At 41.4% G+C, this 49,728-nt stretch carries 36 protein-coding genes and 2 pseudogenes; 13 read left to right on the top strand and 25 right to left on the bottom strand.

The features are described from left to right. The first annotated feature begins 493 nt into the window (after positions 1–493). On the top strand, positions 494–700 hold the full coding sequence (locus RMY63_RS17740) for a VCBS repeat-containing protein (RefSeq protein ID WP_322729953.1): 207 nt from the start codon (positions 494–496) through the stop codon (positions 698–700). 307 nt (positions 701–1,007) lie between these two features. Here the strand turns inward: RMY63_RS17740 and RMY63_RS17735 are convergent, their stop codons facing one another. Next, the gene (locus RMY63_RS17735; RefSeq protein WP_322729952.1) at positions 1,008–1,469 is read right to left on the bottom strand and encodes an MgtC/SapB family protein; all 462 of its coding nucleotides are present in this window, start codon (positions 1,467–1,469) and stop codon (positions 1,008–1,010) included. A gap of 1,407 nt (positions 1,470–2,876) precedes the next feature. Here RMY63_RS17735 and RMY63_RS17730 point away from each other — a divergent pair. Further along, positions 2,877–5,222 carry a putative PEP-binding protein gene (locus RMY63_RS17730; protein WP_322729951.1) on the top strand — a complete coding sequence of 782 codons (2,346 nt, stop codon included), beginning with the start codon at positions 2,877–2,879 and terminating at the stop codon, positions 5,220–5,222. Here the strand turns inward: RMY63_RS17730 and RMY63_RS17725 are convergent, their stop codons facing one another. From RMY63_RS17725 to RMY63_RS17680, 10 genes and pseudogenes are all read right to left on the bottom strand, one after another. Beyond that, on the bottom strand, positions 5,223–5,399 hold the full coding sequence (locus RMY63_RS17725; protein ID WP_322729950.1) for a DUF4276 family protein: 177 nt from the start codon (positions 5,397–5,399) through the stop codon (positions 5,223–5,225). It abuts the gene before it with no gap. Further along, the gene (locus RMY63_RS17720; protein ID WP_322729949.1) at positions 5,350–5,910 is read right to left on the bottom strand and encodes a DUF4276 family protein; all 561 of its coding nucleotides are present in this window, start codon (positions 5,908–5,910) and stop codon (positions 5,350–5,352) included. The genes RMY63_RS17725 and RMY63_RS17720 overlap by 50 nt, the downstream gene beginning before the upstream one ends. After that, positions 5,910–7,010 (bottom strand): AAA family ATPase, encoded by a 1,101-nt coding sequence (locus RMY63_RS17715; protein WP_322729948.1) that lies wholly within the window; start codon positions 7,008–7,010, stop codon positions 5,910–5,912. The genes RMY63_RS17720 and RMY63_RS17715 overlap by 1 nt, the downstream gene beginning before the upstream one ends. Before the next feature lie 353 nt (positions 7,011–7,363). After that, the gene (locus tag RMY63_RS17710; RefSeq protein WP_322729947.1) at positions 7,364–8,536 is read right to left on the bottom strand and encodes a hypothetical protein; all 1,173 of its coding nucleotides are present in this window, start codon (positions 8,534–8,536) and stop codon (positions 7,364–7,366) included. A gap of 245 nt (positions 8,537–8,781) precedes the next feature. Then, complete coding sequence (locus RMY63_RS17705; RefSeq protein WP_322729946.1) at positions 8,782–9,438, bottom strand: DUF1361 domain-containing protein; 657 nt, start codon at positions 9,436–9,438, stop codon at positions 8,782–8,784. Positions 9,439–10,190: 752 nt separating this feature from the next. Then, entirely contained in the window at positions 10,191–11,393 is a 1,203-nt protein-coding gene (locus RMY63_RS17700) for a hypothetical protein (protein ID WP_322729945.1), read from the bottom strand. Positions 11,394–11,532: 139 nt separating this feature from the next. Continuing rightward, complete coding sequence (locus RMY63_RS17695) at positions 11,533–13,416, bottom strand: iron uptake porin (RefSeq protein WP_322729944.1); 1,884 nt, start codon at positions 13,414–13,416, stop codon at positions 11,533–11,535. Positions 13,417–13,653: 237 nt separating this feature from the next. Then, positions 13,654–14,136: a hypothetical protein gene (locus RMY63_RS17690; protein WP_322729955.1), complete on the bottom strand. Its 483-nt coding sequence runs from the start codon at positions 14,134–14,136 to the stop codon at positions 13,654–13,656. 105 nt (positions 14,137–14,241) lie between these two features. Next, a pseudogene (locus RMY63_RS17685) lies at positions 14,242–14,574 on the bottom strand (ATP-binding cassette domain-containing protein); the annotation flags it as partial. Further along, positions 14,571–14,663 (bottom strand): annotated as a pseudogene (locus RMY63_RS17680) (cobalt transporter); the annotation flags it as partial. The pseudogenes RMY63_RS17680 and RMY63_RS17685, both read right to left, overlap by 4 nt. 1,233 nt (positions 14,664–15,896) lie before the next feature. On the opposite strand from RMY63_RS17680, the gene RMY63_RS17675 reads away from it, so the two are divergent. From RMY63_RS17675 to RMY63_RS17665, 3 genes are all read left to right on the top strand, one after another. After that, the gene (locus tag RMY63_RS17675; protein ID WP_322729943.1) at positions 15,897–17,141 is read left to right on the top strand and encodes a glycosyltransferase; all 1,245 of its coding nucleotides are present in this window, start codon (positions 15,897–15,899) and stop codon (positions 17,139–17,141) included. Between the two features lie 102 nt (positions 17,142–17,243). Then, positions 17,244–19,112 (top strand): glycosyltransferase, encoded by a 1,869-nt coding sequence (locus RMY63_RS17670; RefSeq protein WP_322729942.1) that lies wholly within the window; start codon positions 17,244–17,246, stop codon positions 19,110–19,112. Between the two features lie 295 nt (positions 19,113–19,407). Then, positions 19,408–21,936, top strand: coding sequence for a mannose-1-phosphate guanyltransferase (locus RMY63_RS17665; RefSeq protein ID WP_322729941.1), 2,529 nt, complete (start codon positions 19,408–19,410; stop codon positions 21,934–21,936). An 86-nt stretch (positions 21,937–22,022) separates the two neighbouring features. Here RMY63_RS17665 and RMY63_RS17660 read toward each other — a convergent pair whose 3' ends face one another. From RMY63_RS17660 to RMY63_RS17645, 4 genes are all read right to left on the bottom strand, one after another. After that, entirely contained in the window at positions 22,023–22,325 is a 303-nt protein-coding gene (locus RMY63_RS17660) for a hypothetical protein (protein ID WP_322729940.1), read from the bottom strand. Between the two features lie 616 nt (positions 22,326–22,941). Further along, positions 22,942–24,855 carry a biosynthetic-type acetolactate synthase large subunit gene (ilvB, locus tag RMY63_RS17655; RefSeq protein WP_322729939.1) on the bottom strand — a complete coding sequence of 638 codons (1,914 nt, stop codon included), beginning with the start codon at positions 24,853–24,855 and terminating at the stop codon, positions 22,942–22,944. A gap of 133 nt (positions 24,856–24,988) precedes the next feature. Further along, complete coding sequence (locus RMY63_RS17650) at positions 24,989–26,251, bottom strand: MFS transporter (RefSeq protein WP_322729938.1); 1,263 nt, start codon at positions 26,249–26,251, stop codon at positions 24,989–24,991. A gap of 117 nt (positions 26,252–26,368) precedes the next feature. After that, complete coding sequence (locus RMY63_RS17645; protein WP_322729937.1) at positions 26,369–26,944, bottom strand: hypothetical protein; 576 nt, start codon at positions 26,942–26,944, stop codon at positions 26,369–26,371. A gap of 201 nt (positions 26,945–27,145) precedes the next feature. On the opposite strand from RMY63_RS17645, the gene RMY63_RS17640 reads away from it, so the two are divergent. After that, positions 27,146–28,264 carry a ferrochelatase gene (locus tag RMY63_RS17640; RefSeq protein WP_322729936.1) on the top strand — a complete coding sequence of 373 codons (1,119 nt, stop codon included), beginning with the start codon at positions 27,146–27,148 and terminating at the stop codon, positions 28,262–28,264. A 169-nt stretch (positions 28,265–28,433) separates the two neighbouring features. Here RMY63_RS17640 and RMY63_RS17635 read toward each other — a convergent pair whose 3' ends face one another. After that, positions 28,434–28,979, bottom strand: a complete 546-nt coding sequence (locus RMY63_RS17635) for an NADPH-dependent FMN reductase (protein ID WP_322729935.1) — start codon at positions 28,977–28,979, stop codon at positions 28,434–28,436. Positions 28,980–29,409: 430 nt separating this feature from the next. Between RMY63_RS17635 and ftsH the strand changes: the two genes are divergently transcribed. Together ftsH and RMY63_RS17625 are read left to right on the top strand one after the other, a co-directional pair. Further along, positions 29,410–31,320 carry an ATP-dependent zinc metalloprotease FtsH gene (gene ftsH / locus RMY63_RS17630; protein ID WP_322729934.1) on the top strand — a complete coding sequence of 637 codons (1,911 nt, stop codon included), beginning with the start codon at positions 29,410–29,412 and terminating at the stop codon, positions 31,318–31,320. 306 nt (positions 31,321–31,626) lie between these two features. Beyond that, the gene (locus RMY63_RS17625) at positions 31,627–32,547 is read left to right on the top strand and encodes a DUF928 domain-containing protein (RefSeq protein ID WP_322729933.1); all 921 of its coding nucleotides are present in this window, start codon (positions 31,627–31,629) and stop codon (positions 32,545–32,547) included. Between the two features lie 12 nt (positions 32,548–32,559). Here RMY63_RS17625 and RMY63_RS17620 read toward each other — a convergent pair whose 3' ends face one another. Continuing rightward, positions 32,560–33,435: a DUF4435 domain-containing protein gene (locus RMY63_RS17620; protein ID WP_322729932.1), complete on the bottom strand. Its 876-nt coding sequence runs from the start codon at positions 33,433–33,435 to the stop codon at positions 32,560–32,562. After that, a complete protein-coding gene (locus RMY63_RS17615) occupies positions 33,432–34,802 on the bottom strand; it encodes an AAA family ATPase (RefSeq protein ID WP_322729931.1) in 1,371 nt (456 codons plus the stop codon). The genes RMY63_RS17620 and RMY63_RS17615 overlap by 4 nt, the downstream gene beginning before the upstream one ends. 463 nt (positions 34,803–35,265) lie before the next feature. Here RMY63_RS17615 and topA point away from each other — a divergent pair, with 463 nt between their 5' ends. Next, a complete protein-coding gene (topA, locus tag RMY63_RS17610; protein ID WP_322729930.1) occupies positions 35,266–37,434 on the top strand; it encodes a type I DNA topoisomerase in 2,169 nt (722 codons plus the stop codon). A 27-nt stretch (positions 37,435–37,461) separates the two neighbouring features. Here the strand turns inward: topA and RMY63_RS17605 are convergent, their stop codons facing one another. Continuing rightward, entirely contained in the window at positions 37,462–37,983 is a 522-nt protein-coding gene (locus RMY63_RS17605) for a phosphoribosyltransferase (RefSeq protein ID WP_322729929.1), read from the bottom strand. A gap of 100 nt (positions 37,984–38,083) precedes the next feature. Between RMY63_RS17605 and RMY63_RS17600 the strand changes: the two genes are divergently transcribed. Further along, entirely contained in the window at positions 38,084–39,535 is a 1,452-nt protein-coding gene (locus RMY63_RS17600) for an MFS transporter (RefSeq protein WP_322729928.1), read from the top strand. 337 nt (positions 39,536–39,872) lie between these two features. Then, entirely contained in the window at positions 39,873–40,550 is a 678-nt protein-coding gene (locus RMY63_RS17595; RefSeq protein WP_322729927.1) for a hypothetical protein, read from the top strand. A gap of 122 nt (positions 40,551–40,672) precedes the next feature. Here the strand turns inward: RMY63_RS17595 and RMY63_RS17590 are convergent, their stop codons facing one another. The 5 genes from RMY63_RS17590 to RMY63_RS17570 all read right to left on the bottom strand — a co-directional run bounded on the left by RMY63_RS17590 (position 40,673) and on the right by RMY63_RS17570 (position 47,595). Next, positions 40,673–42,193, bottom strand: coding sequence for a BamA/TamA family outer membrane protein (locus RMY63_RS17590; protein ID WP_322729926.1), 1,521 nt, complete (start codon positions 42,191–42,193; stop codon positions 40,673–40,675). Positions 42,194–42,460: 267 nt separating this feature from the next. Then, positions 42,461–43,429, bottom strand: coding sequence for a HEAT repeat domain-containing protein (locus RMY63_RS17585; protein ID WP_322729925.1), 969 nt, complete (start codon positions 43,427–43,429; stop codon positions 42,461–42,463). A 34-nt stretch (positions 43,430–43,463) separates the two neighbouring features. Continuing rightward, positions 43,464–45,632: a pentapeptide repeat-containing protein gene (locus tag RMY63_RS17580; RefSeq protein WP_322729924.1), complete on the bottom strand. Its 2,169-nt coding sequence runs from the start codon at positions 45,630–45,632 to the stop codon at positions 43,464–43,466. After that, positions 45,622–46,440 (bottom strand): HEAT repeat domain-containing protein, encoded by an 819-nt coding sequence (locus RMY63_RS17575; RefSeq protein ID WP_322729923.1) that lies wholly within the window; start codon positions 46,438–46,440, stop codon positions 45,622–45,624. Before RMY63_RS17575 ends, RMY63_RS17580 begins: the two co-directional genes overlap by 11 nt. 345 nt (positions 46,441–46,785) lie before the next feature. Next, a complete protein-coding gene (locus RMY63_RS17570) occupies positions 46,786–47,595 on the bottom strand; it encodes a DUF3598 family protein (RefSeq protein WP_322729954.1) in 810 nt (269 codons plus the stop codon). Between the two features lie 359 nt (positions 47,596–47,954). On the opposite strand from RMY63_RS17570, the gene RMY63_RS17565 reads away from it, so the two are divergent. Further along, positions 47,955–48,095 (top strand): hypothetical protein, encoded by a 141-nt coding sequence (locus tag RMY63_RS17565; protein WP_322729922.1) that lies wholly within the window; start codon positions 47,955–47,957, stop codon positions 48,093–48,095. Here RMY63_RS17565 and RMY63_RS17560 read toward each other — a convergent pair whose 3' ends face one another. Next, a complete protein-coding gene (locus tag RMY63_RS17560) occupies positions 48,096–48,998 on the bottom strand; it encodes an ABC transporter permease (RefSeq protein ID WP_322729921.1) in 903 nt (300 codons plus the stop codon). It abuts the gene before it with no gap. A gap of 383 nt (positions 48,999–49,381) precedes the next feature. Between RMY63_RS17560 and RMY63_RS17555 the strand changes: the two genes are divergently transcribed. Further along, positions 49,382–49,669, top strand: coding sequence for a Mo-dependent nitrogenase C-terminal domain-containing protein (locus RMY63_RS17555; protein ID WP_322729920.1), 288 nt, complete (start codon positions 49,382–49,384; stop codon positions 49,667–49,669). Positions 49,670–49,728: the final 59 nt, after the last annotated feature.

Genomic DNA, 49,728 nt, shown 5'->3' with positions numbered 1-49,728 from the left:
ATTATTAACAAATTTTTATATCTGATTTGTTCAGCAGTTTCGCACCGGGAACTAGTCTAAACTCCAGAATTCATTGCTCTTTATAATTTTTCTGCCCAGATCATCAAATGGTCATATACAGTGGCGCAGATGACTCATAAATTCGCTACGAACTTGTGAAATCCTGTACTTAGTCAAGGAATTGACATTCAAATTTACAGGTGCAATATCTGAGCTTACAAGACAAATACTTTACTTTAGTTTACAAATTAGCTCTAAGTATAAAAAAAATTTGATACTTAATACCCAAGTCAATTTATCGCCTAATTACTGTTGACAAAACAAACTTCGCCTTAACTTGTCACGAATGGTTTAAGTCTTCTTTTGGGCAGAAGGGAAACAGTATAACTATGAGGGGAGCCGCCGTTGGCAAGCTCGACTGTCGACTGGCAGTTCTTTCGCCTACAATGGCGACTGGACTTCGACGACGACTCCAGGAGTAACTGTAGTAGGGGTGACGGATGTTAACGGCGACAATCGAGACGATTTAATCCTTCAGTATAACTATGGGGGGAGCCGCTATTGGCAAGCTCGACTGTCGACTGGCAGTTCTTTCGCCTACAATGGCGACTGGACTTCGACGACGACTCCAGGAGTAACTGTAGTAGGGGTGGCAGATGTTAACGGCGACAATCGAGACGATTTAATCCTTCAGTATTAATGCGCTCATGAGATGGGAAAAGAATATCTTTATATATAGGAACTAAAAAGCGATTTTATTTTTGAAATTACTGGAGTTAGAGCTAATTTGTAAACTAGAGTAAAATCTCTGATTCGTATGGGTTTCAGGAATTTGAGCCATAAGAGCGTTTATTCTCTGAAAGTCATGCCCAGCAATGAATTGGATATGCTTAAGATTTTCTTTATGAATCATATCTAAGACTGTTAACTAAATTGATATTTTATCTTCTCAATAAATCTATGTTTCTTAGCCATATTTTTTATTAAAAATAATAGATAACTAGTTACTAATCTCGCTTCTCTAACCTTTTAAAAACGTTGAGAACTAAAAAAGTCAGCATTGCACTGATTAATCCTAACTGCCATAAACCACAGCCAGCAGCAATTCCCAATGCAGACGAAACCCAAATAGCCGCTGCTGAGGTGAGTCCGTGAATTTCAAGTTGCTGTGATTCTTGAGAAGATTGGCGCACAATTTCCCCAGCACCAAGAAATCCTACACCAGCTGCAATCCCTTGAATCACACGGCTAAGTGCATCAGGACTAGCTTGCAGTCCTGCTGTTTGCAGCATAATTATCAAGGTAAATAAGGCTGAACCTAAACTTACCAGTATATGAGTTCTTAAACCAGCTGGTTTGCGCCTAATTTGGCGTTCTAAGCCGATGATTGCTCCAATAAGCAATGCAGTACATAGCCGGAAGCTGATATTCAGCCAATCATCAGTTGCAAGGTAGTAAGTGTTTGCCAATGTTTATTCTGATATGAAGAATTCTATATACTAGTACAGCATGGCGTGAATCAATTTTGGATTTTGGATGCAAGGATTTTAGATTGACCCCATGCACGCCACTTGACGGCAGTTGCTCCACTTGGGGAGATCCCAAGACCGCAGTGGCTTATGAATGCTCTTTCTTCAATTAAAATGCAAGGATTTTGGATGCAAGGATTTATTCTCGCGTTTGAATTCGGGAGCCACTGTGTTGGACGGGTTTCCCGGCTTGTCCCTTGCGCGTCTCCCCTTCTCCCAAAGCTATCCATTAGTCACATCTTTCTTTACAATCTTGAAACGCTTGCTTTGTAGGCATCTTAAACACGCTCGGCGTGAGGCATACTTGACAAGTTACCTCTTAATATTCTCGCTAAAAGTAGGTTTTTATTGAGAATTAACGACGAACGAATCAGGGTTATAAAAAACGTGAGTGAATACTCTCGCAAATGTTAAGAAAGATCCGGGTAATGGATAGCTCCCAAAGGGAGAGGCTAGCGCCTTCGCAGAGCGTCTCGTAGAGAAGGGAGAAGACCGGACTGGCTCACCATTTCAAATGGCGCAAGAGCTTGGAATATAATTATTTTGACTTTTGACTTTTGAGTGCCAGTTGCTTCTCCCAAGGGGAGACGGGCAAGGGACAAGTTGGGCATTGCCCGCCCAACGCACTAGCTCCTTTTGACTTCCGCCTTGGGGTACTAGGTTAAATCGTAATATTTTTATAAAAATAGTACAAAACTATTCTAATGTTTTATTAATGGAGTTTAATCCAATAGGTGTAGTGCAATAGCCTATCTCATATTTGGATTCTATCAATTCAGTAATGGTTTTGAAACTGAGAATTAATGTCTTACATTATTAAGATTATTTTTCGATAAGATATTATTCTGGCCAATGAATGGAGATTTGCATTGTTAAATTGTAGCAACGATTGTAATTTGGGCAAACTATATGAATTTTAAGTTTATTAAATAGTTTTTTGGCTATTTAAAATGACTTAGCCACAGAATTATACCTTAAATTGTTAAATTTAACCCATACACTCAACAATTAAATATGATACAGCCATGTACAAGTCAAGCAAATCAGCTATACAGCGTATTTAAGGCTGCTGAAGTACACAACTATTCGTCTCAAAGCCAGGTATAAAGCCTGTTTTATTTCTGACTCCTGTTAGCGCGGTGGGGCGCAGTCCATTCTGAATTCTGAATTCTGCTGTCAGGAGTTTCTACCTCCTGTATTCTGCTTCAAAACCCGTAACTTTGTAATTCATGCAAAAGAAAACTGCTGTAAATTCTGAGTATTTTTCTATTCAGAATTAAGTGGATTAACCTGATAACATACCAAAAAGAAATGGCTGTGGTTACAAATAGACAACTAACAAATTGAGTGAATAAACTCTATTGGCTAGATCAAATTAAACTACAAGACCGCGCCAAAGTAGGTGACAAAGCCTTTTACTTGAGCAAAATTATCCAGCATGGCTATCCGGTGATGCCTGGTTTTGTAGTTTCGGCAGAAATTTTGCGACAATTTCTCGAAAATCTCAGTAGTTCAGAATCATTAGTAGCTGACTTACCCCATTCTTCGCTACACCTGGATGTCACTAATTGGCGTCAACTTCAGCAGGTGGCCAGTCGCTTGCGTCAAGAAATTCTGACTGCGACTGTAACCCAGGAGTGGGTAAGTACAATTTTCCAAGCCGCTAGAGAATGGCAAACTAGTTGTTTGATTCTTCGACCTTCCTTGGCAGTATCAACTGCTACTCCAGGTATAAACAACAATATATCGGGTTTACTGGAGTCGGTATTTTGCCAGTGCGAACCGGAAGCGATCGCAAGAGCTCTAAAGCGTACTTGGAGCCAGATATTTCGGGCCAGAAGTCTATTATATTGGCAGCACTCAGGAATTAATCTGCAACAAATTAATCTCGCAGTGTTGGTGCAACCTGTTGAAAATGCGATCGCCAGTGGCTCGCTCACAGCCAACTCCTCTGGCTGGCAAATTGAAGCTACTTGGGGATTAGGAATTGCGATCGCTCTTGGCGAAGTCCAGCCAGATGTTTACTACATTCAACCAGAAACTGGAGTTGTGCTTGAGCAACAACTGGGCAATAAAATGCTGGCTTATGGTGTTGATGATGCAGCATCTGGAACTGTTTCGCAACCCGTACCCAACTCAGTGCTAATACCAGATCGCAATTGTCTAATTACTTATTTACTTCCAGAAGCCCAACAAAAACAGTATTCTTTACAAGAAGAATACTTACAACAAATAATTTCTTTGGGAACTCAACTGGTAAGTGAACTAGGTAAAACTTTTACCATTAAGTGGACTATCACTCAACAAACGACATCAGACAAGCTTTACATAACACAAGTTAGTCCTTCCCAATCAATTCCCCACTCACACTTCATTCGGGGACTAGGAGCAGCCGGGGGACGGGTTGTAGCCACTGCCCTGGTAATTAATCCGCAACAGAAACCCGAACAACTACCGAAGGGAGTGATTTTAGTAGTACCAACGATTACACCTGATTGGTTGCCATTATTGCAACAAGTTGGTGGTATTATCACAGAACAAGGGGGATTAACCAGTCATGCGGCAATTCTAGCTAGAGAATTAGGTATCACAGCAGTAGTAAACGCAACATCTGCCACAACTTTAATCCAAACTGGCGAACGATTGCTGCTTGATGGCGACAGAGGAGAAGTTTATCGCATCAAAGGAGACTCAAAGGAGGAGATGGACAAAGAGAGAGAAGAAAATCTTCTTTCCTCTCATCACCTCAACCCGAAAGCGCCCCATGCTTCTGTTACGTCTCATCTACCTATGATTGCTACCCAATTGCTGGTTAACTTGAGTCAGTCCACTTTAATAGAACAAGTGCAAAACCTACCTGTGGATGGAGTGGGATTGTTGCGCTCAGAATTGATGGTACTAAATATATTGAACGGGCAACATCCCAATAGTTGGATTTTAAGTGGGCGTCAGGCAGAATTGTTAGAGTTATGGTCTGAGCAGATTATGCAGTTTGCCCATGCCTTTGCCCCAAGACCAGTTTTTTATCGTTCTTTAGATTGGCGATCGCCGGATTTACCATCATTGAGTGATAGTTTACAATCTTCGCCCCAGTCGATGTTAGGCGAACGTGGTACCTTTAGCTATTTACAAAATCCCGCAGTCTTTGAGCTAGAACTGAAAGCTTTAGGGAGTGTACAGCAAGCTGGCTACACCAATGTCAATCTACTATTGCCCTTTGTGCGGACTGTAGAAGAATTTGTCTTTTGTCGTCGCAAAGTTGAGCAAGCTTTTTTAACCGAGGTGGTGGAGTTTGAATTGTGGATGATGGCAGAAGTCCCAAGTGTCTTGTTTTTATTACCAGAATATGTTATAGCAGGTGTGGCGGGAATTTCTATTGGTACAAATGACCTGACCCAATTATTGCTAGGAGTAGATCGAGAACAAGGACAGCTAGCAAAAGTATTTAATGAACGTCATCCAGCAGTTATGGGTGCGATCGCTCAACTGATCCAGATGGCTAAAAGTGCCGATATACCTTGTTCAATCTGCGGTCAAGCACCAGCCCTTTATCCAGAAATTATTGATAAGTTAGTGGAATGGGGTATTACTTCTATTTCTGTTGAACCGGAAGCAATCGAGCGAACATATCAAGCGATCGCTCGTGCTGAACAACGTCTAATTTTAGCAGCAGCACGCCGAAGACTGCATTAGTTAGGAGTGATTCAATGATTCTAGGCGTAACAGCCATGTGTTGAAGTGGGGACACCTGCTCCGAATTACTTCTAATCCAATCCGTTCAGCTAACTGTGGTCCAAAAACAGACTTTGTTTTTCCATAATCAGGATAACTGAGCAATGATGCGTTTACTGGGGGCTGTCTGCTGTGCATCGTTGATCAACTCAGGTGTTTCATATTGATTAGCGATCGTCTTAAGAGCTTCAATCTCCTTTGTACGACGAGCATCAAGATATTCAAAGCACGTTGGATCTGCAAAAAGGTATGTCTCGTATTCATGTAACTGAATGTACGGGATAAATCGGTAATCACTGATGTCCTCTGCAAACCGTTGCTCTAAAAATTCAACTCGCTCTATGGGATTTTGGCGCAAACTCTCAGACTCAGTTAATCCCGGAAAATCAGGATGGATAGCATACAAATCAATCATGGTAGTGAAGAATACATCAGAGTTACTATCTTCCTTGAGCGATCGCAGAAGATCATTTTTCATTGGCGCGTAATTGCGTCCACCGCCGCGATGCACCTTCCCCTTTTTTTTGGCGTGAGCGATTAGCCGAGGGTAGTGCATAAACACTTCATGTTGAGCTAAGTGCGGTTTTATCAAAGTGTCGGCGAATGTCTGCTCAGTTTGTCCTTCAGTGAATAAGTAGAGGCGCATCATTAATGCGGTCCTCCCCCAATGATATTTTTCTCCCAGACTTCTCCCAGACTGTACTCGTCGAGCCAAGCTTCTAATTCTGTGGGATTAAGCCGCTTGAATTGCGACTCCTTGCCCTCTCGGTTTACCGCAATCACATCTTCAGGATCAAAATTATCCAAAAAAGAACTAGATTGGGTGCTGATAAGGATTTGCGTATGGAGCGAAGCCTTACTAAACAAGGCAGCCACAACATTTAAAGCATAGGGGTGAAGACCTAGTTCTGGCTCATCAACAACGATAAGTTCTGGTAGTTTATCTTCTGGCTGTAAGAGCAGTGTTACAAGACATATAGCGCGTAAAGTGCCATCTGAAAATTGATGGGGTCCAAATACCCCATCTGACTCTTTTTCTTGCCAGTTCAGAATGACACGATTAGATGCATCTGGCTCAAGAACAAAGTCATGGAAAAATGGTGCAATTAAACGGATTGTTCCGACAATACGTTGATAAGCTGAAATATTTTCTTCGCGGAATTTCAGCAGTAATGCAGCTAAATTTCCGGCATCAGGCATGAGCCATCGGTTATCGCCAATATAACAGGATTGCCGCACTCCCGCCGTAGAAGATGTATCATGAAAGTGATATACACGGCAACGATCAAGCAAGTACTTGAGCGTCCTGGCTGTTTGTTTACCTTCGTCTGCCGCTTCAGTAATTTTTGTTTCCTGATGCCCTGCACCCAACTGGTCAATCCTTGGGGATATCCAACCCATTTGCAGAAAGCTCAATGTCTCTTCAGCGAAGATCAGCGTATCACCTGCGGCATGGAATAACCGCAGATGATAAATATCCAAACCGTTTTCGACTTCAAACTCCAGTTTTGCTTCTATCTGAGGAGTTATTTTGGGCCCAAAATGTAAGAGGGATTGGGCACGCCCCGACATACCGATATATTGTTGGAAGCGTTTAGCCATCATCTCATTAAGCATCTTAAAGAACGAGATGAGATTGCTTTTGCCTGCTCCGTTTGCTCCAATCAAGATATTTAAAGGATGCAACTCAAGATCCATCGCTTTAATAGACTTGAATCCGTTAAGGGTTAATCGTTGCAGCCTGTTCAAAAGTCAGTCTCCTGAATCCGTAAATGTGTATTTGCTTCCTCTTATATAACACCCACAGACTTCTAGTAAAGGATTATTTTGATTTTGCAAATAGAAAATCTGGAAAACCTTACGAGCAGATATTTTTTTAATCTTGCACCATAATATCTGATTCGTAAACAAAATCTTAAGGAAACCCAATTCATTGCTGGGCATGACTTTCAGAGAATAAACGCTTGATTGGCTCAAATTTGTGAAACCCTTATGAGACAAAAACTTTACCCTAGTTTACAAATTAGCTCTTAAGGAGCAAATAATAATCACCGTTGGTGTTGTATATAGCACATTCAACTTTATACAACACCATCAAAATGTCAATATCGGTAAATCGCCGCAACGGCTGTGCTATATGGAATCTGTTCAAAGGGAATAGCGTAAACCGTGCCGCCATTTAATAAAGTATGAGCAGCAACAAAATCCAACAAATCCTCATCACCAGCTTCTTTTTCTGGGTGCAAATAAACCGTTTCTGAGGTTGGATCGAATAAACCCCACTGTTGCTGACCAACTGCAACTAGTAATGAATCCACGCGTTGGTAATAAGCCGCTGAGACAACTTCTTGGAGGTTGTTAGATGCTTTACCACTATCACCACCAAACAATTGGTGAAATTGCTCTAAAACATTCTGCTGTGACTTTTGGAAATCAGCCTCGACAATCGGCCAAGCTTGGTTATGTAACTCTTGGGCACTGAGAATTTCTGGATTACCAGTGAGAGCTTCATCCATTAAATGCTGGTAAGTATTTGCCTGTCTATACAAAGGCAAGAGATACTCTACCCCAGCTAGTACCAAAGGCGCTTTTTGCGATCGCAGTTTCTCGTGTAATGCGCCATCAACAATTTGAAAGAATTGGAGGATTTCTTCTTGGTGTTTATCCCTGTCAGGGCTTCCCTGTCCGTGAAACGTGCCTGGTTGCGAAGAAGTATTGGCGGTTCCCCCTTTTGATGTGGCGATGCGGAACTGGCCTTCTTTAGCAGTCTCGTCTCTTTGCAAAGCTTCATCTAGACTTTTAGGGAGATTTTCTACTCCCACTTCATTGATGCTGTAGCGTGTTCCTTCAAAGAACCTGACATCTTGTTGGCTCAAAGCCAGTATATAGAAACGACCATTGCCATTTAAAATTGGTAGCAGTGGCTTGATGTGAAATCGGTCTGTAACCACGACCAACTCTTGAAAATCAATTGGTAGGGTATGATAGCGAAAAATATTTTCAGAAATAAAAATTGCCAACCCTTGCTCTCCCATTTGCTCCCAAAACTCTTGGGTATCAAGTTCATGGGATTTTTCTAACAATGCGATCGCATCTTTCTCCTCCAAACCCGCATCAATTAAACGAGTCTCCGCTTCCTTGACCAAATTTTTAAAGCGAATTGGGTCTTGTCGCACTTCTGGCCCGGCTGGGTGCGTTGGCATGTAAATGGAAACACAATTTCCTTTTGGCTGTTCTATTAATGTCTTGATTTCCTCTCTAGAGATTAATTGCATATTATATCTCTCCTATCAACGTGATTAGATATATCAGACCAGACCATCGATATTCAACGATCTGATAGGACGTTATTCTCAGGTGATGGCGGTTGAAGTTCAACCGTTTACTTCTGAGTTTATTTCACCTCTAGGAGAGTTTAGTTGAAGGAGAGTTTAATTACATCTTTCTTTTGATAGGCAATATTCCTCAAGGGAATTACTAATTTAAACCTCAAATTTAAAAGCCAAAATCGCCACGTCAATCAAATGTTTGGCGTGTTAGAGTTTGCGCGTCCTGAGTTTATCCCTATTCTGCTATTTGATTGGCTAAGACCTAAAGTTACTCGTTTCATAATCCAGTACAAACCCGCAAGTACCACAAAGGTGATAGCAATAATCACCAGGGGCTGTTTTCCCAGAATTTCTTCTACCCCCTTGGTAAGTACGGCATCGGGTTGAGTAATAAAATCCCAACTGTTGAAACGCAAAAATCGCCCCCAATAAACACCAACAGCACAGAGAAAATGTGTAATTGTCTCAACGCGCCAAATCCATTGGCTTTTGCCGATGCGATGTAAGTAGTGACCCCAATTAATTAAGGATATTACATAAGCTTCAAATCCACTTAAAATTACTAGCAAATACAGAGGAATAAGTACTAAAGTAATCATCCACACTGATTGAATCGTGCGGATATCATCTATCAAGTGAATTACATCGGTCAACAAATATGGTGCATTTGGTAAGAAAGCATAGAAAACTAAGAATCCTAGCCACCAAAGCCAAGTACCACCACGTCTCATGCGAAATAGCCACACACTCAAAGCCAAAGGTATAAAAGCCAGAAACAAATTCCAAATCATCCAACTCATATTAATTCGCAAGACTTGCACGACTCTGGCTATCAATTCTTCTTTCATAGGTGCTTACTCTTAGTGTTAACAAAGTGTAGGGGTTTAAGTCCCCGGCTTCTATCAAGCCGCAAGCGTTGTGGCGGGGTCTAAATCCTCGTTACAACACATAATTGCAAATTGCGTTAGCGCAGCGTTAGCGAGTCCGCGAGCGTCATTGCGAATTGCGAATTGGTTTAACCTTAGCGATCGAGTTTTTGTAGCCTCAAGAAAATTAATTTCCTCCAACATTTAGATAAGATTTTTATGTCAGTTAGAAGTAAATGCATACTGATATCTGTCCAAAATTTAGAGTTTTTGTGTATTTTATGCTGGAGGATGAAATTTATCAATCAATCGGCTTAAGTCACTAGTATAGCCAGAAAATCATCAGGGTAAAACATACCACCGAAAGGTAGTCTGAGCAACAAAAGCGCTGTGAATAAGTGATAGCGGACTTTTTTAATTACAATGTTGCCCCTGTGTAACTATTAGACCTCTTGCAAAAGTCCCCTAACACCCCACCCCCAACCCCTAAGAGCCTGCGGGGAACTCGGGACCTCCTCTGGGGATTAGGGGCAGGGAGAATTTGACGTAAGTCAAAGGCGGGGGTGGGGTTCTTTTTTTGATTTATGCAAGAAGTTTATTATATTGATTTCATTTTGCCTTGCTAGAGTTCCAGAAGGACTCAAAATTTTTGTCAAGTTAGCCTTTGCTTAGGGGCAAACGAGACGCCTACCCCACAAGAAGTAGTTGGATATTTTTTATTGAAAAGTCCTTAACTAAGGCAGTAGCACTCGACTACGAGGGCCGATCGCTTGTTTGGGTGAAGTAGGTATTGTACAGTTATTAGCAGAATTCTGTGAACAAGCAGATTGAGCAAGGGTTGCAGGGTTGACAACTACTTCTTGATTAACCTCTAAAAAATTATCACTACTGAATTCGATATTAGGTGTAGTAGAGAGCGATGGAGAATTAAATCCAGATGTAGGTGTCGAGGAAATAATCGCACTACCACCATCAACTATTGGTGCAACAGTCAGTGTGCTACCACTATCAACTATTGGTGCAACAGTTAGTGTGCTACCACTATCAACTATTGGTGCAACAGTTAGTGTGCTACCACTATCAACTATTGGTGTAGGAGCGATCGCACTACCACCACTAACTAGAGGAATGGGTGTACTACCACCGCTAATTACTGGCGGGGGAGTGGGTGTACTACTACCGCTAATTACTAGTGGGGGAGTAGGTGTACTTCCACTACCAATAGTTGTTGTAGGAGTTATGAGAGTTGCAGTTGCAGGTACTTTGATTTCTATTCTTGCCAAGGGGGAGTTAGTCATTTCCAATGATGTCACCTTTGGCGAACCTGGAAGATCGGATTTGAAATCAAAGACTGTGGGGGTTGCACCACCATTGCGATCGCTATATCGGACTCCATATCCACTCACTTCAAAAGTACCCTGATATTGGTTTCCAGTGTTTGGATCGATGACAGTACCAGTGTATAAGGCTTTTGTGAGATTAAATTCATCCTGAACTACTCCTTGAAATGTGGTTCCTGCTAATTGTCCCTGATATTTATAGGGTGTCAACTCACCGCCAGAGAGAATCGGTGAAGTCAGAACGCCATTAAAGGAGACAATCGGAATGCCTTTAAAGTCAACAAAATAATGCAAACTACCATCAGCACGTGTTTTTACCTGCACATAGTCTGACTTGTATATAGGAATGTAATTAGGATTGTTCTTAGTACCTAAGTTCCGCGAGTAAGTCCCCGTGTCGTCTGTATCAACGCGAGTAATGCTTTGATTGAAATTGGGATTATTTCTGGGGAGTTGGATAGTCCCTGATAATGTGCCAGTGCTTTGAATTGTGATTTGAGCAGAAGCACTTGTTCCACCTAAACCGATGATGACTGCGGCTAAACTGCTGCTGCTAACAAGAACACAACCCAACTGAACTGATGAATTGAATTTCATGAAAAATTTGCTCCTTTAATCACGTATCAAAAAAAAACACGCACGTTTTCACTAGCTTCCACTAGGCAATGAAAGCATCTAATACTGAATTAATTAGTGTAAAAATAGCGTATTTTATTACATCTACATCAGTACAGAACTAAAACCGGAAACTTGCTCTTAATGTTCCAACGATTAATGCATCGTTAGCAGCATTGTGATCGGGATTGAAAATAACGAATAAGCCTGGAGTCAAGGCGATATTGTCGCTCAGTTGGGCGCGGTAAAAAACTTCTAAGTGAATTGATGTGTCACTACGTCCACCTGCTGTCCCTCCATCAGAAAAGTTGGGAAAATTGAAGCCGTCGGGTAAAGTACTGGAAGTAATTTTGGGCGGTTGTCCAACAAGAACGCCCCCTAAATTCCCAGGACGCAGCAAATTAGGAAAAGCCGCGAACACCATCCAGTTAGTAGTTTCTACACTTCCAGAAAGGTTGGATGGCTTGGAGGAAGTAAAGCCACCCCAACCGCCCAAATGCAAGTTAGGGTTAATTCGCCAAGCAACGGTAGCACCTATGGCTTGGGTATCGAAAGCTGTAGGAGCTGCAAAAGGTGAAATCAGTTGAGAATCGCCAATACCACCTCCCAGTAAGCCATCTGGGGAGTGGGAATAGAGATAATGTATGCCGACATCAATGTTGTTTGTGGGTGCTAAACTTAACTGAGCGCCAGCAGTATATCTACCACCAAATAGTCCGCCCTGGTTGATGTTGCTAGAAAAATTGGGTATTTCGGCACTATAAACGCCTTGCAAACTAATGCGATCGCTAATCTGCCAGTCAAAGCCTATACCACCACTGCCGTTACCAATACTTAAAATCGGGTTCCGCTGACCAAATAGAGAAATTGCGCCATCGCTAGAACCTTCTAAAGGGCTAATACCGCGAAAGGTGTTGATTGGATTGACTCCCGCCGTACCTACGACAATTCCCAAGTTATGCGAGGCGAGAAATCGATAAGATAAGTCACTAATAACTAAATTGTTGTCTGTATTTGACTCGAAACCCAACCGCCCCATATTGGTAGATAACAACGATGCATTAGAACCAAAATTACCCGCAGACAGCCCAGTTAACAGCAAATCTCGCCCTGTAAACGACGTGAAGAAGGTTAGTTGGGCGCTACTTGTGAAAGTCAGATTGGTTTTTCCCTGACGTTCAGGTACTCCATCTCTAGGAAACAAATCGACATCAGGGCTATTGGTTCCCTGAACGCTAAAAATGGCTTGACCAAATAATCTGGTTGTTGTAGAAAACTGATTGGCTTGTAGTTCAGTAGTTCGGTTTTCCACAGCCTGAACACGCTGCTGTAATTGCTGCAACTCTGCTTTGAATTCGCCTTGCAATCTTTGCAGCAGGATTAAATCTTCATTATTAACAGTATTAATTTTATTGTTAGCGTAGGCGTAGCCCGCCGCAGGCATCGCATCGTTAATCTTCTCTAAACAAGCATTTAAACCAGCTGCAAATTCATAACGGCTAATGCTACGATTTCCCAGATAATTCCCATCAGCGTATCCAGCAATGCAGCCATAGCGTTCTACTAAAGACTGCAAAGCACCAAAAGCCCAGTCGGAGGGTTGCACGTCCTGGAGTTGCGATACTGAGGTGACTTGAGACATTTGGTTGTCTGAGTCTGAGGGATAAGAAGATTGGGAAAATTCTTCTGTACTTTCCTGATTCTGTACAACTTCTATTACAGGTTGAGTATCTTTTAATTCAGGTAAGTTAGGGGAACTGATGAATTGAATTTTTTCTCTACTCTTTCTAAGTATATTTCCGTACTTGTTTTTTATAATTGATGACGTGCTTATATCTGGCTGTACGAATTCAGGTGGTGTAATTTCAGCAGGTGAGACAACTTGAGATAAATTATCCTGTGTTGACTGCTGCACCGGATTGCCCGACAGAATTACGGATTGTTCTGGTAAATTTAGCACAGATATTGGCACTGTTGCCAGCACACTTACCATCAGTAGACTCATATCACTCCTGGTATTTCATTTGACTTGCACCAATAATTCTTTTGACAGATAAAGTTGGTGTATATCAGGAATTTTTTTGAAAAAAAAGTGATAAAAGTTACTATGGTTCAGAATGTCAAGCAAAAGCAGAGGGGCAAGAGAGTAGAGGAAATTGAAAAATTAAAAATCCCCAGTCCCCAGTCCCCATTACCCCTTATCCCCAGAGGGGGCCCCACCATCCCCAGTCCCCCTGATAGATTATTCTGGCTCGCTACAATACTTATTCATCTGATTGACTAATGTATCTGACTGTTTGCCAAGAGTTGTAGCTGTTGTCAACGCTGAGTCAATATCAGCTCTAGCCTTTTGGATTTTTTCTCTCCCAGATTCGGAGGCTTGTGCTGTCTTGGTTGCACCAAGCGCCCTACCTGCTTTGGCGATCGCTTGACTAAGATTTTGAAAAATCTTCACAAAACCGCTTTGAAATTCTTTCAGTTTCGGATCTGTTAGCTTCAGTTCTGCAATAGATTTAGTCACAAAGTCTAAATCTTTAGATAGCTGTATGCTAGTTATCACTTGCGCTCCTTTATTTTTATCAATTAGAGAAGTTCCAGCATTCACAACTCGAATCAGTCGCTGGCACTGGGAAACTTTATTGTCGGTGCAACCAGTAACGAACAAAGCAACGCTTAGGCTAACAGAAGCAAGAACAGTATATTTATGTTTATGTAAAACAGACATTAACACCCCAACAGCAATCAAACCCACAATATAGTATCCAATATTACTAATAAAGAAGGCATTCAGGATTGGGCATTGGTCAATAGTTTTTTTCTCTGCTTCCCCAGCCTCTGCTGGTGACATTCCATAGTTACGTGGCCCCAAGGTAACATCTTCCAAGATAGTCGGCATAAATAGTTGGTCGTTGGCATCTTGAAAACTAAAGCCAATTTGACGACGCACTTGGGGTAAAGTTTGCGGTTCTACGGGGATGCCATTAATGGTAATTTTCCCTGTTTGCAGTTGTTTTAAGCCGATTAGGTTCTCCAACAAGGTGCTTTTTCGAGAACCAGGTGCTCCCATTAATGCGACGCGGTCGGCTTTGTTCAATTCTGTGCTGAGTAATCCTCCCAATTGGCGAATTGGTACGCGCAAGAAGCAAGCCCATAAAAGTGCGATCGCCCGAAGGCAACAAACAGCGCTGCCGCACTCGCTAAACCAGTAGCCCCTGCCACCGGAATAGAAACAAATCCATCAGGAATATGCATGATCTACCCTGTATTCTTATACCAATTCTCTATAAACTTGCATTAAATGATTTAATCTCTCTTCTTGGCGTTCTTCTCTAACGAGACGCTACGCGAACGGAACGCACTCGCGTTCGCGTAGCGTCCCGTAGGGAAGAAAGGCGTTCTTCTCTAACGAGACGCTGCGCGTTGGCAGAAGCCTCTCGTAGAGAAGGCGGTTCGTTTTAAAAATAAAGTGCATCTTCATGGAGAATTGGTATTAGAGGTTCATTTATTCAAAACAAGCAATAAAACTACGCCATCATTTTAATAACAAGCAAAATTTTTCTCTTTTTTGCAATACCCTATTCGGGGATTTTATAGTGTTACTTTTGACATATTTACAAGACAGTGCCTACTAAACTTATTTATTAATCTATTAATTTTTATTAAGCTTATTTTTTATATTGCTAAACGTTGACAAATCTTGCAAAACGGGACTGTATATATCTAGTCTCATTTAATTCATGAAATTACTTCTAAAAACACTTAATAGCAAAACATTAACTGCCTCTTACCTTATGGAGTAGTTCGCTTTTTCAAAAATTGAACAGGAATTTATAGCTGCTCTTACAGTCAAGAAATAGCTATAAATATTTCTCAAAAAAATATTTTGATTTTTGTTTTTTTTGTAGTGTTTAATTAATTCAATACTTATTGCATCAACAAGTAAGTTTTTACGGGTGTAGCAAGCTTATGTAATCAGCATTTGCACTTTCTTCTTACCTTGGTGTAACAACAATAATGTATAAGTATAGCGGTTCTCAGTTGGGTCAGGTGCAAGAACCCCCTCCCCGCAGGTGAAGAGGGGGCTATGATGTACCTCATGTGATTAGGAAACGCTATATATTACCAAAATTCGGATACTCCATATTAAATTAATATTCCTCGTAGTATCATTAAAAAATCATCAAGATATGCTTAATAAACTGTATATTTACTGACTTAGTTTACTTGAAAGTACAGGATATTTCGCTAAAAAATACGTGATTTTTCGTGTATTATCATAAAAACAAGGGGTAAGATGAAAAATTTAGATGAAATTTAGGAAAATACTGGGAATTGAAGTGCGTGAATTACTAAACTTTCAGGGCAGCTAACTGTAACAAAAGTATTCCTCAAGTATTGAGTAACTAGGTTCAGTCAATAAAGTCAGCAGATGTTTGATTTTATTTTCCACGTACTTTAACACACCCTCGTTTTGCAATTTGGAATATGAAAACAAACTCATCCAACTCGCTGTTAACAGTATCAACTGGCCCACTAAAGATTTCAGAGTTGCCCTCCAACCCCGTGGGTACAGATGATGAATTTATTCATCTTTCTCTAGTAATTCCTACTTATAAAGAGCGTGACAACATCAAAAATGTAGTCAGCATATTGAGTCAATTACTGGATGAATCTATTGCAGGAAACTATGAACTAATAGTGGTAGATGATGATAGCCCAGACCGAACCTGGGAGATAGCGCAATCTTTGACGACAGAATACCCCCAGTTGCGGGTGATGCGACGCCAACAGGAACGGGGGCTGTCTTCAGCAGTGATTCGTGGGTGGCAAGCAGCTATGGGGAGTGTGTTGGGGGTGATTGATGGAGATTTACAGCATCCACCAGAGGTACTGATACAACTGTTGCGTAATATTGAGCAGGGAGCAGATTTGGCAGTAGCTAGCCGTCATGTAGAAGGAGGCGGTGTTAGTAGCTGGAGTGTTGTTAGGCGTTTCTTGTCTCGCGGTGCTCAGTTGTTAGGCTTGGTAATCTTACCGGGGGTACTGGGCAGAGTTTCTGACCCGATGAGTGGTTATTTTATGGTGCGCCGGAGTGCGATCGCAGGTGTAACACTTAATCCAGTCGGATATAAAATTCTTCTAGAAGTAATTGGCCGGGGAAAAGTAAACCAAGTTGCCGAGGTTGGGTATGTGTTTTGCGAACGCAAAGAGGGCGAGAGTAAGGTGACATGGAAGCAATATATAGATTACATCCATCACTTGGTACGGTTACGGCTTTCCACATCCACAAGGAAAGCAGGACGATTGAGTAGAAAAGTCAATTTCCCCATCGGTCGATTTGTCCGTTTTGGGTTTGTTGGCTTTAGTGGTGTATTTGTGGATTTAACGGTGTTTCACTTGCTGCGTACTGTAATTCATTTAGGTTTAACCCGCAGTACGATTCTTTCGGCTGGAGTGGCAATCGTAAATAATTTCCTATGGAATGATGTATGGACTTTTAGTGATATTTCTCAAAGGCAACGTGCTTTGCATCAACGTTTCAAGCGATTCTTGAAGTTCAGTGCAGTCTGTTTGGCAGGAGTTATATTACAAGCTTTAATAATTAACTTTCTCTATAATATCTTGGAAATAAATCAGTATTTAGCTAAGTTGATAGCGATCGCAGTTGCTACCATCTGGAATTTCTGGATTAATTTGAAACTTAGCTGGCGTGTCACAGACGTGAAATAATCACAACGAGGGATTTGAGATTTAGATTTTTGTTTTTAGATTTTAGAACGAACTTAAATCTCAAACGTCAAATCTACAAATCCATGAGTGTGAGGCCAGACGATGAGAGTTTTTTTTCAAGGTGCATTTTATTTTTACAAACAAATTATCTCGTTGCTACCTGCATCTGCTACACATTTCCTGCCTCTGGCAGATAAAAACTCTGGCTCACAACGCAAGCATTGGCATAATTGGCAGACTCGCCTTCCTCCTTCCTGGGTTCATCCCTTGCTGATCTTAATGTGGATGCTTGTCGGCATTAGTTTGCGCCTAGTCAACTTGACTGCAAAGCCTCCTTGGACTGATGAGTTTGCCACCTTGGTGTTTAGCTTGGGGAATACTTTTTTATCAGTTCCCCTAGATCAAGCGATCGCACCTGATATCCTATTACAACCACTGCAACCAAACCCAGCGGCTAGTATTGGTGATGTTATTCATAACTTAGCTACACAAGATAGTCATCCACCACTGTATTTTGTGCTGGCTTACCAGTGGATGAAATTATTTCCCAGCGATGGAGGATTAGTATCGCTGTTTGGTGCGCGATTGCTACCAGCGATAATCGGTGCTGTGTCAATTCCGTGTGTTTACGTATTAGGTAGAGTAGCGTTTCGTTCACGATTAGTGGGACACTTGACTGCTGTCATGATGGCAGTATCACCCTACGGTGTATTTTTAGCACAAGAAGCGCGTCATTACACTTTGGCAATCTTATGGGTAATTGGTTCCCTCACCTGCTTAGTAATTGCCACACGTCATATTCAAAACCGCACACCTTTACCTATATGGGTAGCACTTTTATGGGTAGGAATTAATGCTTTAGGTATTGCTACTCATTATTTTTTTACCCTCACCCTTTGCACAGAAGTCGTAGTTTTGATTTTTCTTGCTTGGCTTCAATTACAAAATAGCAGCAAATTTTCTCTCCTCTTCTCTCCTCCTTGGCGGCGTATTTATACCGTTGTTATAGGTACTTGTGTAGCGGGTTTAATTTGGATACCAACCTTGTTAGAGAATGAAAATCGTGGTGCTTTAACCGAGTGGATTCGAGGTTCGCGCGTTGGACTAGATTGGTTCAGCCCAATTTTTCAAGCTTTAGGAACATTGATTGCAATGATTTCCCTATTACCAGTTGAATCTTCACAAGCTTTGGTTGTGATTCCTTCTGGAGTGGTGATGTTGACTTTCTTTATTTGGGCAGTACCAATTTTACTGCGTGGGATTAAAATTCAACTACAGCACCCAGAAAACCGAATGATGATTCAGGTGCTTGCTGGAGTAGTTATCAATGCGATCGCTTTATTCTTTATCTTTACGTACTTTTTGGGTATTGACCTCACCAGGGGTGCTAGATATAACTTTGTTTACTTTCCCGCGATCGTTGTTTTACTAGGTGCAAGTCTCGCAGTTTGTTGGCATCCTCCCCAGGAATGGATGGAAACAGAGCCAGGGAAAAATGGGATAACAAGCATAGGTAAATGGGGAATAAACGGGAAAAAAGCCGTAATGTTAGTTTGGTTAATGGGATTTTTCAGTGCAGTTACAGTAATCTGCAATCTCGGCTATCAAAAATATTATCGCCCTGACCTGTTTGTGCAACTAATTCAACAAACATCCTCAACACCAGTACTGATTGCCACCACCCACAAAACTTATGTACACACTGGAGAAATGATGGGAGTTGCAAGGGAGATTAAACTTGCAAATTCACTCCAAAATTCTCTGTTTCTCCTTGCTCATCAAGATCGAGATCCGAATGCTTCTACCATTGCTCTGGAAAATACTTTAAAGAAATTACCACGACCTTTTGACTTGTGGCTGGTAAACTTTCACGCACCCGTAGCAGAAACCGTGAAAACATGTGTTATGTCTGGTACTCAATCTTTGCCAAGTATAGATGGCTACGAATATGAACTTTATCATTGCCAATAAGCTGGGGACTGGGGACTGGGGATGGTGGGGCCCCCTGTGGGGATAAGGGGTAATGGGGACTGGGGGGAGAATAAATAACTCCTAACTCCTAACTCCTAACTCCTAACTCCTAACTCCTAACTCCTAACTCCTAACTAACTCCTAACTCAACACTCTCTTTGCCCAATCCCCAATCTATATGCATCTTGTGGAAGTTCCTCAAATATCAATATCCATAGCAGACTAGAGAAAGAAAAACAAAATATATCTGACACGTTTTCAAGTAGCGAAAGCTATAACTAGCTAAGGAGGATTTATGCGTGCAGTATTGATGGCAGGGGGTTCGGGAACGCGGCTTCGCCCGTTAACTTGCGATCTGCCGAAACCGATGGTGCCGATTCTAAATCGACCAATTGCCGAACATATTATCAATCTCCTTAAACGACATCAAATTACAGAAGTTATTGCGACATTGCATTATTTACCTGATGTCTTGCGAGATTATTTTCAAGATGGCAGCGATTTTGGCGTCCAGATGACTTATGCTGTCGAAGAAGATCAGCCTTTAGGTACAGCTGGCTGTGTGAAAAACATTGCCGAACTTCTTGATGAAACTTTTTTAGTTATTAGTGGCGATAGCATAACAGATTTTGATCTGACGGCAGCGATCGCATATCACAAACAAAAACAGTCAAAAGCTACTTTGATTTTAACCAGGGTTCCCAACCCGATTGAATTTGGAGTGGTGATTACCGATGAGGAAACACGGATTCGGCGATTTTTAGAAAAACCCTCTAGTAGTGAAATTTTTTCTGATACCGTCAACACTGGTACTTATATTCTCGAACCAGAAGTTTTGGAATATCTGCCAGCAAACGTTGAATGTGACTTTTCTAAAGACTTATTCCCCTTACTACTAACAAAAGATGAGCCAATGTATGGTTACATTGCTCAAGGTTACTGGTGTGATGTCGGTCACTTAGATGCCTATCGTGAGGCTCAGTATGACGCGTTAGATCGGAAAGTGCAACTAGATTTTGCCTACACAGAAGTTTCTCATGAGTTATGGGTAGGCCAAAATACTTACATCGATCATACGGCTGTGATTGAAACTCCAGTAGTGATTGGTGATAATTGCCGCATTGGCGCAAGAGTACAAATTGAGGCAGGAACCGTAATTGGGGATAATGTCACTATTGGCGCTGATGCTAATCTTAAACGTCCCATAGTCTGGAATGGAGCATTCATTGGCGACGAAGCAGCTCTTTCTGCCTGTGTGATTTCCCGTGGCGCTCGTGTAGACCGCCGTGCTCAAGTTTTAGAAGCTGCGGTTGTCGGTTCGCTTTCCACGGTGGGAGAAGAAGCCCAAATTAGCCCTGGTGTACGTGTTTGGCCCAGTAAAAAGATTGAGTCAGGGGCAGTTTTAAACATTAACTTGATTTGGGGGAACACCGCTCAACGAAATTTATTTGGGCAGCGTGGTGTCCAAGGATTAGCTAATATCGACATCACCCCAGAATTCGCTGTGAAATTAGGATCTGCTTACGGTTCTACTTTGAAACCTGGTTCTAAAGTAACGGTTTCCCGCGACCAGCGTAATATCTCTCGGATGGTGACGCGATCGCTGATTGCTGGTTTAATGTCAGTAGGTGTTGACATTCAAAACCTCGATGCCACAGCTATCCCCATCACCCGCACAGTTATACCCACAATGTCGGTAGCTGGTGGTATCCACGTCCGGGTACATCCCGATCGCCCTGACTACATTCTGATTGAATTTATGGATGCCAAGGGCATTAATATCTCCAAAGCCTTGGAAAAGAAAATTGAAGGGGCTTACTTTAAGGAAGATATGCGGCGGGCGCTAATTCATGAAATTGGCGATGTATCTTATCCCAGCCAAGTCATGGATCGCTACTGTACTGCTTTTGAGAAACTTTTGCATGTTCATACACTCCGCAACAGTCGCGCAAAAGTGGTGATTGACTATGTTTATGCGGTATCAGGGGCCGTTTTACCCCAAATGTTAGATAAATTTGGTGCTGATGCAGTCGTACTGAATGCTAGTGTCAATAAAACGGCGATGTCAATCACCGATCGCGAAGGATTGCTGACTCAGTTAGGCCATGTAGTGGAGGCATTAAAAGCTAATTTTGGGGTGCAAGTATCCGCTAATGGAGAACAGCTAATTTTAGTTGATGAATCAGGCTACTCAATTCGTGGAGAAATGTTAACAGCACTGATGGTAGACATGATTCTGACGGCTAACCCAAGAGGAACGGTAGTTGTACCAGTTCATGCTTCCAGTGCCATTGAACAAGTCGCCCGTCGCCATGATGGTAGAGTGATTCGCACTAAAGCCAACCCGACAGCTTTAATGGAAGCTTGCCAGAAGAATCCAAATGTGGTATTGGGAGGTAGTGGAGAGACTGGTTTTATTTTCCCGCAACTGCATCCGGGATTTGATTCCATGTTCTGCATTGCGAAGATAATTGAGATGTTGACTATCCAAGAGCGATCGCTTGCTGCTGCGCGGTCAGAATTGCCTCGTGTAATTCACAAAACTTATACAGTCCGTTGCCCGTGGACAGCTAAGGGTGCTTTGATGCGTTACTTGGTGGAAACTCACCCAGCGCAAAATCTAGAACTCATTGATGGAGTGAAAATTTGTCAACCCTACGATGACAGTTGGCTATTAGTTTTACCAGATGCCAGCGAACCACTGGTGCATTTGTATGCAAATAGCAATGATCGTGAATGGGTAGATGAGACTATGAGAAACTACCGCACCCGTGTGCAGACGTTTGTGGAAAGACAACAAGAATATCAACCAGCCGAAGTGTAATTTGTAATTTGTAATTCGTAATTGAATTATTTAATTACGAATTACGAATTAGCAATTACGAATTATGTTGAGAAGGTTCTAAATTATCATTGAGAACATTCTGGTAAATTTTTCTCAGCGTAATTGCAATCAAAATAAATTAAAGCTTCCCTTGTAGAAGCGAATCCTGGAGTTGTCCTATATGGGCTACTTGTTGGACTTGCTTCATATAGCCAAATTTTCAAATAGTAATTATTATTATCATCTGTAGACCATAATTCATAACGGTAATTACCTCCTGACCCCTGACTATTTAAGTAGTCAGCTAGTACTTTATTTGATGTAGACACAAAGCTCAATACAGTCAAAACCGGAATTACGACTAGTTTTAGTATTTGGATTAATTTCATAAATGCACAAAAAACTTACTCCCTCTAGCTTCCTTTACGAAGTAATTTTTGAAACCAGTAATTATCAGGGATGTTTTGTGAGGATATCGTAAGGTACTTAAGGCTTGCGTCCAAGCGCGCTCTTATGGGCGGGGCTTCGGTTTCAGTGATATCCCTGTTCTGTCACTCTCCGAAAACATTTGCTATTGTTGAATTCTAGAGCTTTTGCATAGCAAGCGATCGCACGATTATTTTCTAATCACAAATACAAGACCCATTTTTTTCTAATAGGATAGCTTGTATTGATTGCCTCATAAGGCTTCTAGCAATTGCCCTCCCGGAAAGTGACAAAAGAGGGATATAGCAACCGCCAAGGCAGTTAGGACATTGGTGATTGCTCAAAACCTTGAAATTACTGGGTTTTTACTCAACACTCAGCACTTTGCTATAGCTTGAGCGTTATGAAAAAATGGATAAAGTCGAGTTAAGAGGGTGGAGGAAAAAGCGATCAACTTAATCAGGAAGATTAAGCGATGCCTACGCAAGAGGAAAAGGGGCAGGAGTTAGGGAGAATTCCAGCATCTTTCTCCCCTTGTCCTTGCTCCCCTACCTCTCTAGTCTGAATTATCAAAAAGCATTACAGCTTCGTCCCACACTCAGCACAAAAATTGTGGGTAGGAGCATTCTTAGCATTGCAATGGCTACAATACACTGGCTCGGCTGCCGCTTTCGGTGCTTGCTTCTGTAAGCCGACCATTTGAGCGTTGCTCTTACCAGGAGCTACCATTGGATAGCAGTTTTCGTCTCTGGTGACGTGGACATTTAAGATTACTGGCCCTTTGTGTGCCAGCATTTCGGCGATCGCATCTTTTAATTGACTGCGATCGCTGATTACCATGCCCTTAATGCCATAAGCTTTTGCCAATAACTCTACGTCTGGCATCCCTACTTCCATGTCGGAGCATGAGTAACGTTCACCATAGAAGGCTTGCTGCCACTGGCGCACCATCCCTTGCCAGCCGTTGTTGATAATTATTGTCTTGACATTTATTCCATACTGTGCAACTGTTCCTAGTTCCTGTAAACACATTTGGAAACTAGCATCACCGCTAATACAGATGACTTCTTCATCAGGAAATGCCACTTTCGCGCCCATTGCCGCAGGTAAGCCAAAACCCATCGTTCCCAAACCAGCGCTAGAAATCCAGCGCCTTGGGCCATTCTTCAGGAATTGTGCTGCCCACATTTGATGTTGTCCGACATCTGTGGTGTAGAAAGCATGGGGTGCTTGGCTATTAACTTCTACAATTACTTCTTGGGGTGAAATGCTGTCGGGATGCTGCGGCACTATGAGAGGATACTCTTCGCGCCAACGGTTAACTAGATTCAGCCACTCTTGGTTTTGATTAGGTGTAGCCTTAATCCCTGCTTCTTTACAGCGACGCAACAAGTCTACTAAGACGTTCCGCACATCGCCGACGATGGGCACTTCGGGAATACGGTTTTTGCCGACTTCTGCTGGGTCGATGTCGATGTGAATTACTTTGGCGCGGGAAGCGAATTCGTCTAACTTACCTGTAACGCGATCATCAAATCTAGCGCCGACGCAAATCAGTAAGTCACAATCACTAACGGCGAAGTTAGCGTAAGCAGTGCCGTGCATTCCCAACATTCCCAAAGCGAGGGGATGATGTTCGTCAAATGCACCGATCCCCATTAAGGTTGTGGTGACGGGGATATCGAATAATTCAGCTAGTTGTTTGATTTCTTCATGGGCACCAGCTGCGATCGCACCACCACCCACATACAATAGCGGACGACGACTTTCAGTAATCAACTGGATCGCGGCATGAATTTGCCGGGGATTTCCCTTTACAGTGGGACGATAGCCGCGTAGCTTGACTGAACCTGGTTTTACAGGTACATAGTCAAATTCTTCTAAAGCGACATCTTTGGGGACATCAATCAAAACTGGCCCCGGACGCCCAGTGCTAGCGATGTGGAACGCTTCGGCGACAATTCGCGCCATATCTTTGGGATCGCGCACCACATAGGAGTGCTTGACGATTGGTAAGGTAATTCCGTAAATATCAGTTTCCTGAAACGCATCTGTACCAATCGACGGACGTGCTACCTGTCCTGTAACCACAATCATCGGGATTGAATCCATGTAGGCGGTGGCGATGCCTGTCACCAAGTTAGTTGCTCCTGGGCCAGAAGTACCAAAGCATACTCCTACTTTGCCTGTAGCACGGGCATAACCATCAGCAGCGTGGGCTGCGCCTTGCTCGTGTCTCACGAGAATGTGCTTCATAGCACCAGTTGCTTCCACCTTATATAGGTCATCATAAATTGGTAGAATTGCCCCACCAGGATAACCAAAAATATAATCAACCCCGTGGCGATGAAGGCTGTCAAGCAGAGCAAAACCGCCAGATGCACGTTTGGGCACGACTGGCAAGCTAGAAGTACGAGACTGTTTGTGATTCTCGGTTTGTGGGAGACTAATTTGGGAAAGCGATTCTCCTGCGGAGACACTTAGTGAACGCACGGTCAAACCTCAGACTATAGCTAAAGTTAATGCTGAAATTCTGTAGTTAAGATTTCATTTTAATTGAAAAGTTCAATTAAATTTCGGGAATTTTATATATTAAATATAAAGTTAGATTATTAGCCTACATTAATTAAATTACGTCTTGCAAGACTTTGCGGGTATTTTGCCAAGCCCAAACACCGACAACTACAACAACAATACTCATTGCTACAAGCACAATTCGCAAGCCGAGAGCATCAGTTAAGGGCCCAGTAATGGCCAGAGGTAACGCCAAAGCGATGTTGACAGCATGATTTTGAAAGCCAAATACTTTACCGTGCATGGTAGGTGGTGTTTGCTGTTGAATTAAAGTTTGCATGGGGACACCAATTAAAGCAGCACCTATACCCAAAAATGCACAGAGTCCTAGTGCCAGCAACAAGTTGTGCGTAAAAGTGAACACCCCTAAAACTAATGCCATTATCAAAAATCCAATTAAAGGTAGGGGCTTGCGATGCAATTTCTCACCCCAGTTACCTAAAATTGCCGCACCAAATACCATACCCACCCCTGCTGCTGCCAAGAAAAAGCCAAACTGTTTTTCTTTTAGACCAAACTCTTCGGCTAATCGAATCGTCAGCACCGTTAAGGCTGCAAACACACAATATAAAGTTGTCAGTTGCAGCATAGCGTTTAAAATCAAAGGGTTTTTCTTGAGATAGCGCAGGCTCTCGGTGAATTCAGCCCAAGGGTGATTTGATACCCGATGTTCCTTTGGTTGTTTGGGTTCTTTAAACTTTATTAACTGCATAATCGCAGCTGATAATATATATAGTCCACCAACCACAAGCTCTTGACCGTATTCTTCTCCCATCAAGCTTTTCGCCAAACTTAAAATCGGCTCTCCTATAGCAAAGCCAACAATTAATGCTCCCATCATCGTGCTGCTAAATAGCGCATTAGCTGCCAACAAATTCTCTCGCTTCACCAACAAAGGAATCGCTGCTTGTTCAGCTGGTGCAAAAAACTGCGTCACTGTGGAAATGGCAAAAGTCAGGATTAACAAAATCAGGAACTGTCGTGGCAATAAGGGAAGACACAGCGTCAATATTCCCCGCACAATATCTGAGCCAACCATAATCAGCTTTTTTGGCAAGCGGTCAACAAAGATACCACCAGCAGAGCCAAACAAAATTGCTGGTATTGTAAACGACAGCATCAAGGTTGAGTACATCGAGTTTTGTGCCAACCCTGGAAGCGGTGGGTAGTTCTCCAGTAGAGCAATCAGCAAAACGAAGAACACCTTATCTGCTAACTGGGACAGCAGTTGCCCAATCCACAGGAGCATAAAACCACGATTTTTTAGCAGTGCGCCAAAGCCGTTATTAACAGCGGCAGGTTCAGTTGGAAACATTAGATACTTTCTTTAGGTAGATGGGCATTGGGCATTGGGCATTGGGCATGGGACAGAGGGGAGAATAAATGTTGATTCCTAACTCCTAACTCCTAACTCCTAATTCTGTTGTCCGGATTAATTTGCTTCATAGTGCTTTAACAGCATAAGCAAAAACTCAGTTGCAGTCAGACGACCTTTGGGTGGAATAATCTCAATGGACGAATCTACCCAACAGCCTTGTACAGTTTGGGGAGATTTCCAAATGGACAAATGCTCGACTGCTGGCTCTGCATAAAAGTTATTTTGCCCACTACCTAGCAAACATGAACTCCAATGGGTGAAATAATCATGACTCATCCGATGAATAGGGAAATTTCCCTGTAGTGGTACTCCCCATCCATCTATAGCAATAAACGCTTTGACATGACCACCCAAGAGTTGCCACAAATGTGCTGCCCCTATTGCCCCAACTACGCCAGCACTAAAGCTAATGAATATAACTGGTGATTCTAGAGAGTCGGTCAAGCGATACCTGCGGTGAGCTACGCTAACGCGCAAAAACTGCAAAATATGCAAGGCTGATAAAACCAAAACATCTTTACCCGGATAAATCAGTATATTCGCGGTATTAGAAATTAAATCTAACAATCCTACTCTAAAGCTTTCAGTTAACTCTGGCTGATGAATTCCAGGGCAAATAATGATATTCATAACTCAAATTTACTACAACGGTCTATTAGCTGTTCAACGTATATGCAGTAATAACCGCACTATGTCTTTTGATGTATTATTTTCATTTTTGCACCTATCCTATCCCCCCGGATGGGATAATAAGTTACTATGAGGGAAAATGCGTAAGCTATTCCCTAACTCCAAATCTCTCTGCACTCTGGTTATATTGAGGAACTCATTGTGGTTGCCACGCCGGAAAAAGTACAAAACACCCACGAGCATCTATCAGGTAAAGACCGTGTAGCCGTACTGCTTATGGGCTACGGCGAAGTCGAAAGCTACGAAGATTTTGCTAACTATAACGAACAGGCTTTAAATCTACTAACAGCAAAGTTCGCACCAGTACCAACCTGGATTTATCCCCCTCTGGCAAAACTTTTGGCGCTATTTGACCGCCACGAATGGGGACACACACACCACGATTTTATCTCCCCACACAACGCTATTTTTGAGCAGCAGCGGGCTGGGATTGAGAAGAATTTACAAGAAAAATGGGGCGATAAGGTTCAAGTTTTCAAGGCTTTCAACTTCTGCGCTCCTTTTCTACCCAATCAAGTCTTGGCAGAAATCAAAAACCAAGGCTTCGAGAAGCTGCTAATTTACCCACTGCTGGTTGTTGATTCTATCTTTACTAGTGGGATTGCGATCGAACAAGTTAACAACGCTCTGGTTGAGTTGACTGATGGTGAGGAACACTGGGTTAAAGCACAGCGCTACATTCCTTCTTTCTTCAACGAACCAGCTTACATCGATTTAATGGCTCATCTGGTTGAAGAAAAAATTGCTGAGTTAGCAGCAGCTTATCTACCTTCTCAAATCGCCATTGTGCTAATGAATCACGGCTGTCCCCACAAAGCCAAAGGCTTTACTTCTGGGATTGCCGAAAGTGAAGCAATGTACGATTTAGTTCGGGATAAGTTGATTAATCGCTATCCTTTAATCTCGGTGGGTTGGCTCAATCATGACACACCCTTAATTGATTGGACACAGCCAAATGCAGAGCAAGCTGCAAATAACCTGATTCAACTGGGTGCAAAAGTGGTAATTTTTATGCCAATTGGCTTTGCCACAGAAAACCACGAAACTCTATTGGATGTACACCATATCATCCATGCTTTAGAGAAACAGCATCCCGGCACGAACTACGTGCAAATGGCTTGCGTTAACGACCATCCAGAATTCTTGGCAATGGCGGCGCAATGGGCTGATACTCACATAGCACAGTTGTTGTCAGAACAAAGTATAACAGTTAATCCTCAACTTGCTGGGGATCACCATCATCACCATCATCATCATTAGACCTCTTGCAAAAGTCCCCTAACACCCCACCCCCAACCCCTAAGAGCAGGCTCTTAGGGGAGAATTTGACGTAAGTCAAAGGCGGGGTGGGGTTATTTTTTTGATTTACGCAAGAAGTCTATTAAGTTTTGAGTTTAGGAGGGTGGGCAAAGCTAGACCCACCCTACAATTAATTCACGCCCCGCAGCTTGCGAGTGTTATCAACTAAACTCTGAGCAAATTGATCAAATCTTTGAGAGAGCTTCTCATCTACTAGTTTGCCTTCAGGACTGAATGCACCCCAAGCTTGTCCGATCGCAATTTGTTCGGGAATCACCCAACCGTGTACCCAACGGACAATTAGCCGTAGGTCATTTAGAGCGTTGCTATTAGACTGACCACCCAAGACACTAATCAATCCTGTCACTTTATCAGACAGTTGATCAAAACTCATCAAATCCAGAGCATTTTTTAGCACACCACTAACGCCACCATGATACTCAGGTGTCGCTAAGATTAATCCATCAGCCTGACTAACTGTATCTTGCAACCGCTGAACATCTGGATACTCTGGATACTCCTTTGCACCAGTGCAAAATGGTAGCTGCAATTGCCGTAAATCAAGAATTTCTACCTGTGCACCTACAGCTTCAACCCTTTGCGCTGCTACTTGTAAAGCAAGCTGGGTATAAGAGTTGGGTCTTAAACTACCACCAATACCAACAATTTTTACCATAATTAACCCACAAGTTACTAACTAGCTACTATCATGAAGCTTTGAATAAAACGAAGTCGTTATGACTATGTTTATTCTAGCTATTTGTATTGGAATGTGTCAAATTAAAATTCTGGAAGAAATTTTTGGTTTTTTTGCCTACCAAGGGTGAGGCTTTGACCAACAATTCGGGAACCAATTGCACACAAGTCATCTAACTTCTGGCTTATAACCAAAGGCCGAGCTTTCTTTGCTTTGCTTGTGACTACTTCTTCGTAAAATTATCCAGGCTGATCAAGTTTATGCAATAGCCGGAAGAAATTTGGGAATGCTTTTGTGTGGAAGTTAGACTAGATAAGAAAAGTGTAATTTCCAGTTATTACAATTTTTGATAGAAGAATAGGCATAAAACCAGCGCTTAACTTGTGCCAGCAGACAAAGGGTAATTATTATGACAAATTTGGGAAAAAAAACATTGAAAAAAAGGCACTCTTCAAAGCACGTTGCTTGGTTTGGTGCGTTGGCGCAGCCCGCCGTAGGCATCGCTGCTAGTCTGATTATGTTGCCAGGAATTTTCGCAAGTACTCCTGTCATGGCACAAAAAGCAGAAACCACCCCGCTAAATTATGGTGACTTGATCAAGAAAGTGAAGGCGGGAGAAGTCGAGAAAGTAGAGCTTGACGAAACCGAACAGCTAGCAAAGGTTTATCTGAAGGGGCAAAAAGATAATACACCACCGCAACAGGTGAGACTATTAGCACAAAATACAGAGTTAGTCAACATTCTCAAAGACAAGAATGTTGATTTTGGCGAAGTTTCCTCTGCGAACAGTCGAGCTGCTGTTGGACTGTTGATTAATTTGATGTGGATTTTGCCACTGGGGGCTTTAATGCTATTGTTCCTCCGGCGCTCTACTAATGCTTCTAGCCAAGCGATGAATTTCGGCAAATCCAAAGCTCGCTTCCAAATGGAGGCAAAAACTGGAGTGAAATTTGAAGATGTCGCCGGGGTTGAAGAAGCTAAGGAAGAACTCGAAGAAGTTGTGACTTTCCTGAAACAGCCGGAAAGATTTACTGCTGTAGGCGCACGGATTCCCAAAGGTGTGCTGTTAATTGGCCCTCCTGGTACTGGTAAAACTTTACTAGCAAAAGCGATCGCAGGTGAAGCTGGTGTACCATTCTTTAGTATTTCCGGTTCGGAATTTGTGGAAATGTTCGTTGGTGTGGGTGCATCTCGCGTGCGCGACCTCTTCAAAAAAGCTAAAGATAATGCCCCTTGTCTAATATTTATCGATGAGATTGATGCAGTAGGTAGACAACGGGGTGCTGGGATCGGTGGCGGTAACGACGAACGCGAACAAACCCTCAACCAACTGCTCACCGAGATGGATGGTTTTGAAGGTAACACAGGCATCATTATTATTGCAGCCACTAATCGCCCAGATGTTTTAGATACAGCATTACTCAGACCGGGACGCTTTGACAGACAAGTGATGGTCGATCCACCCGACCTCAAAGGGCGACTGGAAATTTTGAAAGTCCACGCGCGCAATAAGAAAATTGATCCTAGCGTATCATTAGAAGCGATCGCCCGCCGCACTCCTGGTTTTACCGGTGCAGACTTAGCTAATTTACTCAACGAAGCTGCCATTCTCACCGCTAGAAGACGCAAAGAAGCTGTCACTCTTTTAGAAGTTGATGCTGCTGTAGACCGAGTTGTTGCAGGTATGGAAGGTACCGCCTTAGTAGACAGCAAGAGCAAGCGCTTGATTGCCTATCATGAAGTTGGACACGCTTTAGTAGGTACATTGCTCAAAGACCATGACCCTGTGCAGAAAGTTACATTAATTCCACGGGGACAAGCACTGGGATTAACTTGGTTTACTCCCAATGAAGAACAGGGGTTAATTTCCCGTTCTCAACTCAAATCGAGGATTACTGCTACTTTGGGTGGTCGCGCCGCTGAGGAAATTGTTTTTGGGAAGCCAGAAGTGACCACAGGTGCAAGCAATGACTTGCAACACGTCACAGGGATGGCGCGGCAGATGGTGACGCGCTTCGGGATGTCAGAATTAGGCCCATTGTCCTTAGAAAATCAGAGTGCAGAGGTATTTTTAGGACGTGACTGGATGAATAAATCAGACTATTCTGAGGAAATTGCTGCCAAAATTGATTCACAAGTACGCGAAATTGTTAGCAATTCCTACATTAAGGCCAAAGAACTGTTGCAAGAAAACCGCATAGTTTTGGAGCGTTTAGTAGATTTGCTAGCAGAACAGGAAACAATTGAAGGTGATGCATTCCGCAAAATTGTTGCCGATCATCTTCAGGTAGCCGATCAACAATTGGCTATACCTCATTAAAAATATCAGTGAGAAATAATGTAGAGACGTAGCACTGGTACGTCTCTACAAGGGTTCTGGATAATGCATCTTTAATTTCACCAGATGTCTATTAAGGAATAGCCAAAAGCTAATACTTTAGACTACTGAAAATCCAAAGCTTAAGATTCCCGACTTCTTAAAAAAGTTGGTAATTTTGTTGTAAAAAAATTACAATACTACCTCAGCCTTCCCAGAAAGTAGCACATATAAAGTCTTGTCACTGTAAAGCTTAAGCTATTGTATTATATATACCCAAACAATGTACTACAAGTAAACATAAACATCATGAAATCTAGATTTTGGGCAAGTTATCTGCTTGCTGCTTTAGCATTTCTGCCCTTCGAGCCTGTAAGCATTACTCAAGTTTTGGCAACAGAGTCAGTTTACCAACTGGCACAAGCAAAATCTGCTTACACCCAATATATGCAGCTTGGTTATAATGAAACCAAACGAAGAAATTATAGAAAAGCTTTATTAAATTTTCAGCAAGCAGAACGGCTACGTCCTGGAGATAGGTATGCTACTGCTGCAATTAGAAATGTTACAGGTTATATTCAACGCGGTAGCAGTAGAAATCGTATCGCCTTTGTCCCAGGTAGACCTGGTAGGGTAAGGTCAGCAGGAACACGGGGAAGTTGCTTTCAAACTGGACAATATCTTATTCCCCTGACACCAACAGATAAGGAAGCTCAACGAACCACAGTAGAACGTCCCACATTCTTTTTCTACGTTCCTCAAACTTCTACAACAGTGCAAGCACTAGAATTTGTTTTGCGGGATGGTGATAGCATTGACCCATTATATAAGGGAACTTTCAAACCTGTTGGGCAAAATGGTATTGTTAGCGTAAATGTACCTATCGATCAGCCATCTCTACAAATCGGTAAAGAATATAATTGGACTTTTTCGATGATTTGCGATCCTAATAACCGCGATAAAGACTCTTATGTAGAAGGTACAATTATGCGATCGCAAGATGAAAACCTATCTCTTCAGCTAAACCAACCAAACACAGACTTAGATCGGGCAGTTTTATTTGCCACCGCTGGATTTTGGGAGGATTCTCTAAGAACTTTAGCTAATTTACGCCGCCAGCGTCCTAACGATCCTGAAGTTCAGAGATATTGGGAAGATTTGTTAAATTCAGTAGACATTAAAGAAGTTGTAAACAAGCCTTTATTGCCCTGTTGTACTGTTCAGAAATAAATTAACAATTACTTATTTATCCCGTAAAATCTCGGTTGTGTCATTCCGCAAAACTCTAAATGGCTGATTCCTACTTTCCCATATACGAATGTCCAAGTACAGTTGTGTCTGGTGAAAGTAGATTTCTTCATAAGCAAGCCGCAAACTACGCTCAAGACTGTTCGGTTCAACATCAGCAGTTTTGTTAGAGCCAAGTGCTTTGCGTAAGCCAAAGGATAGAATTTCTACCAAATGATGACCACAGCAGATTTGCCAAGGATCGTGATTATTGCTTTTCTGACTCCTTAGCCGTTTTTGCAGATTTTTTTCGTTCAAAGAGAAAGCTTGCGATTTATTCTTAATCTCCTGAATCAGCTTGAGTTCATCAATTTGCAGAGTTTGCTCATCAATGAATTTGCTAAATGTAATACCCTCAAAGGTTAGATTTAATCCATCACATTTAGAGATCCAAAGCAAATAACCTACCGATATACCATTTTCAAGTAATACTAATTTTATGTCTCGATTAAACTGAGAAATTTTCTTTTCAGAACCAAATTCAGCAAGTACTTTGTTAAATGCTGGTGAGTTAATCAGCATTGTTTCAAGGTCATGGCTATCGGTGCAAAACAGATTATGACTGGTGTATAAAAAAGTTTCAAGGCGATCAAAATCTGCATCAACAATCGCTAAAACTCCCTGAAAATTTGATTGTTCTAAAATTTTTAGAATTTCAATAGCACGCTGCTTACCCGATGTTTCGACTAACTCACAAATTAATTGGTCAACAAATCGCTTATAGAAAGTTTTATCAGAACTTCCTTCCACTAATAAAAAAGTTCCAGTATACGTGCTTCGTCGTAATCGTATTTGGTTAGCAACACGGTCAACTGTCAGAAAATCTCTCACTTTTGTGGCCCTTTCAGTTCAACCGTCAAATCCCAGCGATCTTGAATAATATCTGGTGAATGAGTAGCCATCAATATATTTAAATCTGCAAGCTGTGTAATATCTTGTAAGTCCTTTAAAAACTGAACTTGCCAACCTACATGAAGAGATAATTCTGGCTCATCAATTAAAACTAGAGAATTAGGTTGAACTTTAAATAGTAGTTCATATAGAAGAACTAACTCATGTTGCTCACCAGATGATAAATCTGTTGGTGAAAGAGCTTTTGAATCAGATAATGAGGAATTATAAAGTGTAGTGAAAACGAATCCCTTGTCTTTACTAAAATTAATCTCTTTATAGGAATAGGCAAACTTATTATTAATAATTTTTCTTAATAAATCAATCTTGCTTGCTATTTCAGCAAAAACACTCAGCTTCTTTTCCACATCCTCAACATATACTGACAAAGCATTTTTGGTTTTTTCATCTATATCTTGAGGCTGGATTTGAAATTCTGAATCTTCATCTTTATCTAAAAGACCTACTTCTAAAAGACGAGAGCGAGTTGCTTCAAGCTCGTTTAGTTCATTACGAAGTTGTTCATTCGTCAAATCTGCGGATAGCTGTTGTTTCACCACCCTAACTGGAAAAGTTCTGTCAAGAGATTGAGATATTGTACCGTATTCCTTAAATTTATCTTGCATGATCTGAGCAAGCTCATCAGAATAAGCAGACACAGTAGACATAGATAAAATTGAAGATGTTCCACGATATGTTCTTCCAAAACGTTTAGGGACAAAATTTAGCAAACGTTGTGATTCAATGAGGCGAATATGAATATTATTCTTCAATTCTTCTAGCCACTCAGGCTCTTCTTGTTGTCTTAAATTTAAGGGCAATAAATTGTCAAAACGCTCTACAACTTCTTCTAAAGAAAGAGTTTCTCCAGTAGGTTCATATAGCCATTTATGAGAAGCTATTCGTTCTAGCCCTGGTATTACCTTATCCAAAATACCAAGCTGAAAGTCTATGTCAGAGCGAATATTTAGAATATTGATTGGCTTTAGATAAAAATAAGCTGGCTCTGAATCAGGCTGATAAAATTTGAAACCAATACTAGTCTTTTGCGACTCCTCTGCTTTATCAGCATCTTTTATTATTTCAATACTACTATTATTATCAAAATCAACTCGAAAGTTTCTAAATTCGATAGCTTTCAATTCGGCGTTTCGGGAGTTAAAAAAACTATTCAAAATTCTTAATATAGCTGTTTTTCCAAAACCATTTGGGCCATGAATAATGGTAATTCGTTCATCCATATTCAATGGAATCACATGGTCAAAAATTCCAAATAAGCCACTGACGGAAATTTGCTTAATTCGCATAGTCATCTAGTCCTATAGCCATTGGCCTCATGGCTTTAATTCTAACTTCTATCTTTCTCTAGAAAGCACAGGAGACAAAAACTTCAATTCTTTTATATCCTCTTTCTTAGAATAGTTCTGACTTTTACATGTTCTTGGAAGGTAGCCGGCACACCCTGCAAGATATTGCTACAGATTTTCCCCTGTTTAACTAGGTTGTTAAGGCTAAAATCATAATAGTTGAGCCAGTTGCAACAGCGATAGCTGCGCCAACGCCTGCCGTAGGATGCCCGAAGGGCTGTAGGGCGATCGCACAATCAAGCATCATTTACCTCTAAACTGAGTTAAGCAATTTCCCAAGCTTTTTGGTACAGTATTCTAGAAAATCCATATCACAAGAATAGGCGTTCGCCTTTGGCGTTGGCGCAGCCATCGCTCAAAAGCAATTGCCAGTTTATTGCTCAGAATCAAGAATGCAGTTGCTATGATCAAACGCCTGCTTGTGGTCGAGTCTCCCGGAAAAGTTAAAAAACTCAGTCAAATTCTGGGTTCAGATTGGAAAGTTCTCGCAAGTTGTGGTCATATCCGAGAACTCAGCAACGAAGGGGACGATTCCTTGGGCTTCGTCATGGATGGTAGTAATGTTCGGTGCAATTACGTCCCGCGTGACCAACGAGCGAAAGAAACAATTCAGAAGCTCAAGTCTGCGGTGAGGCAGGTTGATGAAGTTGTCTTAGCAACTGACCCAGACCGGGAAGGTGAAACGATCGCTTGGCATCTTAAAGAAACGCTGGGTTTAAGGGAACCGAAACGAGTAATTTATACTGAGATTACAGCATCGGCGGTACAGAGTGCGATCGCTAATCCCAGAAAGCTAGACCAAAACTTAATCGGTGCTGGGCTATGCCGAGATTGCCTAGATAAGTTGGTAGGTTATAAGGGTAGTCCTTTAGTTTGGGCATTGAATAACGGCGCTAAGAGTGTTGGCAGAGTCCAAAGCGCGACGTTGCATCTGATTTGTCAGCGAGAAAACGAAATTCTGACTTTTGTCCCCCAAGATTACTGGAGTGTCTGGGTAGATTATGCTGAAGGATTTCGAGCTTTTTACAAAGGGACGGTCGATTCTGCAAAAGATGCAGCAGAACAAGAAACTGAAACTCATGATGACGCGAAGGTAGGTAATAGTCCAGAAACACCGGAATCTAAACGTGTTCTTTCCGAAGCAGAGGCAACACGTTTAGTTGAAGAAGCACAGCGACATCCTCATCAGGTAATTCATTTTGAAGGAAAAATCGTTAACCGCCAGCCACCTCCACCATTTACAACTTCTAGCCTTCAGCAAGCAGCCGGTTCAAAGTTGAGGTTTGCTCCTGATAAAACTATGGTTGTTGCCCAAAAGCTTTATGAGGCAGGGCTTATTACATATATGCGAACAGACTCGGTAATGCTGAGTCCAGAATTTTGTGCCAGCGCTCGTAAATGGTTGGAGCAAAACGATCCGCAAAATGTACCGCCGCAAGTCGCCAAGCATCGCAGTAGCAAATCGGCTCAAGAAGCACATGAAGCGATTCGCCCAACGGATGTATTTCGTCCCTCAGTTCAATTGCGCTCTGAACTTCCTGATGATCAGTTTAATCTGTATGTGATGATCTGGAAACGGTCAATTGCTTCTCAGTGTCGTGCTGCCCAATTGCGTAAAACTCTGGTGATTACTCAGTCTGGTTCTCTACTGTGGTCAGCCAGAGGGCAAGTTATTGAATTTTACGGTTATGCTCGGTACTGGAACAATCTCAGCAAGGATAGTGTTTTACCTTCATTACAACAGGGACAAGTATTAAAACTGGAGAATGCTGGACATGAGAAGAAGCAGACTCAGCCACCACCGCGTTATAGCGAACCTAAATTAGTGCAACTAATGGAACGTAAAGGAATTGGTCGCCCAAGTACTTATGCTCCGACTGTTGCTACCTTAAAAAAACGAAACTATGTCGAGTTGAAAAAAGACCATCTGCAACCGACAGTGTTAGGGTTAGAAGTTGATGCGTTTTTGCTCAAAGCACTGCCTGATTTACTAGAGGCAGAATTCACAGCGAAAATGGAAGATGCTCTTGATGCCATTTCCGAAGGAAAAAACTCTTGGCAGCATTATTTAACTAGTTGGAATCAGAATTACTTTCTACCAGCACTCTCCAAAGCTAAAACTGTAGTTGCGAGTTCTCCAACAGGTAAAGCTAATGTGATAAATGAGCGCAAATATGAAACTTCCAAGACGCGATGCCCTGAATGCAAAAATTTTCTCGCCAAAATTCCGAGCAGTAAGGTTAAAAAGAAATATTTCCTCAAATGCATAAAAGGCTGTGATGTTGTGCTATTTTGGAGCGACTTTAACAAAACTTGGCAGCCACCACAAACTAAAGCAGTCCAAGCTGATAATCAACGAAAGCCTCCTGTGAAGATGACGGCATATCCCTGTCCGGTATGTAAGAAACCTCTGGAAGAGTACAGTTATATCAAAGAGGGGCAGAGTAAGACAATGTTGCGATGTTCTGACCCACAATTGCGTAAGGACACTAAACATAAAGATGTGGCTTATTTCAATACGCAAAAAGGGTGGTGGAGTCCTAAGTTTGGGGAGTTAGAAGTTAAGAGTTAGGAATTAATAACTCCTCACTCATCACTCCTAACTCCTAACTTTATTTACCTTAGCCGCAAGTTCTGCGATGTTCATCTGTTCGTAGTGTTCAAAGGGTTGGTGAATCCAGGGGTTGTCAGCCAAGTAATCAACATAATAATCGGGTGCTATAACTGAACAGGCTTTATACCAAAGAACGGCGGTGCGAATTTCCTCAATTGGGGAATCAGTATTTTGCTTGAGCCAAGGTATAGTCTGTTGCAGTGTTACCCCAGAGTCTACTAAGTCATCCACTAAGAGAATGCGCGAACCTAAATTTTCAGCAGTCATTGTCAAGTGGTGGGAGAAAATTAAATTGTTTCTTTCTTGCTTGCCGGGGCCACTGTAAGATGAGGTTGCTAAAATTGCCAGTGGCTGCTCGTATATACGGGAAAGAATATCTCCAACTCGTAGTCCTCCTCTGGCAAGACAGATTATCTGGTTGAATTCCCAACCGGATTCATAAATCTGAATAGCCAGTTGTTCAATTTTTTGGTGATAATCTGACCAAGAAACATAAAGGTCTGGCATAAGTCTAACGGGAGTGGTAGATAGCTAGTATTGAAGGCGATGTCTACGACGGGCTGTTCAGTGACGCAAACTTTTTATTTTAGTATGAGTGCAAGTTATTATGAACGATTCTGCTGCTGATGGCGATGCCCAACGAGATCCTAAGAGTAAAAAACTTGACCTTAAAACAAAGCTGGCTTACGGTGCAGGAGATTTAGGGCCAGCAATTACTGCAAATATCTCCGTCTTTTATCTACTGATTTTCTTTACCAGTGTTGCTGGTATCCCTGCGGGTTTAGCTGGCACTATTTTAATGATTGGCAAAATCTGGGATGGCATAAACGATCCGTTTGTCGGGTTCCTGACTGATAAAACGAAATCTCGTCGCTGGGGCCGTCGTCTTCCCTGGATGTTTTACGGAGCAATCCCTTTTGGAGTTTTTTTCTTCTTGCAGTGGACTGTACCGCAATTTAGTGCAAATCAGAGTGATAATATTTGGCCGCTGTTCTGGTATTACGTAGCAATTGGGGTGGTATCTCAGGCGTTTTACACGGTTGTGAATTTGCCTTATACGGCTATGACTCCAGAACTAACTCAAGATTACGACGAACGCACTAGTCTTAACAGCTACCGTTTTACATTTTCCATTGGTGGCAGTATTCTGTCGTTGATTTTAACGCAAATTGTTTTTTCACTGATTGCCGATCGCCAACAACGATATCTCGTTTTAGCAGCAATTTGTACTGTAATTTCGATTTTAGGATTATATTGGTGCGTTTTTGGAGTCCGCGATCGCATCTTGGCTTTTGAGGCCAAACGCATCCAAACTGAAGAACCTACATCTCTGCCTTTCTTTGAACAGTTAAAAATTGTCTTCAGCAACCGACCTTTTTTATTTGTCATTGGTATATATCTTTGTTCTTGGCTAGGTGTGCAGATTACAGCCAGCATTATTCCCTATTTTGTAGTCAATTATATGGGTCTAAAAGAATCAGATGTGCCCCCAGTACTGATTGCAGTCCAAGGAACTGCCCTATTGATGCTATTTGTCTGGGGAGGGCTAAGTAAAAAAATCGGGAAAAAAGTTGTTTATTTTCTGGGAATGAGTTTGTGGATTATAGCAGCTGCCGGACTATTTTTCTTACAACCTAGTCAAAGAGTTTTAATGTATGTGATGGCTGTCATGGCTGGTATTGGTGTATCCACAGCTTATCTAATTCCCTGGTCGATGATTCCAGATGTGATTGAATTAGATGAACTCCAAACTGGACAACGCAGAGAAGGCATTTTTTATGCGTTCATGGTTTTGCTGCAAAAATTTGGTTTGGCTTTGGGCCTGTTTTTGGTAGGAAATGCTTTGCAAGTAGCCGGCTTCAAAGAATCTGTAGCCGGAAGTCCATTACCGATGCAACCGGAATCGGCACTGTTTGCTATTCGCATTGCTGTTGGCCCCATACCGACAGTTTTTTTGATTTTTGGCTTAATTTTAACGTATTTTTACCCAATTACCCGCGAGATGCACGCCCAAATTATGCTTAAACTCAAAGAACGGCAAGAGAAGAGGGAGAGTTAAACCAATTCGCAATTGGCAATTCGCAATTACGTATTGTAAGGGGATTTAGAAAGAGCCACAACACTTGCGGCTTGATAGAAGCCGGGGATTTAAACCCTTACACTTTGTTAAAGGGGTTACTCCTGCCCCCTGCCTCCTGCCTTCTGTTACAAAGACTCTAACTGATGGTAATCTTAAGATTGTAGAACCAAATTCCATAAAAACTTTTGTTTTTGACAGTTTTCTTTTTTGGACAATAGTAATATAAGTCGTGGATAAAGTCTTTGACAATTAAGACTTGGTTATGATTTAAGTAAGTTCTAGAGAACTTAGTTAGTTTTTTAACAGGAGAAGTAGGGTGCTTAACAACCTTCATCAGTTATTATCTCCGCGGAAGTGGGGAATTCCCCTCGCGGGCTTAGGCTTACTTCTCGGTTTGGGCTTTTTAGCCAAGCAGACTCAAGTAACATCATTTACAGATTCTCGATTCTCATCGGCTCAAATTCACAAAACCTCCGAAAACTCTCTTTTGTCGCAGCTTAGAAAAGTTCGAGAGCAAAGAAGTCAATCTCAAGCGGCTTCTGGAGGCGGAAACACAGTACCTATAATCACAGCACTGGTTCCAGGCGACCAGGGAACTACAAAAAGCGCAAGAGTTTTACCAAAAACAAATTTTCCTGTAAAAGATGGGATTTACCTTTATGGTCAATCCCCAAAACCCAACCAGCTTGGTCAAGGTTATATCATATTTCAAAAGCAGCAGAATAAGGTAAAGGGTGCGTTGTATATGCCCCAATCAGAGTTAAATTGTTTTCAGGGTACAATCAACCCATCAGGAGAGTTGGCAATGACGGTTAATACTTCGTCAAATGAAGCCAGTTCTGAGCAATCAAATCAGGTAGCTACAAGCAATAGACTGCCCCAGGTTAGTGATGATGAGTCCAATTCTTATGCTTACTCCTTGGCTCTGCAAGACTTTTATCGGTTAAATTCGATCGCTGCTAGCGATCGCCGTACGTTACAAATGTGTAAGTAATCTCCAATATCTTAATTATGTCCTTTTGGACTAGACACACTCAAGCAGCTTTTGAGAATGAAATCGCTCTGAGTGTGTTATCAAGCAATCTTCAGTAGTTTTTTAAGGCTTTCCGCCACCCGTTAAAATCGCTGACCTGTAGTCACTTCAAATCTAAGTTCTCCTTGATCGCTAATTCCGAAGTCACCTCGAATTAGCCCAAAGGATGATTTGACACGCAATCCTAAGCCGTAACCAAAGCCACTTCCAGGTTTATCTCGTAGCACTCCTGGTTCTCCTAGCACGGTTTCGCTAGACCCAAAATCTGAGGCGAAGTCAGTGAAAAGAACTCCTCCGACTGAGTAAAAAATTGGGAAACGATATTCTACAGAAGCTAAACCATAACTTCGACCACTGGCGACTTTTCCATAACCGTAACCCCTGACAGAATTTATCCCACCAATATTAAAAGCATCAGCTGGTGGAAAGTCTCCAATAATCGTACCAATTTGTAAATTAATCGCCAACATTTCTGGATTGTCAGTTGGTCTACCATTACCTATCCAACTGACTGGTAAATATTGAATATAATCTCCCTGTAGGCGGTTGCTAGAAATATTGCCCAGTCCAATCGGAATTGCTTGTTCTGTGCTGAGAGTGAGAATTGATCCTTGAGTCGGATTTTCTCGGCGATCGCGTTGATCTCTAGATACAGAAAATAATACTGTATATAAGTCATCAATGCCAGTACCACTAAGAGATAAAGGACTCCCTAATCTATCGACCTGGGCGACATTATATTCGCGATCGCGTAAGCTAATTCTGGTATAATTCAAGCTTATACCTGCATCCCACTCATCAAAAGACCGTAAAACTCCCACAGAACCGCCAAACCTTCCCTCGCGTACTTTGTCACCACTAGACAATCTGATATCTTCGTTGAAGGTTCCTGATATATTACGATTACGAAAAGCTCTGATGCTGTAGCCTAAGCGGTTTGGTTCTTCAGGACGATAACGACTAGTGAACTGACCATTAAATTGGACATCTTTACCACTGATTTGCACAGTTGTATCTAATTTATCGTTAAGACCGCTGATATTTTCATCTTTATAACCCACCCGACCGAATAAGCCAATATCTTCGTTACTACCGCCTCCTAAGATTAAAGAAGGAAAGTCACGCTCTTTGATTTCATAGATGAGATTAATGCTCTTGGCATCTTCTTGTCGATAAACATTGACTTCATTAAATGATTCTAATCTCCGCAATCGTTGCAAGTCTGCTTCTAGTAAATCTTCACGGAATACTTGACCAGGTTTGAGTTTCAGCAGACCAATGATGAAATCTTTTCTAGTTCGTCCTTTGATTGGCTGACCTTTGTCATCGAGTAATTGATCTTTGTTATTAACAAAACGAATCTGGATATCTTTGACAATTCTTTGGGAAATTTGGGAAAACTCCACAGACTGGGTATCTACGGGAGTTAATCCGATATAGTCACCATATTTTGCATACTCTCCCTCTATCTGTAATGTCGGTTTTGTTGTCACAATACTACTAGTGCCATCTTCAGTAGAAGATTGCGAGTTTGCAACGGCCTCTAGATTTTCTCCAGCTATTAAGATGACTGCGATCGCAACTACAGCTATTTGAATACGCATAAATACAGCTTTGTCATTACCCACATTTTGGGAACAGTTAAATTGTCCCATTAGGACAGGACTATCTTGAAAATATCGCTTTAAGTTGTCACTAATAGCTAGTCTGCACCCCGTAATATCATGTCCGATTCATCAAGGTGAATCAAAAATGTTAGTTCGTAGTTAGGACTTGAGTCTTGGCTTTGGGGAATGAAGCCCCCACTATAAACTGCTTATTATAAATGATTTCGCGGACATTGATTTGTTATTATTGTTTACCCGTTGCATTTAAGGGCATTTCCATCTTAGTACAGCCTTGATTACTGGAATCTTGCACATTGCAGGGGGGTTGCGTCTTAGGTGAAGGGCTGTGGTTTGCCTTGACACAGGCGAGCCAGCCCTCTCAAGACAAAAAGTCATACATCTGCGTGCATAATATTCTTCAATTTGTGCATAAATTTCTTCAATTTTCTGTCGGGCATTAATTGTCTCTAGGGCATTAGCAGCTGCAGAGCTTACCTTACTATCTATATCTTTGAGAGCAGTGGTTAAATACGGAACTGCATCTTCTGCATCTATACCAATTTGCCCTAAAGCATCAGCAACACCAGCGCGGATATTACTATCTGGATCTTTAAGAGCAATAATTAGAGCCGGAACTGCATCTTTACCAATTTCTTCAAGTGCGTTAGCAGCACTGGAACGAACGTTCTCATTTTTATCTTTTAAAGCAGTAATTAAAGGCAGAACTACATCATCTTTTGTGCCAATTTGCCCTAGAGTATCAGTTGCCTGATAACGAACATTCCAATTGTCATCTTTCAAAGCGTTAAGAAGAGGGAGAATTGGATCTTGACCAATTTTTCTGAGAGTTTGGACAGCAATGATCCGAACATCCCTATTTTCATCTTTTAATGATGCCTTTAAAAAACGTACTGCTAGTGCTGCTTTTGAACCAATTTCACCAAGTACAGCAATTGCAGGAATGCGAAGTTCTTCATCTTGGTTTCCCAATGCTTTCATGAGAGCAGGAACAGCTTTGGAGCTACAAGCTACTATGGCATCAAAATCAGCAATTGCACCTTTATTTAATTCCTGGATATGCTTGTCAATCTCTACATTAGTACATTGAGGCTGAACCAATGGAGTTTGAACAAGCATTGTTGCATTTGTTAACTTGGGTAAGCTTATAGATCCTAGCACAGCCACAATCATAAATATAGCTGCTGTTTCAAATTTCGATTTATTCTTAGTCAAAAACAACCTCCAGCAAAAAAAATATTGAAACAATTTATACTAAAAGCAATATCTTGCTAATTATCGGCAATATTTTAGTACACGCCTCGGCAAGTTTTGCTGCTTCAGGTAAGCTAGAAACAGTACCTTTCAAAATTTTCATGGCTGTTTTTGCAGCCTTTTGAAGCGCACTATCTTCAGGCTTTTGTCCTGCATCTGCTAAAGCTTTTACTTGCTCTAAAGCTTCTACTTTATCTTCGTCAGGTAAATCTGATTCGGCTTCAATAGCTGCTTGTAGTTCAGCTAACAACTCTTTTATGCCAACTTTGCCTGATTCAGAAGAGTCGGGTAATTGACTAATAGTATTGGTGACTGAGCCGCTAATTGCTCCAATTGCAACTCCCGTCATAGTTTGGTTTTCACCTGCTACTGCAACACCACTAATACTTCCTTGAACTCCGCTAATATTAACATTACCTTTATTTTCTGACATGATAAATTCTCCTTGATTTTGATAAGTCTCTACATAAAACTTAGGCTGATGAATGGCACTCTCTAGGAGTTTTTCTAAACTTCTAATTCTTTCATCTTTTTCTTGCACTCCTAATAAAAGTGCTTGTAAATCACTATAAGGTAAAGATTCAATTTCGCTATATTTTTGAAAATATTCTTTGTAGAGTTCAGAGCGATTAACATTACCAGCAACTTTAGCTTGGAGTCGAACTTTTTCTTGACCTCTACCTTCCAGTGCTACTATTTCTAACTCAGCTTCTGGGTGATTTTCTGCTAACTGTGTAATGGCAATAGCAGCAGCACTTGGATCAATCCCTTCATAGTGAAATAGGTCAAGAGTTTTGAACTTCTTGCCTATGTCACGTAAATCAACATTTTGAGTTTGGTACAGGTCAAGAGTTTTAAGAATCGGCGCAATAAAATCAGCAAAGTCTCCTTCATTAAAGATTTCCTGTCGATTATCAGGTTTACGGCAAGGATCTGGATCGTCCTTGGTCGGTAGTTGCATATAAATGTACTCGCACTTAACCGCATTTAGTTGGGTGTCAGTGGAAATACCCCAATTTTCAATATAGGCTCCAGTTAAACAAGCTTGCGTTAAGTTAGTATCATATAGCTGTGCTTGGGCAAGTTTTGCCCCTGATAAATTAGCATTCTGTAAAGTGGCTGCGCTGAGATCAGTACATATCAAGCTAGCATCTTGCAGATTAGCATCTTTAAGGTTAAGTTCTCGCAAATCTAGGCGATCAAACTTTTGCTCTCGGCCATCTTTAGTGATTAGCAACTGTTGCACCTTTGGATGTTCCAAATATGTGCCTTCAACACGAGCTTGTTCTAGTTTTTGTACACCAAACCAACAGGTACGGGTAAGGGTAGCTTTTCTCAAGTCCACACTTTTGAGGGTAGCTTGGGTAAAGTCAGCATCTGTTAAATCTGCACCACGAAAATTGGTTCCTTTTTGAGCAACTATACCAATTGCCAGCACTCGAATTAGAGAATATTTTTTTTCTCCAGCTATGGCCTGCCAACCAATATAAATACCAGATGCGATCGCAGCTAAACCAATCAACCCCGCTGTAAGGTAAGCTGACTCCTGTGACCTAACTCCTAGTAAAACACCAAGTACAGCACCGATAAAAGCCATCACTCCTGCTAAAGTTCTCGCTTTTGGTAGAGTCATTACTCTTGCTACAGCTACAGCTACAGCCATATTGCCAATTCCGGCAAGCACACCAGTTAAAGCTAGCGTCGTAAATACTGCGCCAATTACTAAATTTCTTCCCGCTTCATTCTCTGGGAAAAAAGCCAGTGCTGCGATTAAGCAAGCAGCTACTACTTCAGCTAGGATTGTTAGTATTGCTCCTAATCCTTGCCATAAAATAATAATCAAAAATATTGCTAAGGTGATTAAGGAAAGAATACCGAAAAATAAATTTTCATAAGTATTATTACTTAATAAATCAGCGATAAAAGCACCAGCATAAGCTGAGATTAATCCTGCAAATAATGATAAAATTAGTGACAATACAACTAAGCAAATCGCCCACAAAATTGGTAAACCTGCTTTGGTATTGCGGAAGTTAGCACCAATTAAAATAGCATCACGGAAGTCTGCACCTCGGATATCAGCGTGGCTAAAGTTCGCTGCTGCGAGGTTTTTTCCTCGGAAGTCTGCACACTGTAAACTAGCATGGTGAAATTCATCTACCATTATTGTTTACCCGTTGCACTCTAGGGCATTTCCATTTGAATACAGTCTGTATTACTGGTATTCGGCACATTACAAGGGAGTTAGTCCTGTTATGTCTTTTTAGTGTTTGTGATATATCGTGAGAATTCTCACAATTTTTGCATGAGCCATCAAGGCTAAATGGATTTTGCTCGTAAGTTTTTATAGCTATATTGATTTCTCTTATAGCTGGGTTAATCTTTCTTAGAGCATTAGAAGCCGCATAACTTACTATGGGACTTGTATCTTTGAGAGCAGTTTCCAAATCTGGAACACTATCTTTGGCTGCTATGCCAAATTTTCCTAGAGTTTGAGCAGCCTTGTAACGAACGGTCAAATTTTTACTTTTAAGAGCTTGAATAAGAGGAGGAATTGGGTCTTGACCAATTTGCCTCAGAGCATGGAGAGCAATGATCTGAACATCTATACTTGCATCTTCTAATAATTTGGTTAATACAGGTACAGCTGGTGCTGCTTTCGTACCAATTTCACCGAGAGCAGTAATTGCAATAATCAGAAATTTTTCATCCTGATTTTCTAGGGCTTTGATAAGAGCGGGAACTGCTTTTGAGTTGCAAGTAACTAAGGCATTAAAATTAACATTAGCAGCATCAAATTGATTTAATTGCTGAATATGCTGTTTAATGTCTGCTTCGGTACATAGAGGTTGCAGTGATGGAGTTTGAGCGATCGCTTTTGTATTCGCTAACTGAGGTAAGTTTATAGCTCCTAATGCAGCCAAAGCGATAATTACAGATGCTGTTCTAGATTTCCATTGCTTCTGAGTCAAGTATAACCTCCATCAACAAATAGTCTTAAACAAAAAATAAGTAGTAATTACAACTTAAATTATTCTAAGTGCGTAAGTATAGCTATAAAATTAAATTGTATTATCCAGGTTATCTGCAAGACCAAATAATTGTCAAACAATATACAGATTTACCAAATTTAATCCGTAAAGATACTGTTAAATAAAAAATTCTGCGGACATGATATAGCGGTTTTAGCTTAAGTACAGTACAGTTTTGACCTCTCTCATCGTAGGAAAAAGACTTTGAGTTTACTCCCCTTCCCTTGCTTGAAGGGAAGGGGTTAGATGTTATGTCTGTATTGAACTCAACTGCAAACCGCTATATCAAAGCTTTCTTTCTTCAGTCACTAATGTCAAACTAACCCATTCACCTTTCTCGTTGTAGCTGCGAATCATCCGCTGGCGCAGGTTTGGCTGGATTAACCAACCCGCTTCTATAAAAAATGGTTGACGTAACTGCACTTTGAGAGGTGATGTTGCAGAAGCGCCATCTGGTAAAAATAATACTTGTACCTGCTTTTGAGGGTTTTGGTCAAAGAGAACAATGGGGCCTTTGATGGTAGCAGTTGAGGTAATAGTGCGTTCTGCAAAAGAGGTACTTTGAATTAATTGTCCAGCATTATCAAGTTGTAATTTGAAGATTGTAGAGTAAGTATCAGGCGATCGCAAATCTGGATATATTGTCACTGCTTGACCTTGCCATTCTCCCAACAAATCATTTATCTGCAAAGTTGGACGTTCTGCTGCTGGGGTTCCAGCTAGATGTTCTCGAATTAAGATTAATTCCTTTAGCTGACCAGTATTATCAAACAGTTGTACTAGACGCAAGCGGCGATTTTCATGAACTAAAGCGAGTTCTCCACCAAATTCGGAAAATGGCCCTAGCTGAATTAAACCTTCAGAAAATGAACCATTCTCAAAAAACAGCAGACCCCCTCCCACAGAATTAAATTCTCTGATTATATCTTGTCCCGAACGGCTCAAAGTTAGGCGCACTTTCTGGCTAGTATTCAAATGTTCTAGGGAAAGACAACTAGGAGTATCATTCAAAAGTGTTCCTTGGGGAGAAAAATTTGTAAATGAACCTTCCCAAACACCAAGATTTTGCAAAAAACATTCCCATTGTGATTTCATAGTGATTTTGTCATTTGTCATTGGTCATTTGTCATTTGTCATTTGTCATTTGTTATTTGTCATTTAATTAGCCCTGATAAGTTGATATATAGGTTTAATTTCATATTTGTTCAAGCAAAACTTTAGTTATTCTTTTAAACTTTTCAAAATTTTTAGTTCAGAGGTCAAAGTTCCGAGTTTAGAGGTCAAACGATTTTGGATTTTAGATTTACGATAGCGAAGCGTTAGCGAGTCCGCGTACTCTTACAGAGAAGCAAGCTAGGCGCAGCGTCTCGTAGAGAGCGTCTTTTGGATTAACCCCGCCCACAAGGGTCGGGGCTTGGGGATTTTAGATTTGTTCCGCCCATAAGGAGCGGGGCTTGAACCGAAAAACCCCAATCCAAAATCCCAAATCTAAAATTGGCACGGTCGAAGTTCTGAGTTCAGAGGTCAAAATTCCGAGTTCAAAGGACAAAGGACAAATGACCAATGACAAAGGACAAATGACAAATGACCAATGACTATCCTTTAGCAAAACGTCGGACAGCAAATAAGCTCCCCATTAATCCTACAGCTGCACCGAAACCCAAAAGAATCAGAGGCAATAATAAAATTTCTGCTGGAGTGAGTTGCACTCTGTTGGTGATGACTTGGATAAACTCAGGTTGATTGACTAGCAACTTACCGAGAAACTGTTGAATCACAGAAATGAAACTCCAAGCGATCGCACCACCAACCAAACCAAAGGCAATTCCTTGTAAAATAAACGGTAGGTAAATCCAAACAGAAGTTGCTCCCACTAGCTGCATAATTTCAATTTCCTGGCGACGCGCCATGACAATCAGCCTAATTGTGGTGGTAGTCACTGCGATCGCTGTTAAAGTTAGAATAATCGTAATTGTTAAAGTAATCCAGTTCAGACCTCGGTGCAACTGGGCAATGCGTTTAACTGCTTCATCGACATACTGTACCGTTTCAACTCCTCGTAATTTAGCCAACTGTGTTGCTAAGGTTGGTACAGCTTGAGAATTACGTGCTTTCACCTTCATCTCATCAACCAGAGGATTCTCACCTAGCTGCTGCGTAGCACCCTCAATATCAGAAATTCTCATTTCCTTAATTAACTTAGTCCAAGCTTCTTCTTTGGTAATGGTTTTTATCGCCGCCACCTCTGGCATTTTAGCGATTAGTGGCTCAATATTTTCGATTTGCGTATCCGGTTCGAGATAAACTGATACTTCTAGCTGGCTACCAAACTGATAAAGGAGTTTTTCAACTTGCCAAGAGGTTTGCAAACTCAAGCCGAATAAAAATAGTAACACCGTCACGGTACTTACAGCAGCCCAATTCATCCAACCTCCCCGCAGTAAACCGAGGAAAGTTTCTTTCAGCAAATAGTCAAGTTTCGTGAAAGATTTAAACACACATCACCTCAAAATTTGAACTTAACGCCAAGGCACTAAGTTCAGCTTTTGCGTCTTTGCGTTAATAACACCACTATTTATAGTCAATAGTGCAAAGTTTGCCAATACATCAGCTTTTATCTATTGCTACTTCCTTCCTCTGTCCTCCTGCTGCTTCGACTATTTACCCGATCTTCATACCATTTGCCACAGATATACTCACTATTGTTTTTAACAGTTATTGATAATAATTGGCTAGCTGTTCTGCTTTTTCAGCAATTTTACTGTTCTTTAAACTTGACCTCAAGGAAGAGGGAAAATAGTTTGGTATTTCTACTATGTTTTTCTCTGAATATCGTAGTAATTTTATAGAAGTAACAGATTGATTAAAGGAAAGTTGAACCATGAATTTCTTAAATAAAGCCAATTTGGACAATATCTTATTAAACCAGATCCGCTATCAGCTTGAGTCCGTAGAAATACATAATTCTAAGTTGGCCAGACTATTGTGCAAAATAATTCCTTCCAATTGTCCTTTTGAAAGAACTGTAACAGTTCTCGGTCGGACTCTGTTTCAGATTCCACCTTTGTGCAAATTGAACCCTCTCTACGAACAGATAGTTGGTCTTCGTTTTAAGTGTTTATTATATTTAGTTAATGAATGTGGTGAGGATGCCAGAAAATATTGTTAAGCATAGGTTTCTATCAATAAAAATAGATTGGAGAAATATTTTTACTAAGAAAAATTGTA

Source organism: Nostoc sp. ChiQUE01b (assembly GCF_034531255.1).
GTDB lineage: Bacteria > Cyanobacteriota > Cyanobacteriia > Cyanobacteriales > Nostocaceae > Nostoc.
Note: the sequence above shows the minus strand (reverse complement) of the source record. Positions and strands in the feature narration are given on the sequence as shown.

What these genes read in the sequence shown, in the direction of transcription:
- RMY63_RS17590 (WP_322729926.1), bottom strand. Translation starts at nt 42,193, where the DNA reads ATGCGTATTCAAATAGCTGTAGTTGCGATCGCAGTCATCTTAATAGCT.
- RMY63_RS17670 (WP_322729942.1), top strand. Translation starts at nt 17,244, where the DNA reads ATGAGAGTTTTTTTTCAAGGTGCATTTTATTTTTACAAACAAATTATC.
- RMY63_RS17645 (WP_322729937.1), bottom strand. Translation starts at nt 26,944, where the DNA reads ATGAATATCATTATTTGCCCTGGAATTCATCAGCCAGAGTTAACTGAA.
- RMY63_RS17615 (WP_322729931.1), bottom strand. Translation starts at nt 34,802, where the DNA reads ATGCGAATTAAGCAAATTTCCGTCAGTGGCTTATTTGGAATTTTTGAC.
- RMY63_RS17705 (WP_322729946.1), bottom strand. Translation starts at nt 9,438, where the DNA reads ATGAAAGAAGAATTGATAGCCAGAGTCGTGCAAGTCTTGCGAATTAAT.
- RMY63_RS17570 (WP_322729954.1), bottom strand. Translation starts at nt 47,595, where the DNA reads ATGAAATCACAATGGGAATGTTTTTTGCAAAATCTTGGTGTTTGGGAA.
- RMY63_RS17695 (WP_322729944.1), bottom strand. Translation starts at nt 13,416, where the DNA reads ATGAGTCTACTGATGGTAAGTGTGCTGGCAACAGTGCCAATATCTGTG.
- RMY63_RS17710 (WP_322729947.1), bottom strand. Translation starts at nt 8,536, where the DNA reads ATGCAATTAATCTCTAGAGAGGAAATCAAGACATTAATAGAACAGCCA.
- RMY63_RS17650 (WP_322729938.1), bottom strand. Translation starts at nt 26,251, where the DNA reads ATGTTTCCAACTGAACCTGCCGCTGTTAATAACGGCTTTGGCGCACTG.
- topA (WP_322729930.1), top strand. Translation starts at nt 35,266, where the DNA reads ATGATCAAACGCCTGCTTGTGGTCGAGTCTCCCGGAAAAGTTAAAAAA.
- RMY63_RS17675 (WP_322729943.1), top strand. Translation starts at nt 15,897, where the DNA reads ATGAAAACAAACTCATCCAACTCGCTGTTAACAGTATCAACTGGCCCA.
- RMY63_RS17635 (WP_322729935.1), bottom strand. Translation starts at nt 28,979, where the DNA reads ATGGTAAAAATTGTTGGTATTGGTGGTAGTTTAAGACCCAACTCTTAT.
- ftsH (WP_322729934.1), top strand. Translation starts at nt 29,410, where the DNA reads ATGACAAATTTGGGAAAAAAAACATTGAAAAAAAGGCACTCTTCAAAG.
- RMY63_RS17660 (WP_322729940.1), bottom strand. Translation starts at nt 22,325, where the DNA reads ATGAAATTAATCCAAATACTAAAACTAGTCGTAATTCCGGTTTTGACT.
- RMY63_RS17700 (WP_322729945.1), bottom strand. Translation starts at nt 11,393, where the DNA reads ATGAAATTCAATTCATCAGTTCAGTTGGGTTGTGTTCTTGTTAGCAGC.
- RMY63_RS17720 (WP_322729949.1), bottom strand. Translation starts at nt 5,910, where the DNA reads ATGATGCGCCTCTACTTATTCACTGAAGGACAAACTGAGCAGACATTC.
- RMY63_RS17600 (WP_322729928.1), top strand. Translation starts at nt 38,084, where the DNA reads ATGAACGATTCTGCTGCTGATGGCGATGCCCAACGAGATCCTAAGAGT.
- RMY63_RS17690 (WP_322729955.1), bottom strand. Translation starts at nt 14,136, where the DNA reads ATGTCTGTTTTACATAAACATAAATATACTGTTCTTGCTTCTGTTAGC.
- RMY63_RS17605 (WP_322729929.1), bottom strand. Translation starts at nt 37,983, where the DNA reads ATGCCAGACCTTTATGTTTCTTGGTCAGATTATCACCAAAAAATTGAA.
- RMY63_RS17625 (WP_322729933.1), top strand. Translation starts at nt 31,627, where the DNA reads ATGAAATCTAGATTTTGGGCAAGTTATCTGCTTGCTGCTTTAGCATTT.
- RMY63_RS17555 (WP_322729920.1), top strand. Translation starts at nt 49,382, where the DNA reads ATGAATTTCTTAAATAAAGCCAATTTGGACAATATCTTATTAAACCAG.
- RMY63_RS17725 (WP_322729950.1), bottom strand. Translation starts at nt 5,399, where the DNA reads ATGCACAGCAGACAGCCCCCAGTAAACGCATCATTGCTCAGTTATCCT.
- RMY63_RS17580 (WP_322729924.1), bottom strand. Translation starts at nt 45,632, where the DNA reads ATGGTAGATGAATTTCACCATGCTAGTTTACAGTGTGCAGACTTCCGA.
- RMY63_RS17665 (WP_322729941.1), top strand. Translation starts at nt 19,408, where the DNA reads ATGCGTGCAGTATTGATGGCAGGGGGTTCGGGAACGCGGCTTCGCCCG.